At 33.2% G+C, this 57671-nt stretch carries 46 protein-coding genes, 2 tRNA genes, 1 riboswitch and 1 other annotated feature (1 of these 50 running past the window's edge); of the genes, 28 read left to right on the top strand and 20 right to left on the bottom strand.

Annotated elements, in window-relative coordinates:
- Window positions 1–1349: part of an SdrD B-like domain-containing protein coding region (locus HMPREF2576_RS09010; protein ID WP_256313864.1), annotated on the bottom strand (this coding region is incomplete at its 3' end). The annotated region extends 1919 nt beyond the left edge of the window; the window shows 1349 of its 3268 annotated nt.
- Window positions 1350–2753: 1404 nt separating this feature from the next.
- Between HMPREF2576_RS09010 and HMPREF2576_RS09005 the strand changes: the two genes are divergently transcribed.
- On the top strand, window positions 2754–4118 hold the full coding sequence (locus tag HMPREF2576_RS09005; protein ID WP_070856515.1) for an MFS transporter: 1365 nt from the start codon (window positions 2754–2756) through the stop codon (window positions 4116–4118).
- Between the two features lie 61 nt (window positions 4119–4179).
- On the opposite strand, the gene lepB is transcribed toward HMPREF2576_RS09005, so the two are convergent.
- From lepB to HMPREF2576_RS08990, 3 genes are all read right to left on the bottom strand, one after another.
- Complete coding sequence (gene lepB / locus HMPREF2576_RS09000; RefSeq protein ID WP_002437258.1) at window positions 4180–4758, bottom strand: signal peptidase I; 579 nt, start codon at window positions 4756–4758, stop codon at window positions 4180–4182.
- A gap of 65 nt (window positions 4759–4823) precedes the next feature.
- Complete coding sequence (locus HMPREF2576_RS08995) at window positions 4824–5468, bottom strand: hypothetical protein (RefSeq protein ID WP_002470130.1); 645 nt, start codon at window positions 5466–5468, stop codon at window positions 4824–4826.
- A 15-nt stretch (window positions 5469–5483) separates the two neighbouring features.
- Window positions 5484–5864, bottom strand: coding sequence for an LptM family lipoprotein (locus tag HMPREF2576_RS08990; RefSeq protein WP_001831755.1), 381 nt, complete (start codon window positions 5862–5864; stop codon window positions 5484–5486).
- 293 nt (window positions 5865–6157) lie between these two features.
- Between HMPREF2576_RS08990 and HMPREF2576_RS08985 the strand changes: the two genes are divergently transcribed.
- The 3 genes from HMPREF2576_RS08985 to HMPREF2576_RS08975 are packed head-to-tail and all read left to right on the top strand — an operon-like array spanning window position 6158 to window position 9022.
- The gene (locus HMPREF2576_RS08985; RefSeq protein WP_001831790.1) at window positions 6158–6916 is read left to right on the top strand and encodes an ABC transporter ATP-binding protein; all 759 of its coding nucleotides are present in this window, start codon (window positions 6158–6160) and stop codon (window positions 6914–6916) included.
- Window positions 6906–8786: an FtsX-like permease family protein gene (locus tag HMPREF2576_RS08980; protein WP_002437268.1), complete on the top strand. Its 1881-nt coding sequence runs from the start codon at window positions 6906–6908 to the stop codon at window positions 8784–8786. Before HMPREF2576_RS08985 ends, HMPREF2576_RS08980 begins: the two co-directional genes overlap by 11 nt.
- Window positions 8787–8830: 44 nt before the next feature.
- On the top strand, window positions 8831–9022 hold the full coding sequence (locus HMPREF2576_RS08975) for a VraH family peptide resistance protein (protein WP_001831751.1): 192 nt from the start codon (window positions 8831–8833) through the stop codon (window positions 9020–9022).
- 71 nt (window positions 9023–9093) lie between these two features.
- Here HMPREF2576_RS08975 and lip read toward each other — a convergent pair whose 3' ends face one another.
- From lip to HMPREF2576_RS08955, 4 genes are all read right to left on the bottom strand, one after another.
- The gene (gene lip / locus HMPREF2576_RS08970) at window positions 9094–11139 is read right to left on the bottom strand and encodes a YSIRK-targeted triacylglycerol lipase (RefSeq protein WP_070856513.1); all 2046 of its coding nucleotides are present in this window, start codon (window positions 11137–11139) and stop codon (window positions 9094–9096) included.
- A 1002-nt stretch (window positions 11140–12141) separates the two neighbouring features.
- Window positions 12142–13338 (bottom strand): ABC transporter permease, encoded by a 1197-nt coding sequence (locus tag HMPREF2576_RS08965; RefSeq protein ID WP_001831769.1) that lies wholly within the window; start codon window positions 13336–13338, stop codon window positions 12142–12144.
- Window positions 13331–14017, bottom strand: a complete 687-nt coding sequence (locus HMPREF2576_RS08960; RefSeq protein ID WP_070856511.1) for an ABC transporter ATP-binding protein — start codon at window positions 14015–14017, stop codon at window positions 13331–13333. Before HMPREF2576_RS08960 ends, HMPREF2576_RS08965 begins: the two co-directional genes overlap by 8 nt.
- Window positions 14014–15132, bottom strand: coding sequence for an efflux RND transporter periplasmic adaptor subunit (locus HMPREF2576_RS08955; protein WP_002437277.1), 1119 nt, complete (start codon window positions 15130–15132; stop codon window positions 14014–14016). The genes HMPREF2576_RS08960 and HMPREF2576_RS08955 overlap by 4 nt, the downstream gene beginning before the upstream one ends.
- 237 nt (window positions 15133–15369) lie before the next feature.
- Between HMPREF2576_RS08955 and HMPREF2576_RS08950 the strand changes: the two genes are divergently transcribed.
- Window positions 15370–15999, top strand: a complete 630-nt coding sequence (locus HMPREF2576_RS08950; protein WP_002437279.1) for a YIP1 family protein — start codon at window positions 15370–15372, stop codon at window positions 15997–15999.
- A gap of 187 nt (window positions 16000–16186) precedes the next feature.
- Here HMPREF2576_RS08950 and HMPREF2576_RS08945 read toward each other — a convergent pair whose 3' ends face one another.
- The 10 genes from HMPREF2576_RS08945 to rpmH form a co-directional block, all read right to left on the bottom strand.
- The gene (locus tag HMPREF2576_RS08945; RefSeq protein ID WP_002437281.1) at window positions 16187–16756 is read right to left on the bottom strand and encodes a helix-turn-helix transcriptional regulator; all 570 of its coding nucleotides are present in this window, start codon (window positions 16754–16756) and stop codon (window positions 16187–16189) included.
- Between the two features lie 219 nt (window positions 16757–16975).
- Complete coding sequence (locus HMPREF2576_RS08940) at window positions 16976–17515, bottom strand: TetR/AcrR family transcriptional regulator (RefSeq protein WP_002437284.1); 540 nt, start codon at window positions 17513–17515, stop codon at window positions 16976–16978.
- Window positions 17481–17876, bottom strand: a complete 396-nt coding sequence (locus HMPREF2576_RS08935) for a DUF3147 family protein (RefSeq protein WP_001831775.1) — start codon at window positions 17874–17876, stop codon at window positions 17481–17483. The genes HMPREF2576_RS08940 and HMPREF2576_RS08935 overlap by 35 nt, the downstream gene beginning before the upstream one ends.
- Window positions 17877–17891: 15 nt before the next feature.
- Window positions 17892–18251 carry a DUF3147 family protein gene (locus tag HMPREF2576_RS08930; RefSeq protein ID WP_001831810.1) on the bottom strand — a complete coding sequence of 120 codons (360 nt, stop codon included), beginning with the start codon at window positions 18249–18251 and terminating at the stop codon, window positions 17892–17894.
- A 399-nt stretch (window positions 18252–18650) separates the two neighbouring features.
- Window positions 18651–19490, bottom strand: coding sequence for a nucleoid occlusion protein (noc, locus tag HMPREF2576_RS08925; RefSeq protein WP_001831794.1), 840 nt, complete (start codon window positions 19488–19490; stop codon window positions 18651–18653).
- Window positions 19491–19533: 43 nt separating this feature from the next.
- Window positions 19534–20253: a 16S rRNA (guanine(527)-N(7))-methyltransferase RsmG gene (gene rsmG, locus HMPREF2576_RS08920; RefSeq protein ID WP_002437291.1), complete on the bottom strand. Its 720-nt coding sequence runs from the start codon at window positions 20251–20253 to the stop codon at window positions 19534–19536.
- On the bottom strand, window positions 20253–22130 hold the full coding sequence (gene mnmG / locus HMPREF2576_RS08915) for a tRNA uridine-5-carboxymethylaminomethyl(34) synthesis enzyme MnmG (RefSeq protein ID WP_001831818.1): 1878 nt from the start codon (window positions 22128–22130) through the stop codon (window positions 20253–20255). The genes rsmG and mnmG overlap by 1 nt, the downstream gene beginning before the upstream one ends.
- A gap of 72 nt (window positions 22131–22202) precedes the next feature.
- Entirely contained in the window at window positions 22203–23582 is a 1380-nt protein-coding gene (mnmE, locus tag HMPREF2576_RS08910) for a tRNA uridine-5-carboxymethylaminomethyl(34) synthesis GTPase MnmE (RefSeq protein WP_001831768.1), read from the bottom strand.
- Between the two features lie 145 nt (window positions 23583–23727).
- Window positions 23728–24075, bottom strand: coding sequence for a ribonuclease P protein component (gene rnpA / locus HMPREF2576_RS08905; RefSeq protein WP_001832522.1), 348 nt, complete (start codon window positions 24073–24075; stop codon window positions 23728–23730).
- A 158-nt stretch (window positions 24076–24233) separates the two neighbouring features.
- Entirely contained in the window at window positions 24234–24371 is a 138-nt protein-coding gene (rpmH, locus tag HMPREF2576_RS08900; protein WP_000240855.1) for a 50S ribosomal protein L34, read from the bottom strand.
- Between the two features lie 738 nt (window positions 24372–25109).
- Between rpmH and dnaA the strand changes: the two genes are divergently transcribed.
- From dnaA to gyrA, 6 genes are all read left to right on the top strand, one after another.
- The gene (gene dnaA / locus HMPREF2576_RS08895; protein ID WP_001831814.1) at window positions 25110–26465 is read left to right on the top strand and encodes a chromosomal replication initiator protein DnaA; all 1356 of its coding nucleotides are present in this window, start codon (window positions 25110–25112) and stop codon (window positions 26463–26465) included.
- Between the two features lie 309 nt (window positions 26466–26774).
- Entirely contained in the window at window positions 26775–27908 is a 1134-nt protein-coding gene (dnaN, locus tag HMPREF2576_RS08890; RefSeq protein WP_001831813.1) for a DNA polymerase III subunit beta, read from the top strand.
- A 432-nt stretch (window positions 27909–28340) separates the two neighbouring features.
- Window positions 28341–28577, top strand: coding sequence for a S4 domain-containing protein YaaA (gene yaaA / locus HMPREF2576_RS08885; RefSeq protein ID WP_001831806.1), 237 nt, complete (start codon window positions 28341–28343; stop codon window positions 28575–28577).
- Window positions 28574–29689 (top strand): DNA replication/repair protein RecF, encoded by a 1116-nt coding sequence (gene recF / locus HMPREF2576_RS08880; RefSeq protein WP_002437307.1) that lies wholly within the window; start codon window positions 28574–28576, stop codon window positions 29687–29689. Before yaaA ends, recF begins: the two co-directional genes overlap by 4 nt.
- A gap of 10 nt (window positions 29690–29699) precedes the next feature.
- Complete coding sequence (gyrB, locus tag HMPREF2576_RS08875) at window positions 29700–31631, top strand: DNA topoisomerase (ATP-hydrolyzing) subunit B (protein ID WP_001831817.1); 1932 nt, start codon at window positions 29700–29702, stop codon at window positions 31629–31631.
- A 36-nt stretch (window positions 31632–31667) separates the two neighbouring features.
- Window positions 31668–34349 carry a DNA gyrase subunit A gene (gene gyrA, locus HMPREF2576_RS08870; protein WP_001831812.1) on the top strand — a complete coding sequence of 894 codons (2682 nt, stop codon included), beginning with the start codon at window positions 31668–31670 and terminating at the stop codon, window positions 34347–34349.
- Window positions 34350–34741: 392 nt separating this feature from the next.
- Here the strand turns inward: gyrA and HMPREF2576_RS08865 are convergent, their stop codons facing one another.
- Window positions 34742–35557 carry an NAD(P)H-hydrate dehydratase gene (locus HMPREF2576_RS08865; RefSeq protein WP_001831762.1) on the bottom strand — a complete coding sequence of 272 codons (816 nt, stop codon included), beginning with the start codon at window positions 35555–35557 and terminating at the stop codon, window positions 34742–34744.
- A 541-nt stretch (window positions 35558–36098) separates the two neighbouring features.
- Window positions 36099–36314 (top strand) — a binding site (T-box leader).
- Between the two features lie 87 nt (window positions 36315–36401).
- Between HMPREF2576_RS08865 and serS the strand changes: the two genes are divergently transcribed.
- A complete protein-coding gene (serS, locus tag HMPREF2576_RS08860; protein ID WP_002455928.1) occupies window positions 36402–37688 on the top strand; it encodes a serine--tRNA ligase in 1287 nt (428 codons plus the stop codon).
- 529 nt (window positions 37689–38217) lie between these two features.
- On the opposite strand, the gene sph is transcribed toward serS, so the two are convergent.
- Window positions 38218–39201 (bottom strand): sphingomyelin phosphodiesterase, encoded by a 984-nt coding sequence (gene sph, locus HMPREF2576_RS08855; protein WP_002468583.1) that lies wholly within the window; start codon window positions 39199–39201, stop codon window positions 38218–38220.
- 383 nt (window positions 39202–39584) lie between these two features.
- Between sph and HMPREF2576_RS08850 the strand changes: the two genes are divergently transcribed.
- From HMPREF2576_RS08850 to rlmH, 16 genes are all read left to right on the top strand, one after another.
- A complete protein-coding gene (locus HMPREF2576_RS08850) occupies window positions 39585–40277 on the top strand; it encodes an AzlC family ABC transporter permease (RefSeq protein ID WP_002470522.1) in 693 nt (230 codons plus the stop codon).
- Complete coding sequence (locus tag HMPREF2576_RS08845; RefSeq protein WP_002470530.1) at window positions 40274–40603, top strand: AzlD domain-containing protein; 330 nt, start codon at window positions 40274–40276, stop codon at window positions 40601–40603. Before HMPREF2576_RS08850 ends, HMPREF2576_RS08845 begins: the two co-directional genes overlap by 4 nt.
- Before the next feature lie 123 nt (window positions 40604–40726).
- Window positions 40727–40827, top strand: a riboswitch (SAM riboswitch).
- 64 nt (window positions 40828–40891) lie between these two features.
- Window positions 40892–41860 carry a homoserine O-acetyltransferase MetX gene (locus tag HMPREF2576_RS08840; RefSeq protein WP_001831747.1) on the top strand — a complete coding sequence of 323 codons (969 nt, stop codon included), beginning with the start codon at window positions 40892–40894 and terminating at the stop codon, window positions 41858–41860.
- A 248-nt stretch (window positions 41861–42108) separates the two neighbouring features.
- Window positions 42109–43035 carry a YybS family protein gene (locus tag HMPREF2576_RS08835; RefSeq protein ID WP_002494609.1) on the top strand — a complete coding sequence of 309 codons (927 nt, stop codon included), beginning with the start codon at window positions 42109–42111 and terminating at the stop codon, window positions 43033–43035.
- 28 nt (window positions 43036–43063) lie between these two features.
- A complete protein-coding gene (locus HMPREF2576_RS08830) occupies window positions 43064–45031 on the top strand; it encodes a DHH family phosphoesterase (protein WP_002470520.1) in 1968 nt (655 codons plus the stop codon).
- A complete protein-coding gene (gene rplI, locus HMPREF2576_RS08825) occupies window positions 45028–45474 on the top strand; it encodes a 50S ribosomal protein L9 (protein WP_001831811.1) in 447 nt (148 codons plus the stop codon). The genes HMPREF2576_RS08830 and rplI overlap by 4 nt, the downstream gene beginning before the upstream one ends.
- A gap of 170 nt (window positions 45475–45644) precedes the next feature.
- Window positions 45645–47045, top strand: coding sequence for a replicative DNA helicase (dnaB, locus tag HMPREF2576_RS08820; protein ID WP_001831779.1), 1401 nt, complete (start codon window positions 45645–45647; stop codon window positions 47043–47045).
- A 278-nt stretch (window positions 47046–47323) separates the two neighbouring features.
- Window positions 47324–48607, top strand: coding sequence for an adenylosuccinate synthase (locus HMPREF2576_RS08815; RefSeq protein ID WP_002455931.1), 1284 nt, complete (start codon window positions 47324–47326; stop codon window positions 48605–48607).
- A gap of 423 nt (window positions 48608–49030) precedes the next feature.
- Window positions 49031–49105, top strand: a tRNA-Glu gene (locus HMPREF2576_RS08810).
- Between the two features lie 5 nt (window positions 49106–49110).
- Window positions 49111–49183 (top strand) — tRNA-Asp (locus HMPREF2576_RS08805).
- A 476-nt stretch (window positions 49184–49659) separates the two neighbouring features.
- On the top strand, window positions 49660–50361 hold the full coding sequence (yycF, locus tag HMPREF2576_RS08800; RefSeq protein WP_001831816.1) for a response regulator YycF: 702 nt from the start codon (window positions 49660–49662) through the stop codon (window positions 50359–50361).
- Window positions 50362–50373: 12 nt separating this feature from the next.
- Complete coding sequence (walK, locus tag HMPREF2576_RS08795) at window positions 50374–52206, top strand: cell wall metabolism sensor histidine kinase WalK (protein WP_002437327.1); 1833 nt, start codon at window positions 50374–50376, stop codon at window positions 52204–52206.
- Window positions 52199–53536: a YycH family regulatory protein gene (locus HMPREF2576_RS08790; RefSeq protein WP_001831744.1), complete on the top strand. Its 1338-nt coding sequence runs from the start codon at window positions 52199–52201 to the stop codon at window positions 53534–53536. Before walK ends, HMPREF2576_RS08790 begins: the two co-directional genes overlap by 8 nt.
- Complete coding sequence (locus HMPREF2576_RS08785) at window positions 53537–54328, top strand: two-component system regulatory protein YycI (protein ID WP_001831750.1); 792 nt, start codon at window positions 53537–53539, stop codon at window positions 54326–54328.
- A gap of 619 nt (window positions 54329–54947) precedes the next feature.
- Window positions 54948–55748 (top strand): MBL fold metallo-hydrolase, encoded by an 801-nt coding sequence (locus HMPREF2576_RS08780; RefSeq protein ID WP_002447628.1) that lies wholly within the window; start codon window positions 54948–54950, stop codon window positions 55746–55748.
- A gap of 1041 nt (window positions 55749–56789) precedes the next feature.
- The gene (gene rlmH, locus HMPREF2576_RS08775) at window positions 56790–57269 is read left to right on the top strand and encodes a 23S rRNA (pseudouridine(1915)-N(3))-methyltransferase RlmH (RefSeq protein WP_002458513.1); all 480 of its coding nucleotides are present in this window, start codon (window positions 56790–56792) and stop codon (window positions 57267–57269) included.
- Window positions 57270–57671: the final 402 nt, after the last annotated feature.

Raw genomic sequence — 57671 nt, 5'->3', positions numbered from 1 at the left:
TCAAAACTACCTGTAATATTTTGATATTGATCAACATAGTTAGTAAATGTATAAGTCGTCGTATTTGTAGTTTTATCATATACACCATTAGCTACAATAGAGCCATCCTTACTACGTAGTTGAGTTTTTATTGCAGGAAGTTCTAAACCACCCGGTCTAATATACTGACCATACTTAATAGTAAAAGTATCTCCCTCTTTTATGCTGTCATCTAATTCATAATTTGCTTTTAAATTAAATTGTTCGTTACTTGTTGGCCATATTACGTTATTAGCGTGATTATTACTCTTATTAAGTGAAAGCGTAGGGTTTGTGATTTTAACTTTATCATTCACATTTTTACCACTATTAGGCTCAGCAGCTAAACTCATTAAATTCATGCGTGGACTTGCACTCTTATGTGGTGAATTTTTTGATTGAGATGTGTTTAGAGCTAATGGCGTATCGACACCATAATCAGGGTTAGAAAAGTCTTTTTTTAGTGCTTCAGCAATGATTGCTTCATTGATTTGTTCTCTAGATGCAGCTTTTAAATCTAAATTATCTCTAACTGCATTTGTAATTGCTTCTGTTTCATTAGAATCAACACCTAAACTAGCTACAGCACTTCGTGTGTAATCTTGCTTATCATTGACTGAACTATCTGTTGAAACAGAAGGTGTTTTTAATTTAGTTGTCGTGTGTTCAACATCTTGAGTAGGTTCATCATTAAATTTTGTTTTATATACTTTTTGTTCTGATGGTTTTGAATCTAATTGTTTAGAAGGTGCTGACTGATTATCTGTACTGTCGTTATTTGCTTGTGATGAAGTTTTCTCACTTTGAGTTGGAGAGTCATTTGTGTCTAAATTTGATTTATTAGTAGACATTTGAGCTTGCTTAGTAGAATGTTCGTCTGTTTTACTTTCTTTAGATGTCGTTGAGGATGAATTTAAATTATCTTTTAAAGATGGATTATTCTTCTCAGTCGAATCTTGTTGTGTAGTTGAGGTTTTGGGTGTTTCAGCTATTGATTCCTCATTAACAGTTGGTGCTTCAACTTTTTTTACTTCAGTTGCATTGTTTACATTTGTTGTTTTCTCAGAACTATGTGATCCGTTGTCTAAATCGACTTGATTAAGTTTTGAGTTTTCATTATCACGACTACCTTTCTGTTCTTCTTTTGAAGCTGATTCTAATTGATTGTCTTCAGCCGCTTTAGCCTCATTGTCTGCGGCACCAAACATTAACGTAGCACCCACGAGTATTGAAGCTGTACCTACTGTGAACTTCCTAATCGAGTACTTGTTTACCTTGTTGGATAGAAAATCCACTCTCTTGTTAATTGGTCCTTGTCTTCTCTTTTTCATACTATACCTCCAGTTAAAATAAATATTTTACAAGGAAATAATTTGAATATTTACTTGTAAATTGCATTTACATTTTTATGTAAATACTTTATAAGCATAATTTATCCAATAAAGCAAAACAATACTTTTTTAAAAAAATAAATTAATATAATAATATAAATTACCCCAATTATTTTTATAATTACTTTTAATTCCTTTCATTTTTCGGATTTTATTTCTATAAATAAAATTTAAAGATGCTTTATTATAAAAGTATAAAAGCATTTAACTTTTAGGAGTAAAAATGCTCTATAATGGAGGTTAGAAACTAATAATCTTTGCTACTAATTCTAAATTAGCAGTACAAAACAGATGAAAAATTAAATAATTATTTCTTTCTATAAAAACTTTAAAAGAATGATGATTTAATAATAAAATTATGTAATTTATTTTTATAGATATCTTAAAAACTTTACATTTTCTATAGAATTTTCGTTGGTAAGAGAGTTAAAACAAGGTTTTTACAAACATCTTGCAAAATAAATTGAACCACCACATATTTAAATTAATCTTTATCAAATTTCGATACAGTCTTAACTATAAATTTTTAATATTTACCAAATGTATTCATAAATAAAGCTTAAATTATAGGATTGTTTGGAAATATGAATCATAGAGAAGACTATTAGCTGTAAGTGCTAGAAACCTCAAAATAGTGATAGTCAATTTTATACAAAAACTCTATCTAATTTTTCAAACCCAAAGATAAAGCGATTGAGCTAAATGATTTTTCTTTCACAACTCTCCTGTAGAAAATCTTTAAGTTAAGAAATTTTTGAAATTATCTAATACGTTTAAAATGATATCTAGTCAATCTCTTGAAGAAGATCCTAAGAAATTTGAGGAATTCGAGTGATAAAATTTGTTTCAATTGAGAGGATATTCTATATATTTATTCATTTTAAAAATAAAACTTTCTCAAACACCAAATATTTTCTAAACTATTACAAAAATCTAATTGCTTTTCATTCATTAAATAATACAACAAATTATATTTAATCAAAATAATTTTCTAATTAGATTATTTTAAATTATAAAAAATATACAATCTTTAACTTTAATAATAAATTAAACGTAATTTATCATACAATCTATATCTCCAACATTTAAAACTGTTGATAGCAAATAAACAGCTATGATTGTCACACAATTCTGTAAATTATACACATATAATCCAGCTGCTGTGGATAATCACACCCTAACTTAAAACGTTGCTATAACAACTTTTCTATTTTTTACCTATCTAGTTATCCACAAATCACTTCTCATCTTTAAAAACATTAATAATTTTTTAATCTTAATTTTATATTGAATTAATGACCTTGGATTACGATTGAAAAGAAAATGAAAATAAGGGATGAAAATATGGATTTCGTTAAATCAAAAACTGACTTATTTAGACTCATAGACAATGAAGCTCAAACATCGACATCTAAGATGGTTTTATTCTTAATATTAGGAACTATATTTTTAGATGCATATGATATTACTATTTTAGGTACAATGACTGATCAACTCACTCAACAGTTTCACTTATCACCAGCAACGCTATCTATAGTAATGACCTCTTTACCTATTGGTGCATTATTTGGTGCATTACTTGGTGGTACATTAGCACATCAGTTTGGACGCAAGCGTATTTTATCAATTGCCTTACTAACACTTACTGTAACCTCTCTTGGTGCGGCACTCGCACCAAATGTAATTATTCTAATAATATGTCGTTGTATAATGGGGTTTGCTATTGGAATGGATAGTCCAGTTGCTTTCACTTTTATTGCGGAAATAAGTAATTTAAAGCACAAAGGAAGAAATGTTAACTATTGGCAAGTCGTTTGGTATGTTGCAATAGTTACTTCTGCTTTAGTGGTCACTGCGTTCTTTATGCTAGGGACTGGTGCACATTTGTGGAGATATGCAGTTGGATTTGGTGCACTTATTGCTTTTGTCTTGTACATCTTGCGAATTAAATATTTACACGAAAGTCCGACATGGGTGATTAATCATTATTCTTTAGAAAAAGCAACTGAATTTATAAGAAAATATTATCATAAAGACATCCACCTAGAGGGAACGCTTGAAGATGATTTAAATTCTGATGTGACTTCGCCACATAATTCTTGGACAGACTTATTTAAACCGAGATATATAAAAAGAATTATCCTGGCGACTGCGATTTCAACATTACAAGGTATGCAGTACTATGGTGTCGGTTTATACATACCTATTATTGCAACTTATCTTATTAGTAAGGATAAAATAGGTGTATTATTAGGTACTGCTATAGTCAATATAGCAGGTATTCTAGGCGCATATTTAGGTGCTCAATTGACTTATAAATTAGGTACACGCAAGCTTACAATGATAGGCTTCACACTTGTATTACTTTCAATGGTATGTGTAGGACTCTTTTATCATCATCTACCAATGCTTCTTAACACTTTCCTTATTGGATTATTTTTATTTGGCCATTCAGGAGGTCCTGGTACTCAAGGAAAAACAATTGGTGCCTTATCATTTCCGACTCATTTACGTTCACAAGCTACTGGCTTTGTAGAATCTGTAAGTCGTACTGGTAGTATCATAGGTACTTTTGTCTTTCCAATCATTCTTGCTACAGTAGGTCTAACGAATACTATGTTAATCTTGTCTATTGTCCCTTTACTCGGAATTATCATAACAGTATCTATAAAATGGGAAGCTGTCGGTAAGCATATTGAAGTAGAATAAGCATTAAAAAACCCCTTAGTACGTATGTCATTGAAAATATGCACTAAGGGGTTTTATTTAATTAGTTAGGAAATGTTCCAGGATTAAAACTACCGCCCCACCGATTAAATGGCCAGTATCTCAAAACTACTTTTCCAACAACTTGATTTTTATCTAAAAGACCTACTTCATCCATGCGACTGTCAATACTGTTTTGACGATTATCACCTAAAACCAAGTATTTACCACTAGGAATTTTCATATTGCCATTCGTACCCTTAAGATCTTTAGACTTAAAGTTTTCCGTTAGATATTCTCCAACTTTATGTTTTTTATTTTCACTTAAATAAGGCTCATCTACTTTTTTACCGTTTAAATATAGTTGATCTTTTTTATATTCTACTGAATCACCTGGTTTACCAATAAGTCGCTTAATATAATCTTGCTTCGCGTTAGCATGAAAAATCACTACATCTCCTGTATCAATATGATCAAGTGTTTTTGCTATACGACTTACTATCACTTTTTCTCTATTTTCAAATGTTGGATGCATAGACGCTCCTTTGACTGTATAAGAAGCAAATAAAAACTTTTGCACAAGTGTGACGATAACAATTGCAACGATTATGGCTACAATCCATTCTATTATTTCTTTCTTCATTATTATGGCTCCCTTGATATGTTTTTATGTCATTTATTACTAAGCTTACATGGGCTCATAAAAGATTACTGAACAACACCATTTTTAACTTTAATGTGTTTTCCTTTTTCAATTTTGTCATATTGTTTTTTAGGTACGACAACGACACGCTTTCCTTGTTTGGTCTTTACAGTAACAGTATAAAGTTTCTCATGAGGCTTCATTTGTTGTTTCAACATATGAAACTGAGCATCTACACTGTTTTTCTTTTCATGTTGATTTAAAAACGAATGTGCAAAAATATAATAGAATAACCAATTATTATAATAAGTTGTAGCAATATATTGAGATGAGTATGGTGCACTTGAATCATAAGGTCTTTGAGACGGCATCAAAGAACGAGATTGTGCTTTTTGTCTTGATACACTTTGTTGTCCTTTATTTTTGGTTGCTGTTACACGACTTGATTTTGTTGCTTGTTGGGCAGCACGCTGACTAGATTGTTGTGCATTGCGAGACGCATTTATTGCACTAGAACGACTCATACTTGTACTTGAAGAAGTTGAACCTCTAGATGCAGAAGCTGCACTGCTACTTGAACTAGAACTTGCCGAACTGGAACTACTCGTTCCTCCTGACGTTGTTGCATGAGAATATGTACTGACAATACTTAAAGAAGACGTGAGAAGTACCATTATTACGCAACTTGTTTTAAATAATAGCTGTTTCATTTTGTCACCTTTCTTTTACTTCGTAACTTCATCTTTCGAAACGGCTTTGCCTTCAACATCATCATCACCATAAATCATATATGGTGGTCGATATACATGAATTTTCTTCCCATCCTTTACAATATATGGTTTTTTATTACCATCACCTAGTATATGTTCATACACGTGATCTAAATCAGCTTTTTCTATATGTGATTTACCTTTTTTATCTTTATATTTAATCTCAACATTTGGCGTTTCAGAATCTCCATCATTTAATATTTCATAATAAACATAATCATATTTATCAGATTTTTGACTTTCCTTAGATGGCTCTTTTTGTTTTCCAGAACCTCCACATGCACTTAAAGTAACAGTTATGGTAAGTATACTTATGATCATAAAAACTTTTTTCATATTAATACTCCTTTTCTCCATTCATAAATTCATAATAAATTATAACAAACAATTTTTAAATTATTATTAATGATTAACTAAAACCTTATTTTTAAAAATTCAGTTTAAATTAAGCGCCATGGATAATCCGGAAAATTAAACCAAAAGCATTCACTTATATGTATTTTGATAAATTATAAAACAAGTATCTTTCAAACATGTAAGTTTCATGTCTATAAATGTAAGTTTAGATAAAGGCAAGGATATCCCAACCATCCTACAATTTAAATATAGATAACTAAAGGAGTGAGAGGATGGCTATTTTAACAGCAAATCAATTATCAAAAGTATATGGTCACAAACAAAAATATCGAGCTTTAAATAATATAAGTTTTTCAGTTGAAAAAGGGGAATTTGTAGCTGTCATGGGTCCTTCTGGATCAGGTAAAACGACTTTACTCAATGTGTTAAGTTCAATAGATACTATTTCAGGAGGAACTGTGGAAGTTGAAGGTAAAGAAATTAATAAACTGAGCCACAAAGAAGTGGCAAATTTTCGAAAACAACATCTCGGTTTTATTTTTCAAGATTATAGCGTTTTACCCACATTAACAGTAAAAGAAAATATTATGCTACCACTCTCAGTACAAAAATTCCATAAATATGAAATGGAACAAAATTATAAAGAAGTGGCTGAGGCATTAGGTATTTATAACCTGGGAAATAAATATCCAAGTGAAATTTCTGGCGGTCAGCAACAACGTACGGCGGCAGCCCGGGCATTCGTCCATAAACCAACGATTATTTTCGCAGATGAACCTACTGGCGCATTAGATTCTAAAAGTGCTCAAGATTTGTTACACCGTCTAGAAGATATGAATAAACAATTTAATTCAACCATTATGATGGTGACACATGATCCTTCAGCCGCTAGTTACGCTGAGAGAGTCATTATGTTGAAAGACGGTGATATACACTCAGAAATCTACCAGGGTAACGATTCAAAACAAACATTTTACCAAGAAATTATGAAACTTCAAACCGCATTAGGTGGTGTCAGTCATGACATTTAACCAACTTATCCTTAAAAATTTAAGAAAAAATATTAAGCATTATGGAATGTTTCTATTTTCATTATTGATTAGCATTATACTTTATTTTAGTTTCTCAACTTTAAAATATTCAAATAGTATTAATAACTCAGATTCTTCAACTATTATTAAAAATGGTGCTACAATTGGTGCCACAATTCTTTTTATCATTATTGTTGTTTTCTTAATGTATGCAAATCATTTATTTATTAAAAGGCGTACAAAAGAGTTTGCCTTATACCAACTGATAGGTTTAACACGTGGAAATATTCTAAGAATGCTCAATATAGAACAACTAGTATTTTTTATTGTAACAGGAATTTTAGGCACTTTAATTGGTATTTTTGGTTCAAAACTTTTACTTGTTATCGCTTCTAAATTAATGAAGTTAAACACACATATCTCTATTGGCTTTGAACCCCAAGCTATACTTATTACTATCGTAATGTTAGCTGTCGCTTTTTTATTGATAATGATACAAAATTACATTTTCTTAAAAAAACACAGCATTTTAGCTTTGATGAAAGACAATTATACCCCGGAAGCTACCCAAAAACGGATAACTACGTTTGAAGCAATCGGCGGCATTTTAGGAATTATAATGATAGTATTTGGATATTATATGTCTACTGAAATGTTTGGTGTTTTTAAAGCCTTAACAACTGCTTTGATTACACCTTTTAGCATACTTTTTTTAACTATTGTTGGTGCTTTCTTATTCTTTAGAAGTTCTGTATCACTTATTTTTAAAACACTAAAACATATCAAACATGGTCGTGTAAATATCACAGACGTTGTCTTTACATCATCTATCATGCACAGAATGAAGAAAAATGCGATGTCTCTCACAGTTATTGCTATCATTTCAGCTTTCACGGTTAGTATTCTTTGCTTCGCGGCAATTACACAATCTAATACTAATACAACTTTAGAAATGACTTCTCCAGATGATTTTAATATAAGCCAGAATAAAATAGCTGCGCAATTTAAACATAAACTAGATCAAGGAAATTTAAAATATCATCAGCGGACTTATGAAGTAATCAATCCAAAAACATTAAGCGACCACGTCATGAAGAGTAAAAATGGTTCTGATATGTCTACTAATACAACATCACTAATGATGAACTCACATCTCAAAGGTCATGAAGCTAAAATAACGAATATACAATCATCAACAGGATTAATAGATATTCATTTAAATCATAAGATTACAGTTAAAGGAAAATCTAAACAATCTATTATCGTTAAAGACAAAGATAACTCTAAAATATATCCATCCCAATTATCATTTGGAGCTCCTATAGTTGAGGTGAGTCCGGAGGTATATAACACATTAAAAACTGACAATATTGTTAATAAGATGTACGGTTTTAATTTCAACACTCACAAAGATGTGAAAAAAGCAGAAAAAATTGCCTCAAAAGTTAATCGTAATATTGTATCGCACGATGAATATAAGAAATTTATAAACCAAAGCAATGGCATACTTATCTTTGTAACATCATTCTTAGGAATAGCATTTTTAATGGCTGCTGGTTGTATTATTTACATTAAACAAATGGATGAAACTGAGGATGAACTTGATAACTTTAAGATATTACGCCGTATAGGATTTACCTACACTGATATGTCTAAAGGTTTACTATTAAAAATTGCATTTAATTTTGGATTACCGCTTCTCATTGCTTTATTACATGCATTATTTGCAGCACTTGCATTTATGAAACTTCTAGGAAATGTCTCAATGTCACCTATATTCATAGTAATGATTATATATACAATTGTTTATTTCATTTTTGCTATGATTTCATTTATACACTCGAGTCGTATGATTAAGCATTCTATTTAGTAACTCAATTCACAAAATTATTTTAATAAAGGACGGTTTTTATTATGAAATTCAAAGAATTAATCAAACAATCATATGAGGATTTAAAAAACTTAACAATTAATTGGTTTAACGTACTCAGTTTAACTGTAATCATATTTATTTTAAGTAACATTGTCACACCGCTTATTGGTATACCTGTGGGTTTACTCGGTGGTGCATATATCCTAAAGAGACGTGAAGAGAAAAATAAATAACCATAATACAAAAGCCCTCAACATAGAGGTCAGTGTGACCTCCCTATTGAGGGCTTCCTTACACTATAAATTTATTTATTTGTAATACCGTCTGCTTCTTCGATTCTCATGATATTATCCATAATACCTAGATAGAATTGACCTAATTCTCTACCTGTATGTGTTAAATCAAATGCATCCATACCTACTAAATCTAAATGGTCCCAATCATGTTGAACGGGTCTCACTTGCCAAACACCTTTATCAGTAGCTGGTGTATGATCATCAACTTTTTTAAAGGCTTGATTAGAAGGATGTTGTGATGATATAACTGGAACTACACCATCATTCGGTCTAATTTCTTTGTTTACATCTTTACCAATAATACGACTGGTTAAGTTCAATAAAAGAATTTCACTAGAATTAGGTAATTCATTACCAAGAGGTCCTGTGTGAGTCGCTGACCCTGTATAAGTAGTGTAGACAATATTAGGATTTAGACTTGTTTGTTGATTAATTTTTTCAGCACCTTGCGTTGTCAGATCATTAACAGCTTGATCTTCAGTATTCCAAATCTTACTTTTGGATACACGTTCCGCGTAATCAATGTAACTTTCATTTGGTTGTTGTTTTAATCCCCATTGAGAAAAACCTAAATCTATATCTACATCTTTACCACCACTTAATCTACCAATACGATTAATCGTTTCTTTTACAAGTTTACGTGTGCCAATTTTATCTGCAGCAGGTGTACCATTATGTGGTGTGCCAAGTGTAGTAATTGAAGCAACCATATTATCTTTACCACCTGTAAATAAATCGGATATAGTACCCCCATGTTGACGTTGATATTCTATTTCTTCTTGGTTACCATTTCTTAAGAATTCTTCCATTTGACGAATGGTTTGACCACCCATACTGTGACCTATAAAATGAATTTTTTTGCCAGGTTCCCAATCACGCATGATGCCCTTGTATGTTCGACCATAGCGATGATGACCATATTTAGCTGCATGCGCTGCACCGTAATCAACACGTCCTCCTTTGACATAGTAATACAATTCTACTGCGCGATCATAGTTACTACTAAAAGCACCAATATTTGCTTCATGTACATTGTAACCCTCATTAGTTAAATTTCTGTCAATATTGTATTTTGTACCACCCCAATATTTTGGAGCTAAACTAAATTGATTATCACCTGCAAAGCCTAGGAAACCATGGACAAATACTACTGGATATTGGTTTTTGAACTGTGCTTGATGTGTAGACTGATGATTTTGATTAGCATTTGATGATTGCTTTTGCGTCTTCCTTGTTGTACTTCTATTAGATTGTTCTTTTGTAGCTACTTGATGATGATTTTTCTGTGATGTTGATGTATCATTTTTAGGCTCTTGAGTATGTTTTTCAACATTTTGAGTGTCATTAGCTTTTTTAGAATCAACTTTAGTTGTCTGTTCATTTTCAGTTGTTTGAATTTGACGTTTTGTTGTTTTTTCTTGAGGGAGTTGTTTAGAACTATCTTGTTTTGTTTTTGATTGTGTTTGATATGTAGAATCATTAGACGGCTTTTGTAATTTCACTAATGGTTGGTCGATTTCTTCTGAGTCGCTGTCTTTTGTTCCTGTTGATTGATTATGACTGTTAGAAGTCTGAATATGTTGATTGCTCGTCTTTGAAGTTTGACCTTCACCTTTTATGTCATTATTTTCTCTCTCATTTGATTGAGTAGCTGCGTCTTGTTGATTTACATTTTTAGACGGTTGGACGTCTTGTTTTACTGAGCTACTTTCTTCTTTTTTTGGCTGATTAGCTGTCTCATCACTTTTCAGTTGTGCACTTTCAGCTACAGAATGTTGGTTGTTTTGATTTGTTTTAGATTGATCAATTGTTTGTACTTGTTGACTATCAGCATTAACTTGTTTTGAAGCTTTTAACGTTTCTTCTACCTTATCATTTTTTAATTGTTGTGTTGTTTGCGAGTCTTCTGGGTGTGCATCCGCATGTTGCACTGAAGTTTCAGCTGCTTGAGCTTGTTGCCCTCCGATGAAAATTGTTACACCTGTAATAATTGATACTACTCCCACTGCGTACTTTCTAATGCTAAATCTTTTTATTCTATTATTATTTGTCAAAGAAATCACCTCTATAAGATTTTTCCCTTATAAAGAATGAAAAAATAACTGCTAAATTCAAAATAACATAAAAGTTATTAATTTTTTTAACTTATTTGGGTACATTTTTGTTAACTTTTTAGTTTTTAAAACATTTTATTGATTCTATTACAGCATTTAAAATAATCTAATACATTATTTTCGATTATATTTATCTATTTTATCGCATTAATCACAATTAAAATTGATAAAATAATCTTATTTATTAATAACAATTCAAGTATCATTAAATGAAAAAAGTAGCATGCGAAACATTTTTAATAACTAATCTTACTTTTTGAGTTGAGTCTACTCAATGTTTAAAGTTATATATCATCTCAAATTTTCAAATTACCTTTCTATATTTCGCTCGATAGACAATACTCTTGTATATCCTGCAATAATGAGTTTTTACCTTACAAAATCAAAACCACCCGTACAAACGGATGGTTTACTTTGCATCTATAATTTTTTCTATTGATCAACCACTATTCGTGCGCTGATAGTAAGCTAACTACATTAACCTTTTTATTTTTCCTGCAAATAGTTATAAATACTCTTCTGTAAAAATTTAATCTACATCAATATTTTCTAATAATTAATTACGCATATAATGTTGAATCACTTTATATTTCCATATCCATATTTTAAATTCATATTATAAATTAATTAAAGATCGTGATAATTTTAGTTAATACATATACTGCTTTTTATATTTTTATTCAATTCATGAAAATTAAAAATTTTTTACATTCTTCAACTGATTGATAGATAGTCAGAAATAAGTATTCACATATATATTAACCCCCTCTACTTGTAACAGTGAGGGGGTATAGGTGATAAAGGCTAATAACTACTATGCTTTCAAATTATCGCGTGTACTTAACCATTGAGTATATAATGCAACAATATAAACACTAATAGCTGTGTTAACAAGAATTTCGACCATATAGTACCTTACGATAAATCATTCTATGCTATAGATTATTTAATAATATCAATTAATTCTTTTTTAGAAGCTGAACGTGCAGGTATCCAACCGAAAATGATGCCTATCAATGTTGATACACCTACAGCTAGGATGACGGAACCTAGACTGACGGAACTCTTAACCATTTCAGGTGTCACGAGATCAATCAATGTAGCAATAATAATACCTAGAATTAATCCGATGATACCACCTATGAGACATAACACAACACTTTCTACTAAGAATTGTATTTCAATATCTCGACCTTTAGCGCCAAATGCACGACGAATTGCAATCTCTTCTGTTCGTTCAGTGACTGAAATATACATGACATTCATCACACCAATACCTGCAATAAAGAGTGATATTCCCGCAACAGCAGCGACAAAGTAAGTAATCGTGTCTAAGACTGAACCTATCGTTTTCATCACCGCTTCATTATCTTCATAACTATATTGACCTTCAGATACGCCAGTTCCTTTTTTATTCAACACTTTTTCGACCTTTTTACCTACGTCTTTCTTATCTGAACCTTTTTCAACTGTAACTAATAATTGAGGCATACCTTGTGTCAAATTGCCCATATATTTATTAAATGTTTTTGAAGGTATTTGAATTAATGACTCAATAGGCATCCCACTTTCATCAACTTCTGAGCTTTCAGAGACGCCTACGACTTTAAACCCTTCTCCATTTATATAAATAGATTGACCCATTGCCTGATTATTGAATACTTTTTTAGCAATTTTTTTATCTATAACGGCTACTTTTTCTAGCACTTCATTATCATCATTCGTAAATCCTTTTCCTTCATCTACGTCTGTCAGTTTATCAACCTTTTTTAAACTAGCATCACTACTGCCATGTGTATTCGTAATTTTGACTGAATATGTGCTATCCTTATCCTCTTTTACTTTAGCACTCTTAACACCATTAACCTGTTCAACAACACTCATATCCTCTTGCTTAAATGGATTATTTTTAGGCGCTTCCATATTTTCTGTCATGTAAGAAATTGAAGCTTGATTTTTACCAGCACCAGCATCATTGAATTGCTCAGTCGTTGACTTCTTAAAACCGTTCCCCAACGACATGATAGTAATTACTGATGCAATACCAATAATTATTCCAATCATCGTAAAGATATTACGTCGTTTGTTTTTTAAAATGGAACGAATAGCAACTGATATGACATTTGAAAAGTTATTCACGTGTCAACACCTCTTCCTCTTGCACACGCCCATCCAAAATATGGATAATACGATCAGCTTTTTCCGCCACTTCACGATCATGCGTTACCATAATAATAGTTGTATTCTGTTCTTTGTTCAGTTTTACGAAAAGCTCCATAATATCTTGAGATGTCTTCGAATCAAGAGCGCCAGTAGGTTCATCGGCAATAATAAACTTAGGGTCATTAATAATTGCCCGGGCAATAGCTACACGTTGTAGCTGCCCTCCTGACAATTTATTTGGTAAGAGATTCTCTTTACCTTTGAGACCGACGTCATGAAGTCCGTCTAAAACTTTGCTTTTTCTCGCTTTATTACTCAAACCATTATAAATTAGCGGAATACTTACATTTTCTAAAATAGTGTTATTTTGAATCAATTTAAAATTCTGAAAGACGAAACCTACAGTATGATTTCGAATTTCTGCGAGCTTATTATCTGAGCTTTTTTGATAATTCTCATTGTTAAAAAAGTATTCTCCTTCATATCCACGATCAATAAATCCCAAGATATTAATTAACGTACTTTTACCTGAACCAGACGGACCCATGATAGCAATAAATTCACCTTCATCAATATGAATATCTATGTCTTTCAAAATATGATTTGATTCATTTCCATTTTTAAAGTGTCGATTGATTTTTCTCAATTCAATCATGATGACACCTCTACTTTTTCTCCATCATTTAAATTACCTTTTGGACTTTTAAGGACTTTATCGCCAGATTTCAATCCTTTTTTCACAATGATTTCACCATTATTACGTTCAATTTTAATTTCACGTTTGTGAACTTTATTATTTTTATCAACGACAAATACGTTATTATCTTTTGTTAACACGTTATTTGGTAGCTTTTTAGTTTTAAGAGGGATTTTAGCATCCATAGAGAAGCCTGATCTCACGGGTATATCTAAATCACCAATGATAACTTTATATTTTGATGTTTCGCCACTTTTACCACCTGTTGGCTGATTAATTGTAGGATTAGATGTCGTCATTTCAGTTCCTTCTTCACTATCACCTTGTGCCCCTGCTTGTGCCGATGATGCTGTACTATCGTCACTTGTATCATAGCTTGTAGGAAGTTCATCTATTTTAAGAATTTTTCCTTTTCCTTTTTTACCTGTGCTATTTACAGTGACATTTACTTCATCGCCTTCTTTAATTTTATTAATATCAAACTCTGTGATAGTTGCGTTAATTTGAGGATTTGAAGAAATTAATTGCAAAACAGGTTGCCCTTCGCCTACATCTGAATCATTTTTAATGTTAATTTTACCATCAAATGATGCATTCATGCTGTCATTGAGTTGTCTGTCATATTGTGACAATGACTGCTGAGCTTCATTTAAAGCACTTTGATCTTGAGTCAATTTAACTTGTAATTGATGATTGTTAGGACTTTGATTTACTTTTTGATAATCATCATTAACTTGAGATTGTGCTTGATTCACTTTGTTCACTAGTTGTTGGCGTTTATTCCCATTTGTATCATAATTGATGATACGTTCACCTTGTTTAACTGTTTGACCATCTTGTACTGAAACACTTAAGAAGTTACCCACAGATTGATTATTGTTATAAGTTTTCACAGATTCTGGAGACGCTTTGCCTTCTAAACTAATAGGTGTTTCTTTTCTTACTGTATATGTATCGTAAGCATTACTATCTTTACTACCTGAACCATTAACTTGTTTTAATATAAAAGCAGCAATGATTAATACGACAATAATTACAATACCAATAATGCTCCACAATAGTTTCTTATTCATATATATTCTCCTTGTGTAATAGATTCACAAGGAAATGATAACACATTTGTAAAATTATTAATCTTTTATATGTAAAAAAATTACTAAATCTTATAATTTTTAATATATTATCAATCATTTTGTCTTTAAATTAGTATTAGTAACTATATTTAATTAAATTTAAGGATTTTGCATTTTATATTATGTAATAAAATGTTACCATCAAACTAACCTTAATAAGTAAAGGAGATATATTACATGAGTACACAGGAATTAAAAGAAAATGATATTCAAAACTCAAGTATTCCATTTGTTAATCATTTTAACAAACTAAGACATCAGCCAAAATGGATACTTAAATCAATCATAGTGATAGTATTAGCTATTATTAGCGCTTTCATCACATATAATACTAGCAATGAACTATTAGATAACCAATCGATAACTAATAGCCAAATGGATGAAAATATGTTACGTATGTCTACAACTATAGGCGCTTTCATAGGAACAATCTTTAGTGTTGTTGTAGTATTTTTAATCTTTCTAATTATTTCTAAAATATTTAAATCTGACGCCAAAGCGAGCAGTTTATTCTCAGCAGCACTCTCTTATTCAATCATTATTTTAGGATTTACAACTATTATTTCTTTAATTCAAATAGTTTTTGGACTAAAGGTAACAGACTATAAGCTTGATAGCTTAAACATTTTTTCAAAGGATAATAAAACACTCATGGCTTTCAGTTTAACTAATCTTTTAAAAGCCTTTTTAACAGGTGTTGTTTATTACTCAACAAGTCGTTTATCTAAAAAAGCATCTGTGATATTAGGAATCGTTGCACTCATCATATTAATAGGATCAGGTATGATAGGTGGAATGAATAGCTAAACGCTGCTATTAAGTGCAATAAAAACTATGTAGGGAATATTTATGAAAACAATAATCATAATTTTGTATTATGTGTTGTTTCATATTTCCCATTATTATTATGAGTGGACAAAGCAATAAATAATCATTCTTAGAGTAGGCTGGGTGTCAAATTCAATAGGCATCCAGTCTATTCTCTTTTTGATTTTTATAAAAAATAATCAGTTAAAATGATACTTAAGTAACTTATACCGATGATCACACCAACAAAGAAAATAAAAGAAATTGAGGATGTCCATATATCTCTAAACTTACTTTTTTGCACCTCTTTAGGATCTTTACCATTAATAAAGGCTAATATCTTGTCGTATGTTTCAATATCATTTTTTATTTTAATTTTTTCTAATTTTGTAGAAGCAATGATACCTATTAAAAATACTAAATATGTTATTCCCATTCCTAACCAATGAAAGTAATGAGTCATAGGACCTATGAGAACACTTCCTAATACTATTGGAATTATCATCATACATGTCCAAAAGTCTAATTCTTTTTTAATACTTTTGATTTGCCCGTTTTTCAAATCATCCTCCACTAGTTCGTCTAGATATATCTTGAAAAGTTGACACATAATAAGTAATTTATGAATATCCGGATAACTTTTATCATTTTCCCAATTTGAAATAGTTTGTCTTGAAACAAACATTTTCTCAGCCAAAAATTCTTGTGAATACCCATCTCTTTCTCTAAATTTTTTGATTTGATTGCTAACATTCATTGCTTTAAACTCCTTAATTATGATTTGAAATCATTTAATATTATTATTAAATCAAATCAGGTTTTCTCTATAAAAGCTATCAAATAGTTTTTGCGATGTCACCTTTATCATTGTCAAAATGCTTTGACATAGTATGATTAAAGGTTTTAATAGACTGACCTTAGGCTAACCTGTTACATGAAAAACAAAAAACGCTCCTCGAAAGGAGCGTTTTTCATATCAATGATATATACGTAAAACTTGATTCAACATCTTTTTAATGTAATTTTCATCCAGAGTTTCAGGTTTAATTAATATATTAAAATAGATGGGTGAGAAGATTAAATCAATAAACAAATCTTGTTCTTCCTCTTGTATGTGCTTACGAACAATCTCTTTTAAAACTTTGCGATTATGATTAAAGTAATTAGTCATAAAAGTTTCTCTAGCTTCCATTTGTTGATGACTAATTAATATTTCAATCACAGCACTACCTAGTTTTGTTTTATAGATATCTTTTATTTTTACTAAAAACTGGAATAAATCATCATATAAATTATCTTGATTATGAATCGCAATATATTGAGATTGTTCAATAAACGCGGACATGATAATTGAAGATTTATCCTTCCAACGTCTATAAATAGTTGCTTTAGAAATACCAGTATTCTCAGAAATTTGATCTATAGTAATATCTCTAAAATGAGTCGTTTCCAATAAACGTTGAATCTCAGTATAAATTTTTTTATTGATTGTTGGATCTTTTGGTCTTCCAGCCATGTTTATCCCTTCTTTTATGTGCTATGAATTCCACAATTTCAAAAATAATCAATGCACTTACAAACCAAGCTACAAAACCACCAATAATACTCAATAGCCACATATGTGTAGCTTGTAGTAATCCCCAGGTTGCTAGTATACTACATAAAACTCCTATCATACCGAAGACTGCACCTCTGCTCACATGCATAGCTACCTCATTGCCAAATTGCATACCAGTAATACACATTGAAACTAAAAACACTGCGGGAAAGGTTGCAAATATACCTCCAAATTCCTTCCATGGAAGCACGACAGAAACAATATAACTAATTAAAACAGCTAAACCACCAACTGAAAATTTAATAATTGCTAACTTCATTTTTAATCCTCCAATTTAAATATGTCTGACTAAGAAAATCGCAACAGAAATCACAAACCAGCAAAGAATTGCAAATACTGTTCCACTTCTATAATTTTTCTTACCAATAAAAATTGAAGTAAAGAACACAGTTACAATACATGAGACAATCCCAACAATTGCTCCTGTACTTAAATGAATTGACATTTGAATAAGTTGCTGTCCTTTATGGTCTATAGCTAACGCTATAATAGCTGCAAGGTAGACTGCCGGCATAGTGGCAATAATACCACCTAATTTTCCTCCTACTTTATCAGCCATAATTGATGCAAGTGCAACAGCAAATCCTCCGATAACGAAATGTAGTATAGCACTAGAAATTGATATACCAAACACAATAACCCTTCTCATCCATATTTATTAAACGAAACGTATCGTTTACTTTTAGTTTATAGCGTAAATCAATTGTTGTAAATATATTGTTTAAATCACCTAATTTTCTAAATAATGATAATTTTTGTTTCACGTAAAACATTTTAAAGTCACTTTTTCATCATTTAAAATATTATACGTTTATCTAATATAACCGCTCTTTCATTGAGTGACGCAATACAAGTTTTCTTTGCTATGGTTAAGATGTTATTAGGTACATTTAATATGATTATTAATGTTGATATTTGCTATTTGGATATTTTATTGCACAGAATTTTCACCGTTATACTATTAAAGATAATGCACTGTAATACGATAAAAAGAGCCTAATACATCATCAAAATATGTACCAGACTCTTATAATTATTTCTTATATATCTTTATTTTAATTTCATAATAATCTTCATGTTCTTTATCTTTTTGTTCAACGCGTATACCTGATTTTTCTATCGTTTCAATACTCTTACCTAGTTCTTCTTTTGCTTGTGTTACATCTTGAGAAAATTGGAAAGTCTGCGCTTTTACTTTCTCTGGTCCAGTTTTCTGACGTACTCTATCCTCAGTTTGTTTCACATTCAACTTCTGACTAATAACTTGCTCGATTAATTCTTCTTGTGTTTCATCAGGTAATACTAATACCGCTCGTGCATGTCTTTCTGTAATCTTACCTTCACGTAATCTCTTAATCACATTGGGTGCTAACTTCAATAATCTAAGTTTATTAGCAATGAAGCTTTGGCTCTTGCCTAGACTTTTTGCTAATTCATTTTGAGTCGTTCCCCCGATTTCAAGTAACTTTTTATAAGCTTCCGCTTCTTCGACGACAGATAAGTTTTCACGTTGAATATTTTCAATCAATGCAACTACCGCTGTTTCTTCATCATCCATATCTCGAACAATGACATCTACTTGAGGTTTATGCAACGACTGTAATGCTCGAAATCGTCGTTCGCCGGCTATAATTTCGAACATATCTTCTTCAATTGGACGTACAACTATAGGCTGTAATAATCCATGCTCTTCAATAGACTCTGCTAATTCTTTAATCTTATTTGGCTCAAATACTTGTCTAGGTTGATAACGATTGGGTACGATACGTTCAATATGAATGGATTCTACATTATTATTACGTTCTTCTTCAGTATAACCAATGATGTCATCTTTATTTTTTAAACCAAATAATTTTGAAAAAGGTTTCTTCATTATCCATTCTCTCCCTCTCAATTATTTATCATACTATGATGTCTTAACTTTCAACTAATGGAGATTTGTTTGGCGTACCTGGTTTTCTTGGGTATTTTTTTGATGTCTGTCTACGTTTATCAATAATAATCATTTGTCGCTCACCGGCATTTTCAGGTAATTCAAAAGTATAAGTCTCTTTCACATTACCACCTAAAATGTTAATAGCAAACGTCGCTTCTTGCAATTCTTCTTTACCTTTTGATGATTTAAGTGCAAGGAACTGTCCACCTTTATTTACTAAAGGTAAGCACAACTCACTTAAGACAGTCAATCTCGCTACTGCACGAGCTGTAACAATATCATAAGACTCCCTGTAGACACCCTTGCCATATGTTTCTGCTCGATCATGCACAAAACTAACATCTTCAAGACCTAGTTCTGCAGCTAAATGATTTAGAAATTGTATTCTTTTATTTAGAGAATCTACAATCGTTACTTTCAATTCAGGGTATACTATCTTTAAAGGTATACTTGGAAAACCTGCACCAGCACCGATATCACAAAGACTTAATTGACCGTTAAAATCATAATAGAAACTAGGCGCTATTGAATCATAGAAATGTTTTAAATAAACATCATGTTCATCAGTAATACTTGTCAAATTCATTTTTTTGTTCCATTCAACAAGTAATTTATAATATTTTTGAAATTGCTCTTTTTGCGTATTAGATAGTTCTATGCCTTGCTCGCTTAATTTCTCTGATAACCATTCAATACTCATTATTGTTTCACCCTTTGAAGTTTACCTTGTTCTAAATAAACAAGTAGAATTGAGATATCTGCTGGATTCACACCTGAAATTCGTGAAGCCTGTGCAATATTTAATGGTTTAACTTCAGCTAACTTTTCGCGTGCTTCAGATGCTAAACTATCTACCTTGCTATAATCTAAATCCTCAGGAATTTTTTTCGCTTCCATTCTTTTAACTTTTTCTACTTGTTGTAAAGATTTATTGATATAACCTTCATATTTTGTTTGAATTTCAACTTGTTCCTCAACCGCTTCAGGAAGTTGATGTGATTCTTCTAAGATTTCTAAAATTGTTTCGTAGTTCATTTCGGGACGACGTAATAAATCAATCGCTAATATGCCATCTTTTAATCTTGAACCACCCTTAGCTTCAATAATTGCTTGCGTATGTTCATTTGGTTTAATACGTACATCGGTAAGTCGTTGTATTTCATCTTTGATTTGTTGACGCTTTTCATTAAATCTTGCATAGCGTTCTTCTGATATTAAACCTAATTCATACCCCATATCAGTAAGACGTAAATCAGCATTATCATGACGTAGTAATAATCGATATTCCGCACGTGAAGTTAATAATCGATACGGTTCATTTGTACCCTTAGTGACTAAATCATCTATAAGTACACCAATATATGCGTCTGAACGGCTGAGTATTTTTTCACCTGTACCTAAAACATTACCAGCAGCGTTAATACCTGCCATGATTCCTTGTCCCGCTGCTTCTTCATATCCTGATGTTCCATTAATCTGACCTGCAGTATACAAGTTTTTAATCGCTTTTGTTTCTAACGTTGGCCATAATTGAGTAGGCACGATTGCATCATATTCAATAGCATAACCCGCACGCATCATATCTGCTTTTTCAAGACCTGGAATGGTTTCTAACATTTGACGTTGAACATGTTCAGGTAAACTAGTAGATAATCCTTGCACGTATACCTCATTCGTATTACGTCCTTCAGGTTCTAAGAAAAGTTGATGTCTTGGTTTATCGTTAAAGCGGACAAATTTATCCTCAATTGATGGACAATATCTAGGACCTGTACCTTTAATCATACCGGAATACATAGCAGATAAATGTAAGTTATCATCAATGACTTGATGTGTATCTCCATTTGTATAAGTTAACCAACAAGGTAATTGATCTAAAATAAATTCGGTTGTTTCAAAACTAAACGCTCGACCTATATCATCACCTGGTTGGATTTCAGTTTTAGAATAATCGATGGTTCTCGCATTTACACGTGGTGGTGTACCCGTTTTAAATCTAACGATATCAAATCCTAATTTTCTTAAATTATCTGCTAGAGTTACAGATGGTAATTGATGGTTAGGGCCACTAGAATATTTTAAGTTTCCTAGTATAATTTCTCCACGTAAGAATGTACCTGTTGTAATAATGACAGCTTTAGAACGATATTCTGTACCAATATTAGTACGAACACCTTTAACTTCATTATCTTCTATAATGAGTTCATCAACCATACCTTGCATGATGTCTAAATTATCCTCATTCTCAAGTACACGCTTCATTTCTTGTTGATATAATACTTTATCTGCTTGAGCACGTAAAGCTCTAACAGCTGGACCTTTACCTGTATTAAGCATACGCATTTGAATGTGAGTTTTATCAATAGTTTTTGCCATTTGTCCACCTAAAGCGTCTATTTCACGTACAACGATTCCTTTCGCAGGACCACCTACAGATGGATTACATGGCATGAAAGCAATATTATCTAAATTAATTGTTAACATCAGCGTTTTAGCACCCCGACGAGCTGAAGCTAAACCTGCTTCAATACCGGCGTGACCAGCACCAATGACTACTACATCATATTCTTGAACCACTCTTTTACCTCCCAAAAGTCATAAAATCTTGAATTTTAGACGTCTTACCGTCTTGTTTATATTTTTATATCATTATTTTCCTAAACAAAATTGACTAAATAGTTGATCTATTAATTCATCACTCGCTGATTCTCCAATAATTTCTCCTAGAATTTCCCAAGTACGTGTTAAATCAATCTGTACCATATCCATTGGGATACCAGACTCAGCAGCATCAATCGCATCTTGAATTGATTGTCTCGCTTGTTTCAACAATGAAATGTGACGTGAATTAGATACATAAGTCATATCTTGATTTTGTACTTCGCCACCAAAGAATAAATCTTTAATTTGTATTTCTAATTCATCAATACCTTCTTGTTTAAGCATCGATGTTTGTATAAGTGGCATATCACCAATCATCTCTCTTAGTTCGCTAACATCTAATCGCTGTTCTAAATCTGTTTTATTAATGATTACAATAACATCCTCATTTTTAATGACTTCGAATAAAGTTTGATCATCTTCCGTCAGAGGTTCATTGTTATTAAGCACAAATAAAATTAAATCTGCTTCACTTAGAGCTTTCCTAGAACGTTCTACACCAATCTTCTCTACGATATCTTCAGTATCCCTAATACCCGCAGTATCTACAAGTCGTAACGGGACACCTCTAACATTGACATATTCTTCTAACACGTCTCTTGTTGTACCAGCGACCTCAGTCACAATTGCTTTATTATCTTGAATAAGGTTATTTAGCATCGAAGACTTCCCAACATTAGGACGTCCTACAATAACTGTAGATAACCCTTCTCTCATTATTTTACCTTGTGCTCCTGTTTCAAGTAACTGATTGATTTCTTCTTTAATACGCTTAGACTGTTCTAGTAAGAAGTCCGTCGTTGCGTCTTCTACATCATCATACTCTGGATAATCAATGTTAACTTCAACTTGGGCGAGTATCTCTAATATGGATTGACGTTGTTTCTTGATTAAGTCACTTAAACGTCCTTCTATTTGATTCATCGCAACCTTAGAAGCTCGATCAGTTTTGGAACGTATAAAATCCATAACCGCTTCTGCTTGAGATAAATCTATACGACCATTTAAAAATGCACGTTTTGTATATTCACCTGGTTCTGCCATACGTGCACCATAAGTCATAGTTAACTCTAATATACGATTAATTGTTAAAATACCACCATGGCAATTTATCTCAATAATATCTTCTCGTGTGAAAGTTTTAGGGGCACGTAATACAGACACCATGACTTCTTCAACTGTTTCATTTGTTTCTGGATCAATAATATGACCGTAATTTATTGTATGCGTCTCAACTTCAGATAACTTTTTCTTTCCTTTATATAAGATATCTCCGATTTCAATAGCTTGTGGCCCAGATAATCTCACAATTCCAATAGCACCTTCACCCATCGGTGTTGAAATACTTGTAATCGTATCAAAATCCATAAGAGTCTCGCCTCCTTATTAATGTAAAAATTCATTATAACATTGTAAATTGTTTCTTTAAAAAAAGCTAATAAACTGTTCAACATTCATATGTAAGGCTTCGGTATGTGTGACGTTAGACTACGGTTTGTCTAAATCCCCTACCCTACTTAATCTTTTTATTAAACACTTTTGCAATTTTAAGCACATGCTCTAAACTGCTTTGAATCTCCAGTGTATTCATATCTTTTGCTGGTTGCCTCGCAATAACTATAATATCTTTAGCGATAATATTTTGCTTATGCACTTTAAAATTCTCTCTTATCGCTCTTTTAATTCTATTTCTTGTAACAGCGTTGCCCAGTTTTTTTGAGACACTTATTCCTAAGCGAAAATGTTTTAAATCTCTATTTTTATAGGTATAGACAACAAATTGTCTATTTGCAACAGACTTCCCATTCTTGTATATCGCTTGAAAGTCTGAATTTCTCTTAATACGATATGCTTTTTCCATTAAACATCACTCGCTTATTCTAATCTATTCATTTTAATAGTAACAATTATCTATTAACAAAACATACGTATATATTATTTTGAAAATGATATCAGAACAATACTTAAATATCATTTTATTATTTAAACAAAAAAAAGACCACTGATGATTCAGTGATCTTATGCAGATAAAACTTTACGGCCTTTACGACGACGACGCGCTAAAACTTTGCGGCCATTTTTAGTGCTCATGCGTTTTCTGAAACCATGAACTTTACTATGTTTACGTTTATTTGGTTGATAAGTACGTTTTACCATGCAAAACACCTCCATCTGAATTCAATTACCAATATTTCCAACTTCCTACCTAGAAATTGGTTCATATAAATAGATAAATTAACGAAGTATATGTTAGCTTCAATTACTAACATACTTCATCTGAGCAATTGCTCTCTTATTGTGTCTGCTATTAAGAAATTTGTTCTATAGCTTATTATTATCTAGTCATAATTCAAGCAACTACTACAATATAACAAAATACCTTTTATAAAGCAAGATGAATTTACGAATATAACGATTGAAAATGACTTGTTGTGATTTAATATAAGCAATTTTTTTCTTCACCAATTTTAATAATAAATTGTCATATACATAGTTCATGCAATCCATATAAATTATTTCCCAAAGTAAAAAAGAAGGAATTGTGACGCTTATTTGAAGTTATCCACTTATACACATAATTTCTCGCAAAAATTGTGGATAACACATGCGCTATACACACAGTTATTCAAAATTTAACAACATATTCACAGCCATTTGACATCACTTGGAGTTAAAAAGTATAATTATGTGGATAAGTCGTTCAAATTATGATTTTATAAGGATTTATTTATTAAATTTATATACATAAATGGTGTGCATAAATCATAGTTATGTTTAAGTTATCCACTGATTGTGATTAACTTGTGGATAATTATTAACATGCTGTGATTATTTTTATCCACCTATGTTATTTCTGTGTATAAGTCTAAAATTTTAAGAAAGATGGAGTTATTTATGTCAGAGAAAGAAATTTGGGATAAAGTTTTAGAAATTGCCCAGGAAAGAATTTCAAACACTAGTTATCAAACGTTCATAAAAGATACGCAACTCTACTCACTTAAAAATGACGAAGCCATTATATTAGTAAGTCTGCCTTTCAATGCGAGTTGGCTTAATCAGCGATATTCAGAAATTATGCAGGCTATTATTTATGATGTCATCGGTTATGAAGTGAAACCACATTTTATTTCTGAAGATGAACTTGCATCCTACAACAATGTAAATACACAAGAAGTTCAAGAACCCCAAGTACAACATTCTTCTATAGATGATAAGACTTGGGGAAAAGAACAATTTAATATGCACAATACATTCGATACATTTGTCATTGGACCTGGTAACCGTTTCCCACATGCTGCAAGTTTAGCTGTTGCAGAAGCACCGGCAGAAGCTTATAATCCATTATTTATATATGGAGGCGTAGGTCTAGGTAAAACACATTTAATGCATGCAATTGGGCACCATGTTCTTAGCAACAAACCTAATGCTAAAGTCATTTACACTTCTAGTGAGAAATTCACAAACGAATTTATTAAATCAATACGTGATAATGAAACTGAAGCATTTCGTGAAAAGTATCGTAAAATTGATGTTTTATTAATTGATGATATTCAATTCATTCAAAATAAAGAACAAACGCAAGAAGAGTTCTTCCATACTTTTAATGAATTACATCAAAATAATAAACAAATCGTTATTTCAAGTGATCGTCCACCAAAAGAAATTGCTAAGCTGGAAGACCGTCTACGTTCTCGTTTTGAGTGGGGACTAATAGTTGATATCACACCACCTGATTACGAAACAAGAATGGCAATATTACAAAAGAAAATTGAAGAAGAAAATCTTGATATTCCGCCAGAAGCTTTGAATTACATCGCCAACCAAATCCAATCAAATATTCGTGAACTTGAAGGCGCATTAACTCGACTTTTAGCGTACTCCAAATTACAAGGAAAACCTATTACAACCGAACTCACTGCAGAAGCGTTAAAAGATATCATTCAGTCACCTAAGTCTAAAAAGATTACAATTCAAGATATCCAAAAGATAGTTGGTCAATATTATAGTGTAAGAATTGAAGATTTTAGTGCCAAAAAACGTACAAAGTCAATTGCTTACCCACGACAAATAGCTATGTATCTATCTAGAGAATTAACTGATTTTTCATTACCTAAGATAGGTGAAGAATTTGGAGGTCGCGATCATACAACAGTTATCCATGCCCATGAAAAGATTGCAAATGATATCAAGTCTGATCCTACATTTAAGCAAGAAGTAGAAAACTTAGAAAAAGAAATTAGAAATCAGTAATGGGAAATAAATCCATATTGAATAAATTGAAAATTAGCAGATTGTAAACTGTCTTTTAGGGAATAATTACTATGTAAATCAATTCCTAAACACTTAAAAAGATGGGGAGTTGTCCCTCTGAATAAAAAATAGCAATTGTGGATAATGTGAAAAAATAATACACAACATACACAGTTTATCCACATGTGTATAACTGTGCTATTCGTAAGTTTTTTAGACTTATCCACCAATCCACAGTGCCTACTACTATTACTATGAATTTAAAACCTATATAATTATATATAAACGACTGGAAGGAGTTTAAATTTAATGATGGAATTCACAATTAAAAGAGATTATTTTATTAATCAACTTAACGACACATTAAAGGCTATCTCACCTAGAACAACTTTACCGATTTTAACAGGTATCAAAATTGATGCTAAAGAAAATGAAGTCATTTTAACTGGGTCAGATTCAGAAATATCAATAGAAATCACTATTCCAAAACAAGTTGATGGTGAAGAAATTGTTGAAATTACAGAAACAGGATCAGTTGTACTTCCTGGTCGTTTCTTCGTTGATATTATTAAAAAACTTCCTGGAAAAGAAGTTAAATTATCAACTAATGAACAATTCCAAACGTTAATAACATCAGGTCATTCAGAATTTAACTTAAGTGGACTAGATCCTGATCAATATCCATTATTACCTGAGGTATCACGAGATGACGCTATTCAATTGTCAGTTAAGGTACTAAAAAATATCATTGCACAAACTAATTTTGCAGTGTCCACCTCAGAAACACGACCAGTACTTACTGGTGTGAACTGGCTTATACAAGATAATGAATTAATATGCACAGCAACAGATTCACACCGCTTAGCTGTAAGAAAATTACAGTTAGAAGATGAATCAGAAAATAAAAATGTCATCATTCCTGGTAAAGCTTTATCTGAATTAAACAAAATTATGAGTGACAGCGACGAAGATATTGATATTTTCTTTGCTTCTAACCAAGTGTTATTCAGAGTGGGGAATATTAATTTCATCTCACGTTTACTTGAAGGTCATTATCCAGATACGACACGTTTATTCCCAGAAAATTATGAGATTAAATTAGGAATTAACAATGGAGACTTCTATCATGCAATTGATCGTGCATCTTTATTAGCACGTGAAGGTGGAAATAATGTTATTAAATTAAGTACAGGTAATGAATTAGTTGAACTTTCATCTACTTCTCCTGAAATTGGTACTGTTAAAGAAGAAGTTAACGCTAATGATGTAGAAGGCGGAAACTTGAAAATTTCTTTCAACTCAAAATACATGATGGATGCTTTAAAAGCCATTGATAATGATGAAGTAGAAGTAGAATTCTTTGGTACAATGAAACCATTTATCTTAAAACCAAAAGATGATGATTCTGTAACGCAATTAATTCTGCCTATTAGAACATATTAATAAAAATTAAAGTTACAATCGGATTAGATTGCTAAATCTCTTATACAAAGGAGCCTGTGCATTTGTTGCATAGGCTTTTTTATATTGATATCAAATCTCATTTCAAACATTCAAAGCTTAAAATAGACAAATGAGATAATTATCGTGAATGTAGAATTAATTTTAAATGTACTGAGCGCTTTTCAAAGCAATAATAAATATATTTGAGTATTCAATTACCCTTGTGGAAAAAGTGTGCTAAAAACCACTTTAAATTTAAAATTCAGTGTAAGTTTTTAAAATGATTGTAAGTAAATTATAAAATTTGTAGCAGCTTTTGATAAAATAAAATATATATCAAAGTAAACGATTTCATTCTTTATTTTAAATGAAATTCAAAGTAAAAAACGGTATAATATATTAATGACACATATAGAAACGGAGTGAGAAATTTTGGTTCAAGAAGTTGTTGTAGAAGGAAATATCACTTTAGGTCAATTTCTTAAAACTGAAGGAATCATAGAATCAGGTGGACAAGCTAAATGGTTTCTACAGGATTTTGAGGTTTTAATTAATGGACAACGTGAAACAAGACGTGGCAAAAAATTAGAACACAACGACCGCATTGATATTACAGATATCCCTGAAGATACGGGTTCCTTTTTAATCATCCATCAAGGTGAACAATGAAACTTAATACACTCCAATTAGAGAATTATCGTAACTATGAACAGGTGACATTAGATTGTCATCCCGAAGTGAATATCCTTATTGGTGAGAACGCACAAGGAAAGACAAATTTACTTGAATCAATTTATACCTTAGCGCTTGCTAAAAGTCATCGTACGTCAAATGATAAGGAACTCATACGTTTCAAGTCTGATTATGCTAAAATAGAGGGTGAGCTAAGTTATAGACATGGTACGATGCCGCTTACGATGTTTATAACTAAAAAAGGTAAGCAAGTTAAAGTAAATCATCTTGAGCAAAGCAGACTAACTCAATATATTGGACATTTAAATGTCGTCTTATTTGCACCTGAAGATTTAAATATCGTTAAAGGTTCACCACAAATACGTCGACGATTCATAGATATGGAGTTAGGACAAATATCTGCTGTCTATTTGAATGATTTAGCTCAATATCAGCGTATTCTAAAGCAAAAGAACAATTACCTTAAACAGTTACAAATTGGGCAGAAGACAGATACAACAATGTTAGAAGTCTTAAACCAACAATTTGCTGAATATGCACTGAAGGTTACGTTACGTCGAGAGCACTTTATAAAGGAATTAGAAACACTTGCACAACCCATTCATGCAGGTATCACAAATGATCGAGAGACACTGACACTCGATTATGTTCCAAGTTTGAAGTTAAGTAATTATGAAGCCAATCAATCTGAGTTAATTGAAGAAGTATTAGCATTGTTAAATGACAATTTACAAAGAGAAAAAGAACGAGGCGTATGTCTCTATGGCCCACATCGTGATGACTTAAGTTTCAATGTAAATGGCATGGATGCTCAAACGTATGGTTCACAAGGTCAGCAACGTACCACTGCGCTGTCAATTAAGTTGGCAGAAATTGAATTAATGAATATTGAAGTAGGAGAATATCCAATCTTACTTTTAGATGATGTCTTGAGTGAGCTTGATGATTCACGTCAAACACATTTGTTAAGTACGATTCAACATAAAGTACAAACATTTGTGACAACTACGTCAGTTGAAGGAATAGATCATGAAATAATGAATAACGCTAAGTTATACCGTATTAGTCAAGGTGAAATACTAAAGTAACGAGAAAGTGATGGTGAATACATTGTCAGATGTAAACAACACAGATAATTATGGTGCTGGACAGATACAAGTTTTAGAAGGTCTCGAAGCGGTTCGTAAAAGACCGGGTATGTATATTGGTTCAACTTCAGAAAGAGGGTTGCACCATTTAGTATGGGAAATTGTTGATAATAGTATTGACGAGGCATTAGCAGGTTATGCTAGTCATATTGAAGTTGTAATTGAGAAAGACAATTGGATTAAAGTTACTGACAATGGCCGTGGTATTCCTGTTGATATTCAAGAAAAGATGGGACGCCCTGCTGTCGAAGTTATCTTAACTGTACTTCACGCTGGAGGTAAATTCGGAGGTGGCGGATACAAAGTATCTGGCGGTCTTCACGGTGTTGGATCTTCAGTTGTTAATGCACTCTCACAAGATCTTGAAGTTTATGTACATCGTAATGGCACGATTTATCATCAAGCCTATAAACAAGGTGTGCCACAATTTGATCTTAAAGAAATTGGCGATACAGATAAAACAGGTACAGCTATTCGATTCAAAGCCGATAAAGAAATCTTTACAGAGACAACAGTTTATAACTATGAAACACTTCAAAAGCGTATACGTGAGCTTGCTTTCTTAAATAAAGGTATTCAAATTACTTTAAAAGATGAAAGAGAAGAGGAAGTTAGAGAAGACTCATATCATTATGAAGGCGGGATTAAATCCTATGTAGATTTATTAAATGAGAATAAAGAACCTCTTCACGATGAACCTATATATATCCATCAGTCTAAAGACGATATTGAAGTGGAAATTGCACTTCAATATAACAGTGGATATGCAACCAACTTATTAACGTATGCGAATAATATTCATACATACGAGGGTGGTACGCATGAAGATGGCTTTAAACGTGCTTTAACACGCGTTTTAAATAGCTATGGTACGCAAAGTAAGATTATTAAAGAGGATAAAGATAGACTTTCAGGTGAAGATACACGGGAAGGTTTAACAGCAGTCGTATCAATTAAACATGGCGATCCTCAGTTTGAAGGACAAACTAAAACAAAATTAGGAAACTCTGAAGTACGTCAAGTTGTTGATAGATTATTTTCTGAACACTTTGAACGTTTCTTATATGAGAATCCATCTGTAGGACGCATTATTGTTGAAAAGGGTATTATGGCTTCACGCGCACGTGTGGCTGCCAAAAAAGCACGTGAAGTTACGCGTCGTAAATCAGCATTAGACGTTTCAAGCTTACCAGGTAAATTGGCAGATTGTTCTAGTAAGAACCCTGAAGAAAGTGAAATTTTCTTGGTAGAAGGTGACTCTGCCGGGGGGTCTACTAAATCTGGTCGTGATTCAAGAACACAAGCCATTTTACCTTTAAGAGGTAAAATTTTGAATGTGGAAAAAGCACGTTTAGATCGTATCTTAAACAATAACGAAATTCGTCAAATGATTACTGCATTTGGTACGGGTATTGGAGGAGAATTCGATATATCAAAAGCACGTTATCATAAAATCGTAATCATGACTGATGCCGATGTTGATGGTGCACATATACGTACGTTATTACTTACATTCTTCTATCGTTTCATGAGACCTTTAATTGAAGCGGGCTACGTTTATATTGCTCAGCCGCCTTTATATAAACTAACACAAGGAAAACAAAAATATTATGTATTTAACGATAGAGAACTAGACAAGTTGAAACAAGAATTAAACCCGTCACCAAAATGGTCAATTGCACGTTACAAAGGTCTTGGTGAAATGAACGCAGACCAATTATGGGAAACGACTATGAATCCTGAACATCGCTCTATGTTGCAAGTGAGACTTGAAGATGCAATTGATGCAGACCAAACATTTGAAATGTTAATGGGCGATGTAGTAGAAAATCGCAGACAATTTATCGAAGACAATGCAGTTTATGCCAACCTAGATTTCTAGACACTATGAACTGAACTTTTGAAGGAGGATCTCTTGATGGCTGAATTACCTCAATCAAGAATTAATGAACGAAATATAACCAGTGAAATGCGTGAATCATTCTTAGACTATGCTATGAGTGTTATCGTTTCTCGTGCATTACCTGATGTTAGAGACGGATTAAAGCCAGTACATCGTCGTATTCTTTATGGTTTAAATGAACAAGGTATGACGCCCGATAAACCTTATAAGAAATCTGCACGTATAGTCGGGGATGTCATGGGTAAATATCACCCTCATGGTGATTCTTCAATTTATGAAGCAATGGTAAGAATGGCCCAAGACTTTAGTTATCGTTATCCACTTGTAGATGGTCAAGGTAACTTTGGCTCTATGGATGGTGACGGGGCAGCCGCAATGCGTTATACCGAAGCACGTATGACTAAAATAACATTAGAACTTTTACGTGATATCAACAAAGACACAATTGATTTTATTGACAACTATGATGGTAATGAAAGAGAGCCGTCAGTCTTACCTGCACGTTTCCCTAACTTACTAGTAAATGGTGCGGCAGGAATTGCCGTAGGTATGGCTACAAATATTCCTCCCCACAATTTAACTGAAGTTATTGATGGTGTGCTCAGTTTAAGTAAGAATCCAGACATCACAATTAATGAGCTGATGGAAGACATCCAAGGTCCTGATTTTCCTACAGCCGGTTTAGTACTAGGGAAAAGTGGTATTCGTCGAGCTTATGAAACAGGTCGTGGGTCAATTCAAATGCGTTCTCGTGCTGAAATAGAAGAACGTGGTGGTGGCCGTCAACGTATTGTCGTAACGGAAATACCTTTCCAAGTCAATAAAGCGCGTATGATTGAAAAAATCGCAGAGTTAGTTAGAGATAAGAAAATCGACGGTATTACAGATTTACGTGATGAAACAAGTTTGCGTACAGGTGTAAGAGTAGTTATTGATGTACGTAAAGATGCAAATGCGAGTGTTATTTTAAATAATTTATATAAACAAACGCCATTACAAACATCATTTGGTGTGAATATGATTGCTTTAGTGAATGGTAGACCTAAACTAATCAATTTAAAAGAAGCACTTATCCATTACTTAGAACACCAAAAAACAGTGGTTAGACGACGTACTGAATATAATCTTAAAAAAGCAAGAGACCGTGCCCATATTCTAGAAGGTTTACGAATAGCACTAGATCATATTGATGAAATTATCACAACAATTCGTGAATCGGACACTGATAAAATTGCGATGGCAAGTTTACAAGAGCGTTTTAAACTAACTGAACGTCAAGCTCAAGCAATTTTAGATATGCGTTTAAGACGTTTAACTGGATTAGAAAGAGATAAAATAGAATCTGAGTATAATGAACTTCTAGAATATATTAAAGAGTTAGAAGAGATTTTAGCTGATGAAGAAGTACTATTACAATTAGTTCGTGATGAATTGACTGAAATTAAAGAACGTTTCGGCGATGAACGTCGCACTGAAATTCAATTAGGTGGTCTAGAAGATCTTGAAGATGAAGACTTAATCCCTGAAGAACAAATTGTTATTACATTAAGTCATAATAACTATATTAAACGTTTACCAGTATCTACATATCGTTCTCAAAATCGTGGTGGTCGTGGCATACAAGGTATGAACACGTTGGATGAGGACTTCGTTAGTCAATTGGTAACAATGAGTACACATGATCATGTTCTGTTCTTTACGAATAAAGGTCGTGTATATAAACTCAAAGGTTATGAAGTTCCTGAGTTGTCACGTCAATCCAAAGGCATACCTATTATTAATGCGATTGAACTCGAAAATGACGAAACAATAAGTACGATGATTGCAGTTAAAGACCTTGAAAGTGAAGAAGATTATCTCGTATTCGCGACAAAACAAGGTATCGTTAAACGTTCATCATTAAGTAACTTCTCCCGTATTAACAAAAACGGTAAAATTGCAATTAACTTTAAAGAAGATGATGAATTAATTGCAGTACGTCTAACAACAGGTAATGAAGATATTCTTATTGGAACTGCACATGCATCATTAATTAGATTTTCTGAATCTACATTACGCCCATTAGGCCGTACAGCAGCAGGTGTGAAAGGTATTTCTCTACGTGAAGGGGATACTGTCGTTGGTCTTGATGTTGCAGATTCAGAAAGTGAAGATGAAGTATTAGTAGTTACTGAAAATGGTTACGGTAAACGTACACCTGTTAGCGAATATCGTTTATCAAATCGTGGTGGTAAAGGAATCAAAACTGCGACAATTACCGAGCGTAATGGTAACATCGTTTGTATCACAACTGTAACCGGTGAAGAGGATTTAATGGTTGTAACTAACGCTGGTGTTATTATTCGTCTTGACGTTCATGATATTTCTCAAAATGGACGTGCAGCACAAGGTGTACGCCTTATGAAACTCGGAGATGGTCAATTTGTTTCTACTGTTGCTAAAGTAAACGAAGAAGACGATAATGAGGAAAATGCAGATGAAGCGCAACAATCTACTACTACTGAAACAGCAGATGTAGAAGAGGTAGTGGATGATCAGACACCAGGCAATGCGATTCATACAGAAGGTGATGCAGAAATGGAATCTGTAGAATCTCCTGAAAATGATGATCGTATTGATATCAGACAAGATTTTATGGATAGAGTGAATGAAGATATCGAGAGTGCTTCAGATAATGAAGAAGATAGTGATGAATAATTAAAAAGGGAGTAAGACAGAAACATAGGGTTCGTTGTTCTGCCCGTAACTCTTAATTAAACTATCTGTAGATTTTATGAACAAAAGTTTATATAGGGAAGTCGGACTAGAGTTGTAATGAGGTTATTTTCTAACTCAGTCATCGACGTCCAATACGCTAAAATGCATGAGACATAGCTATGTCTCATGCATTTTTTAATTTCTTGTTTATATTAAATTGATTTGTCCTTTATAACCTCTGTAGCACCATACATTGAGGATAAATGAATAATCATTTCCATACATTTAGACCCCCTTCAATAGAGGGTGTCTAAAATATAACTGTCTCTTTCAACAATGTTCTTTCTCAATTTACCACTACTGATAAACACAGTAATTAATTCTGATATCTGTTAACCTTCAAGTTGTTTCATCACATACGGTATTTCACTAATTAGACGTGAAGGTGGAACAACATACATTGTGTCAGATAATTTTTCACCGATAAAACTATGCATGTAAGTTGCACTTGTAACAGCTTCTTTAAAATTATCAAATTGGCCTACGAAGCTTGTAATCATGCCCGCAAGTGTATCACCCATACCACCTGTAGCCATAGCAGGTGTGCCAATAGGTAATTTATAGACATCATCATTGCAGAAATAGATTTCCGTACCATGTTGTTTTAATACTACTGTCGCGCCAATACGTTCTACCGCTTCAAGGTTACGTTCATATGTCTGTTCTTCAATAGGTATACCGCTCAAACGCTCCCATTCCTTTTGATGTGGGGTGAATATAACACGACATGTAGGAATTTGAGGTTTTAACTTACTGAATATTGTTATAGCATCTCCGTCAACAATTAAATTTTGATGTGGTTGTATATTTTGAAGTAAAAACGTGATGGCATTATTACCTTTGAAATCTACTCCAAGACCTGGACCGATAAGGATACTATCAGTTGCTTCAATCATTTTCGTAAGCATTTTAGTATCATTAATATCTATAACCATCGCCTCAGGACAACGAGAATGTAGCGCAGCATGATTATTTGGGTGTGTTGCTACAGTAATGAGCCCACTTCCACTATAAACGCAAGCGCGTGCAGCAAGCATGATTGCGCCACCCATATTGGCTGATCCACCGATTAATAAAATTTTACCATAGTCACCTTTATGTGTTTCGTCTTTTCTTATAGGAATATTAACAGAATCTAACGTTTTCATAACGATATAACCTCCCATAACATGTTATTTCTTAAAATGTTGTAAGTCTTATGTTTGCTTTTATTTCACGAATCTTTTTATTTATTTCAAACAATTGTTTACATGTGATTTTAAATCATCTCTTCTAAATACAATTAAGAATACTATACCTGTATCTGACATTCGTCAATAGTTAAATGAAACTCTATTCACATCGTCATGTATCATTCATTATTTTAGTAGACTGATAGCATAATGTAGCAGTTTTATTTATTTAATTAAAAATATTAAATGGAAATAGAACGTAAGGTGACATTACAAGCAGTTAATTATAATAATGTTGAAATTCTCCCGCCTCTCATCCGAGAAAATTTGTATGTATATCGTCACAATGTATCTACTATTACACAGAACAAAATATTTAGTTTCAACAAGTTGTAGAAGCGGGACACTAATTATTTAAAAAGTGTTGCATATAAGCTCATCTAAATATGACGTAATTGTTGCAAATTTAAAATAACTTGAAATGTGATAATGACTTTGCTATATTAAAATTAAGTTAATAAAGTATTGTTCGTAGGACAAGTAGCATAGATAGTTCGATTTCAGAGAGCTTGTGGTAAGTGAGAACAAGTAATCGACATTCATGTGAATCTACCTACTATATGTGAACAATCGGTAATAACCGTTATTTTAGTTAAGCGCAATTTGAGGTAAATGCTTTTAATTTACTTGAAATTGTTAAATAGGGTGGCAACGCGTAGACCACGTCCCTTGTCTGGGATGTGGTCTTTTTTTATTGTTTTATCACACGAAGTCATCCATAAAATTGAATATATTTTATTTGGGAAAGGATGAAGGTTACATGTTAGACATTCGTTTATTTAGAAATGAACCTGAGAAAGTGAAGAGCAAAATTGAATTAAGAGGCGACGATCCTAAAGTTGTCGACCAAGTTTTAGAATTAGATGAACAACGCCGTGAATTAATCAGTAAAACTGAAGAGATGAAGGCGAAAAGAAATAAAGTGAGCGAAGAAATAGCTCAAAAGAAACGTAATAAAGAAGACGCTGATGACGTCATTGCTGAGATGCGTCATTTAGGTGATGAAATTAAAGATATCGATAATCAACTTAATGAAGTAGATAATAAAATTAGAGATATCTTAATTCGTATTCCTAACTTAATTAATGAAGACGTACCTCAAGGTGATTCTGATGAAGAAAACGTTGAAGTTAAAAAATGGGGTACGCCACGTGATTTTGAATTTGAACCAAAAGCGCACTGGGATTTAGTTGAAGAATTAAAAATGGCTGACTTTGAACGTGCTGCTAAAGTATCTGGTGCTCGTTTCGTATACTTAACTAAAGATGGCGCATTACTTGAACGTGCTTTAATGAATTACATGTTGACAAAACATACAACGCAACATGGTTATACTGAAATGATGACACCTCAATTAGTGAATGCTGATACGATGTTTGGAACAGGTCAATTACCTAAATTTGAAGAAGATTTATTTAAAGTTGAAAAAGAAGGCTTATATACGATTCCAACTGCAGAAGTACCTTTAACAAACTTCTATAGAGATGAAATTATTCAACCAGGTGTACTACCTGAATTATTTACAGCTCAAACTGCATGTTTCCGTAGTGAAGCAGGATCAGCTGGTAGAGATACTAGAGGGTTAATTCGTTTACATCAATTTGATAAAGTTGAAATGGTTCGTATTGTACAACCTGAAGATTCTTGGAATGCTTTAGAAGAAATGACACAAAATGCTGAAGCTATTCTTGAAGAATTAGGTTTACCATACCGTCGTGTTATCTTATGTACTGGCGATATTGGTTTCAGTGCTAGTAAAACATATGATTTAGAAGTTTGGTTACCAAGTTACAATGATTATAAAGAAATCAGTTCTTGCTCTAACTGTACTGATTTCCAAGCACGTCGCGCAAATATCAGATTCAAACGTGATGCTGCTTCTAAACCAGAATTAGTACACACATTAAATGGTAGTGGTTTAGCAGTAGGTCGTACATTTGCAGCCATCGTTGAAAACTATCAAAACGAAGATGGTACATTAACAATTCCTGAAGCATTAGTACCATTTATGGGTGGCAAAACTAAAATTGAAAAACCAATCAAATAATCATATAAACTTAACTAGATGATTACAATATTAAAAAGTTATTTAACTGTCGATAAGATTCTATAAACTTATCGACAGTTTTTTAATATATAAAGGCGAAATTGGTATTTTTATATTCAATTAGGGATGGATGTCTAAAATAGTTTAAAATAATTTCTACGATTTAAAATACTGGTATAACAGTGATTTTATAGATACGGTTGTCTAACGTCACACAAACGTATGTCTAAAAAATAGTGAATATTTATTGTCATAGACTGAATTATAAAATCATGAAAATAATACATGAAGTAGCAAATATTTATCTTTTAGAGAACGCCTGTAAAAATATAAAATAGTGGAAATTGATTTTTAAACGTTGTCATTCATATTCAAAATATTTAACTTAGTTTGTCAAACAACGTTTATTTTTATATAACCATAAAATAACATCATAAAGAAGCTATATGAAATTCGAAGTATAATGCCAATGTTTCATATAGCTCCTATTCTAAATATTAAAATTTAATAATTAAATGTATCAATTGTCCTATTCATTTGATGCATAGCCAGAGAGTGGGTAATGATCTGAGTAATCATTGTATTTGTATGTTTTACCCCAAGATTTCACGGACCATTCTGGTGACTTCACTCTATGTGTATCATTATGCCATGAGCTTGGTTGTGCATGGTCACGATCTAATAAAATATAATCTAAGTGTTGAGGTTCTAATTTAGGATAATTATATTTCGCAATACTATTACTGCTAGTATCCCAACTATATGCATTACCATCGAATTGAGTAGGTAATGAAACATTTAAGTTATTTGCCATTTGTTGATATTCATCTGAATCTTTAATGACATTTAAGTCACCACCGATATAGACGGGTTCATTTTTAGGGATATTCTTGTCTTTGATAAACTGTTTAATTTCACTCATTTGACTCTGTCTAATGTCCTTATCTTTTCCTTTAAAGCATGTTGGATCTTCAGCTTGTAGATGTGTTCCGATAATATGGTGGTATTTGCCATTCTTATTAATTTTAATGTAGGCAAAGCCTTTATTACCTGCCATATCAGCCCCACAACCTTTTTTATAAATATGTTGTTCTTGTTGTACGATAGGCCATTTACTCACAATACCAACGCCACCACTTACTTTTTTAATTTTTCTATAAGTACCAGAAGTATTTTGCCAACCTTCTGTACCCTTACCAACGATAGGTGTTTGATAGGGGTACTGTGAATGTAGACGTGTTAACAATCTTTTAGAAGCTTTTTTATCAAATAATTCATTTAGAATCACGACATCTTGATTTTGAATGTAATCTGCTTTTGAAATTAAATCAGCGCGCTGAGATTGTCCCCAATTAGGGTAGATAGCAGTAGGTAAGAAATACACGTTGTGTGTAGTGATTTTAAGACTGTCTTTAAAATCACGTTCACTCGCATATGTGATAGTCGAAAATACTAAAAATAAACTACTTAAAACCAACAAAGTAGTTAGTATACATTTACGTTGCCAATTCAATATTGTTACACCTCGTTTCATTTGATGGTGTGATTATATCAAACAAAATTAAGTATCTTTTGGAAATTACTATTTCTAAATAAAATTTTAATAAAAAATTAAAAATCAATGATGTTTTAAAAAGTTGCAAAAGTTCAGTAACTATTATTTTTTGATAATCTTTAAAAGTAATGTTGTAAACATTTTGATTTTAAATCTAAAAGTTAAAAAGAGGGTCTAAAAATAAGAAAGAAAATTCTGAAAAACAAAACCTTTACATATTCACTTCTTTAGACATCGGTATGTATGACGGCACACATACCGGTCTTTAAATATATTGAATAAAATAATTAAGTGTATTAGATTGATTTTATTATTTTATTGGAGAGACTGGGGATGATAATATGACTCACCTTACGTTTAAACAAGGTGTGAAAGAGTGTATTCCCACGTTACTTGGTTATGCAGGTGTAGGACTTTCGTTTGGAATTGTGGCAGCCTCCCAAAATTTCAGTGTTTTAGAAATTATTTTATTGTGTCTGATTATTTATGCTGGTGCAGCCCAATTTATTATTTGTACATTAGTGATTGCAGGCACCCCTATTTCTGCAATTGTGCTTACAACACTTATCGTTAACTCTCGAATGTTCTTATTAAGTATGACTTTAGCACCTAATTATAAGCAATATGGATTTTGGAATAGGGTAGGGCTTGGAACGTTATTAACAGATGAAACTTTTGGCGTTGCTATAACGCCATATGTCAAAGGTGAAAAAATTAACGATCGATGGCTACACGGACTAAATATTACCGCTTACTTATTTTGGACTGTTTCCTGTGTAATCGGTGCCATTTTCGGAGAGTATATTTCAAATCCTGATGCGCTTGGTCTAGACTTTGCCATTATCGCAATGTTTATTTTTTTATGTATATCTCAATTTGAAGGGATTAAGAAGTCACGATTGAGAATATATATTGTACTCATTGTATGTGTGATTGTGATGATGCTTCTTCTAAGTTCAATTCTACCTTCATACGTAGCAATTTTAATAGCCGCAATTGTTGCTGCATTGTTAGGGGTGGTGATGCACAAATGACGACAGATTTACATACATTAGTACTTATTATTTTATGTGGCGTGGTCACATTACTCATTCGAGTTATTCCATTTGTTATGATATCGCGTGTCAACTTACCAGCAATTGTAATTAAATGGCTTTCTTTTATTCCTATCACTTTATTTACAGCTCTTATTATAGATGGTGTAATTCAACAACATGATCATGCATTTGGTTATACGCTTAATTTACCTTATATTATTGCAATCGTGCCAACTGTGATGCTCGCTATTTTCACACGTAGTCTAACAGTGACAATTCTCGGAGGTATATTTGTCATTGCTTGCTTACGTTTAATCTTTTAATCTTTGGAAATCATATCAATTCATTGAACTTACAGAAAAAGTTAGTTAAAATTAAAATAATTAGAAAATTTAGACTATTAGGACGAAATGCATTTCTACATCACAATACAATTAAATTATCTAACCTTATTTTGAGAAGCAGAGGGATTTGGCCCGTAGAAGCTTCAGCAACCGACTTTAAATAGCACGGTGCTAATACCAACGAGCAACTCGAATGATAAGTACGATAAGTGCCTTTACATCATTTGAGTAAGGCACTTTTTTAGTTGAAGGAGGTATGGAACTATTATGACGAATTACACGGTTAATACATTAGAACTAGGTGAATTTATAACTGAATCTGGTGAAACGATTGATCATTTACGTCTACGTTATGAACATGTAGGACTTCCTGGTCAACCCCTTGTCGTTGTTTGTCATGCACTTACTGGCAATCATTTAACATACGGTACGGATGCGCAACCTGGCTGGTGGCGAGAAATCATTGATGGTGGCTACATTCCAGTTCATGATTATCAATTTCTTACATTCAATGTCATTGGAAGTCCATTTGGTTCGAGTTCTAAATTAAATGATGACAACTTCCCAGAACATTTAACATTGAGAGATATCGTTAGAGCTATTGAGTTAGGTATACAAGCATTAGAATTTAAGAAGATTAATATTCTCATTGGAGGTAGTTTAGGTGGCATGCAAGCGATGGAATTGCTTTATAATCGTCAATTCGAGGTGGAAAAAGCAATCATATTAGCTGCTACTGATAAAACGTCCTCCTATAGTCGTGCTTTTAACGAGATTGCAAGACAAGCTATACATATAGGTGGTAAAGAAGGTTTAAGTATCGCACGTCAACTCGGCTTCCTCACGTATCGATCGTCTAAAAGTTATGATCAACGTTTTACACCTGATGAAGTAGTGAGCTATCAACAACATCAAGGTGATAAGTTCAAAGAATATTTCGATTTAAATTGTTATTTAACACTGCTAGACGTCTTAGATAGTCATCATTTAGATAGAGGGAGAGATGATGTTGATGAAGTCTTTCAATCGTTGGAAACGAAAGTACTAACAATGGGCTTTATTGATGATTTACTTTATCCTGATGATCAAGTAAGAGCTTTAGGAGAACGTTTTAAATATCATCGTCATTTCTTCGTACCAGATAATGTTGGACATGATGGTTTTCTTCTAAATTTTAATGATTGGGCGCCTAATTTATATCATTTCTTAAATCTGAAACAATTCCGACGTAAATAGGAAAGTTTTATAATAGAACACAATCCTCATGAGCACGCATAAGAAATACTAAACAGTGCAGAGCAGGTAAATTTTTCTTTGGAATTAAGATAAGTATTATTTGGCATAAAAATAGTCCTACAGAAGCTTATATAAGCAAAGTCTATTTCATATGTCGTACTTATGCATAACCTGTCACTGGTAGTATGGCTTTACTTTATTGTTAAATTTTAGCAAAGAGGTTAAAATAGGAGTTATAGTCAAAAAGTATGGGAGTGGCGTATGTGTTTTCAAAAATACAACCTAAAGCAACTATTTTAGCAATTATTTCATTATTAGTAGTCGCTTTAGTAACGCATGTATTACCTGTTCTCGGCTTGATTTTATGTTTATTTGCAACGATTCCCGGTATTGTTTTATGGAATCGTTCCATACAATCATTCGGAATTAGCGCATTAGTAACAGTTGTACTTACAACATTATTAGGTAATACATTTGTCTTAAGTATGATGGTCTTAATCTTATTATTAAGTGCGATTATCGGACAATTACTTAAGGAAAGAACATCTAAAGAACGAATTCTTTATATTTCAACAGCTTCATTAAGTTTAGTTACACTTATTGGATGGATGTTATTACAAACATTCGATAAAATTCCGACGGCAGCTGTATTAATTAAGCCTTTTAAAAATGCAATGCATGAGGCTTTCTTAACAAGTGGAATCGATTCAAACTATAGACAGATTCTTGAGGAAAGTTTCCGACAAATGACGGTCCAACTCCCTAGTTTTCTAATTATAGTTATTTTCATATTTGTCTTAATTAATCTGATTATTACATTTCCAATTTTACGCAAATTTAAAGTAGCAACACCTATTTTTAAACCTTTATTCGCATGGCAAATGAGCCGTAATTTACTATGGTTTTATCTTATAGTACTTATTTGTGTCATGATTGCAAGTGAACCAAGTACGTTCCAAAGCATCGTGTTAAACTTTGATGTTGTGTTATCATTAGTGATGTACATCCAAGGATTAAGTGTCATTCACTTCTTTGGTAAAGCTAAAAGATGGCCGAACTTCGCAACAATTCTTGTTATGGTAGTAGGGACACTTCTTACACCGGCAACGCATATTGTTGGATTACTTGGGGTAATTGATTTATGTATTAATTTAAAGAAAATAATAAAAAAATGATGATTAAAAAGTGATTAGAGGTGGAAGAATGAACCGTCAATCCACTAAAAAAGCTTTGCTCATACCGTTTATTTTAATGGTACTCACTGCCATAGCACTTGTCGTCGTGTGGTTTATTTTTAACCAATTAGTGGCAGGTATTGCTACAGCTATACTCATTGTGATGATTATTATTAGTGGCGTGTTATTGAGAAAAGCATTTCTAAAAATGGATAATTATGTGGATGATTTAAGTGGTCACATCTCGGCAAGTAGTAATAAGGCGATTAAGCACTTGCCTATAGGGATGATTGTGTTAGATGAAGATAATCACATTGAGTGGATGAACCAATTTATGACAGATCACATTGAAACGAATGTGATTTCTGAAAATGTCAATGAAGTCTTCCCTAACATATTAAAACAACTGGAAAAAGTTCAAGAAGTAGAAATAGAAAACAACAATTATTACTATCATGTACGATATTCAGAAAACGAGCATTGTTTATACTTCTTTGATATGACTGAAACTGAACGTACAAATGAACTATATGAAGATTCCAAGCCGATTATTGCAACAATATTTTTAGATAATTACGATGAAATCACTCAAAATATGAACGATACACAACGTTCTGAAATTAACTCTATGGTGACACGTGTGATTAGTCGTTGGGCACAAGATTACAATATTTACTTCAAACGTTACAATTCAGATCAATTTGTAGCTTACTTTAACCAAAAAATATTGGCTGAACTAGAAGATTCTAATTTTGAAATCTTAAGCCAATTAAGAGAGAAGAGTGTGGGTTACCGCGCACAACTAACATTAAGTATTGGTGTAGGTGAAGGCACGGAGAACCTTATTGATTTAGGTGAATTATCACAATCTGGTTTAGACCTCGCGTTAGGTCGTGGTGGTGACCAAGTTGCAATTAAGAATATGAACGGCAATGTAAGATTCTATGGTGGTAAGACTGACCCTATGGAAAAACGTACGCGTGTACGTGCGCGTGTGATTTCACATGCCCTCAAAGATATTCTTACTGAAGGCGATAAAGTTATCGTCATGGGACATAAGCGACCAGATTTAGATGCTATAGGTGCAGCTATCGGAGTTTCGCGCTTTGCATCAATGAATAATTTAGAGGCATTTATCGTTCTTAATGATTCTGATATTGATCCGACATTACGTCGTGTTATGGATGAGATTGATAAGAAACCGGAACTAAAAGAACGCTTTGTAACATCGGATGAGGCTTGGGATATGATGACTTCTAAGACGACTGTCGTTGTTGTAGATACACATAAACCTGAAATGGTCTTAGATGAAAATGTCTTAAATAAAGCAAACCGCAAAGTGGTCATTGATCATCATAGACGTGGCGAAAGCTTTATTTCAAATCCATTACTTGTGTATATGGAACCTTACGCTAGCTCAACTGCTGAGCTCGTAACGGAATTACTAGAATATCAACCAACTGAACAGAGATTGACTCGTTTAGAATCAACTGTTATGTATGCAGGTATTATAGTAGATACAAGAAACTTTACGTTAAGAACAGGTTCCAGAACATTTGATGCTGCAAGTTATTTACGTGCACATGGCGCTGATACAATCTTAACGCAACATTTCTTAAAAGATGATGTCGATACGTATATCAATCGTTCAGAATTGATAAGAACAGTTAAGATACAAGATCAAGGTGTAGCCATTGCACATGGTTCAGATGATAAAATTTATCATCCTGTAACGGTTGCACAAGCTGCCGATGAGTTGTTAAGTTTAGAAGGCATTGAAGCATCTTATGTAGTAGCTAAACGTGAAGACAACCTGATTGGTATCTCAGCACGTTCTTTAGGTTCCATAAATGTTCAATTAACAATGGAAGCGTTAGGTGGCGGTGGCCATCTGACAAATGCTGCGACACAAATAAAAGGTGCGACAATAGATGAAGCAATAGAACAATTACAACAAGCAATTACAGAACAAATGAGTAGGAGTGAAGACGCATGAAAGTAATTTTCACACAAGATGTTAAAGGTAAAGGTAAAAAAGGCGAAGTTAAAGATGTACCAGTAGGTTATGCAAATAACTTCTTACTTAAAAATAAATATGCTGTAGAAGCAACTCCTGGTAACTTAAAACAATTAGAACAACAAAATAAACGTGCTGAAGCAGATAGACAACAAGAAATCGATGATGCAAAAGCACTTAAAGAACAGTTAAAAGATATCGAAGTTGAAGTATCAGCTAAAACAGGTGAAGGCGGCAAACTATTTGGTTCAATCAGTACGAAACAAATTGCCGAAGCGCTAAAAAAACAACATGATATTAAAATCGACAAACGTAAAATGGACTTACCGCATGGTATTCATGCACTAGGATATACTAATGTTCCAGTGAAATTAGACAAAGAAGTCGAAGGTACAATCCGTGTGCACACTGTAGAACAATAATTTAAAGATATGACGCGAGGATAGTACATGATTACTATTATAGGTGCAATTATATAAGATGTATGACTTATACAATTTGTTAACCTCTGAAATATCTGTAGTGTATCTCGTGACAATATCAGATGACGATAAAATAAAAGATGGATTGAAATAAGAGGTGTAAGTAGATAATGGATGGAATGTATGAGCAAAATCAAATGCCACATAGCAATGAAGCTGAACAATCTGTCTTAGGTGCCATTATTATAGATCCAGAACTCATTAATACTACTCAGGAAGTCTTGCTTCCTGAGTCGTTTTATAGAGGCGCCCATCAACATATTTTTCGAGCAATGATGCACCTAAATGAGGATAATAAGGAAATTGATGTTGTCACATTGATGGATCAATTATCAAGTGAAGGTAGCTTAAACGAAGCGGGTGGCCCTCAATATCTTGCCGAACTATCGACGAGTGTACCGACAACGCGAAACGTTCAGTACTATACGGATATCGTTTTTAAACATGCGTTGAAACGGAAACTTATTCAAACCGCTGATAGTATAGCGAATGATGGCTATAATGATGAATTAGAATTAGATACGATTTTAAGTGACGCCGAACGACGTATTTTAGAACTATCTTCTACAAGAGAAAGTGATGGTTTTAAAGATATTAGAGATGTCTTAGGACAGGTATATGAAACCGCAGAAGAACTCGACCAAAATAGTGGTCAAACACCAGGTATTCCAACTGGTTATCGTGACTTAGATCAAATGACTGCTGGTTTTAACCGTAATGATTTAATCATTCTAGCGGCACGTCCTTCAGTAGGTAAGACTGCCTTTGCCTTAAATATTGCGCAAAAGGTTGCCACACATGAAGATATGTATACTGTCGGTATCTTCTCACTTGAGATGGGTGCCGACCAATTGGCAACACGTATGATCTGTAGTTCTGGTAACGTTGATTCCAATCGTTTAAGAACTGGGACGATGACTGAAGAAGATTGGAGTCGCTTTACGATTGCGGTAGGTAAGCTATCACGAACTAAAATCTTCATAGACGATACGCCAGGTATCCGTATCAATGATTTACGTTCTAAATGTCGTCGACTCAAACAAGAGCACGGTCTTGATATGATTGTGATTGATTATCTACAATTGATTCAAGGAAGCGGATCACGTTTCTCAGATAACCGTCAACAAGAAGTTTCAGAGATTTCACGTACACTTAAGGCGATTGCACGTGAATTAGAATGTCCAGTTATTGCACTGAGTCAGTTATCACGTGGCGTTGAACAGCGACAAGACAAACGTCCTATGATGAGTGATATTCGTGAATCTGGGTCTATAGAACAAGATGCCGACATTGTCGCTTTCTTATATCGTGATGATTATTATAATCGTGGTGAAGGTGATGAAGATGATGACGATGCTGGTTTTGAACCACAGACAAATGATGATAACGGTGAAATTGAAATCATCATCGCCAAGCAACGTAACGGTCCAACAGGTACTGTGAAACTTCACTTTATGAAACAATATAATAAATTTACAGACATTGATTATGCTCATGCAGATATGTCATAAAAAATACTTTTCCGTACAATAATTGTTGTAAACTGTTTATTGTACGGTTTTTATTTTGTTTTTCTCTTTTAAAAATGTTGGAAGTATGTGTATATGTTTTACTTAGATGTCCTTTGAATAACTGTCATAGAAACGTTTGAAAGTGATTTTGCACAGAAAAAATACTGAAAGATGATGCGTTATCGAACGCTAATTAATGTTCGATTTTTATTTGCAAATTCAAAATCATATTGGTAAAATACCTAGTGGTTAAACGAGAAAAACTTGGAGGTGCTCATATGTCATCAATCGTAGTAGTTGGGACACAATGGGGAGACGAAGGTAAAGGTAAAATAACAGACTTTTTAGCAGAGCAAGCAGACGTAATTGCTAGATTTTCTGGTGGTAACAATGCGGGACATACGATTCAATTCGGTGGAGAAACTTACAAATTACACTTAGTGCCATCAGGCATCTTTTATAAAGATAAATTAGCAGTAATCGGTAACGGTGTAGTTGTAGATCCAGTCGCATTATTAAAAGAACTAGATGGGTTAAATGAACGTGGTATTTCAACTGACAATCTACGCATCTCAAATCGCGCACAAGTCATTTTACCTTATCACCTAGCTCAAGACGAATATGAAGAACGTCGTCGTGGCGATAATAAAATTGGTACAACGAAAAAAGGTATCGGCCCAGCATACGTAGATAAAGCACAACGAATCGGTATTCGCATGGCAGACTTATTAGAAAAGGAAACATTCGAACGCCGACTTAAAGAAAATATTGAATATAAAAACGCATACTTTAAAGGCATGTTTAACGAAACTTGTCCAACATTCGATGAAATCTTTGACGAATATTATGCTGCAGGTCAACGTTTAAAAGACTATGTGACAGACACAGCTAAAATTTTAGACGATGCAAATGTGGCTGATGAAAAGGTATTATTCGAAGGTGCACAAGGTGTCATGTTAGATATCGACCATGGTACATATCCATTCGTTACATCTAGTAATCCAGTTGCAGGTAACGTTACAGTAGGTACAGGTGTTGGCCCTACATCAGTGTCTAAAGTGATTGGTGTATGTAAATCATATACATCTCGTGTAGGTGACGGTCCATTCCCAACTGAACTTTTTGATGAAGATGGCCACCATATTAGAGAAGTGGGTCGTGAATATGGTACAACTACTGGACGTCCACGTCGTGTAGGTTGGTTCGACTCAGTTGTATTACGTCATTCACGTCGTGTAAGTGGTATCACAGATCTTTCAATTAACTCAATCGACGTTTTAACAGGATTAGACACAGTTAAAATTTGTACTGCTTACGAATTAGATGGTGAAAAAATTACTGAATACCCAGCAAACTTAGATCAATTAAGACGTTGTAAACCTATCTTCGAAGAGCTTCCAGGTTGGACTGAAGACATTACAGGTTGTCGTAGTTTAGATGAACTTCCTGAGAATGCACGTAATTACTTAGAGCGTATTTCAGAATTATGCGGTGTCCATATTTCAATCTTCTCAGTAGGTCCAGACCGCGAACAAACGAATTTATTAGAGCAACTTTGGTAGAATAAAACGTTAAGAAAGCATGTGAGTTTTGTTTAATTAGAGCATTGAACGCATTGAACGAAATGATTAACATTATTCTTAGTGCTATATGCATGAATGTAAAAAAGCTTTTTAACTCATATCTATCAATATTTGCAGTGAATCATATTTAAACAGGCGGCCACAACTTAATGGTCGCCTGTTATTTATTTTGGAGTAGGACAATGATTCTCAATCTCCTTTTGTCCTACTCCAGTTTTATTTTAAAATAGCAATTTGAAATTAGTTTTGAATGAAATCAACGGTTTTATTCTTCTCCACAGTAAGCTTCATAGTATGATTGTGTTGGTTGATTAACGAACCAAAAATATTATTAAATTTATGTAAAAAATATCTTGTCATCAAAAGTAGAGCTATGCTATAATCTATCTTGTGCTTAAGAACGGCTCCTTGGTCAAGCGGTTAAGACACCGCCCTTTCACGGCGGTAACACGGGTTCGAGTCCCGTAGGAGTCACCATTCTAGGTCCCGTAGTGTAGCGGTTAACACGCCTGCCTGTCACGCAGGAGATCGCGGGTTCGATTCCCGTCGGGACCGTATTGCCTACCCAATAGGGTAGGCATTTTTTTATGCTTTTTTACATACAACATTGTACCTTCACTTTACTAATCTTTCTGATTCACATTACCTACTTTATTTAACATGCAATGAAAACTTAATATTCCTATACATGCTTATATTTCTATAATTAAAAATACTGTCATTACGGCACTTTTGACATATACGAAAACGATAAAATATGATGATAAACCTAAACAAAAGCGTCAAGCATATTGCAAAAGTCTAACTTATTTTGCGGAACTGTATTTCAATGGTAAAATTATAAATAATATTATTCTATAATTTTAAATACTAAAATAGAATTAACCGTTCATAAATGGTAAATTATATAATAGGTAGCTATATGTTATATAGAGAACAGAATAATAATGAAGCACTTCGAAAATTTGATATAACATTAGCAATGTAAACGAACGGAAGAACTACACTTTGAGAAAAGAGGTTTATAATATATGGCTAGAAAAGTTGTTGTAGTTGACGATGAAAAACCAATTGCTGATATTTTAGAATTTAATTTAAAAAAAGAAGGTTACGACGTATATTGCGCTTATGACGGTAATGACGCAGTAGATTTAATCTATGAAGAAGAACCAGATATCGTCTTACTTGATATCATGTTACCTGGTAGAGATGGTATGGAAGTATGTCGTGAAGTGCGTAAAAAGTATGAAATGCCGATTATCATGCTGACAGCGAAAGATTCTGAAATTGATAAAGTATTAGGCCTTGAATTAGGTGCAGATGATTACGTAACTAAACCATTTAGTACTCGTGAACTCATCGCACGTGTGAAAGCGAACTTACGCCGTCATTATTCACAACCAGCTCAAGAAGTAAGTGGTGCGACAAATGAAATTACAATTAAAGATATTGTGATTTATCCAGATGCATATTCAATTAAAAAACGTGGAGAAGACATTGAATTAACGCATCGTGAATTCGAGCTATTCCATTATCTTTCTAAACATATGGGTCAAGTCATGACACGTGAACACTTACTACAAACAGTGTGGGGTTACGATTATTTTGGTGATGTTCGTACTGTGGACGTAACAATTCGCCGTTTAAGAGAAAAAATTGAAGATGATCCATCTCATCCAGAATACATTGTGACACGTAGAGGCGTTGGATACTTCCTCCAACAACATGATTAGAGGGAGCGTCTTATGAAGTGGCTTAAACAACTACAATCCCTTCACACGAAACTCGTTATTGTTTATGTACTACTCATTATTATTGGTATGCAAATCATCGGTTTGTATTTTACGAATAGTTTAGAAAAGGAATTACTCGATAACTTCAAGAAGAACATAACACAATATGCGAAGCAATTAGACGTCAATATTGAAAAGGTTTATAAGGATAAAGATAAAGGTTCAGTCAACGCTCAAAAGGATATCCAAGACCTTTTGAATGAATATGCGAATCGTCAAGAAATAGGAGAAATACGCTTTATTGATAAAGACCAAATCATCATGGCAACAACCAAGCAGTCTAACCGTGGTCTTATCAATCAAAAGGTTAACGACGGGTCAGTTCAAAAGGCGCTCTCCTTAGGGCAAACGAATGATCATATGGTTCTTAAGGATTACGGAAGTGGTAAAGAGCGTGTTTGGGTATATAATATACCGGTTAAAGTCGATAAACAGACAATCGGTGATATATACATAGAATCGAAAATTAATGATGTATACAATCAGCTGAACAACATTAATCAGATATTCATCGTAGGGACAGCGATATCACTATTCATTACAGTGATACTAGGATTCTTCATTGCACGAACGATTACTAAGCCGATAACCGATATGCGTAACCAAACCGTCGAGATGTCTAAAGGTAACTACACGCAACGAGTGAAGATATACGGTAACGATGAAATCGGTGAGCTCGCACTTGCCTTCAATAACTTATCGAAACGTGTCCAAGAAGCACAAGCGAATACAGAAAGTGAGAAACGTCGTCTAGATTCCGTTATCACGCATATGAGCGATGGTATTCTTGCGACAGATCGCCGTGGACGTGTACGTATTGCAAACGACATGGCGCTGAAAATGCTCGGTCTCGCGAAAGAAGATGTCATCGGCTACTACATGCTTGGTGTCCTTAACTTAGAAAATGAATTCTCATTAGAGGAAATTCAAGAAAATAGTGATTCTTTCTTGTTAGATATTAACGAAGAAGAAGGCATTATTGCACGCGTAAACTTTAGTACGATTGTACAAGAAACAGGTTTCGTGACAGGTTACATTGCCGTACTACATGATGTCACTGAACAACAACAAGTCGAACGTGAACGTCGCGAATTCGTTGCGAATGTTTCACACGAATTACGTACACCACTGACATCTATGAATAGTTATATCGAAGCACTTGAAGAAGGTGCTTGGCAAGATAAAGAGCTGGCACCATCATTCCTATCTGTCACACGCGAAGAGACTGAACGTATGATTCGTTTAGTGAATGATTTACTTCAATTATCTAAAATGGATAATGAATCAGATCAAATTACGAAAGAAATTATCGACTTCAATATGTTTATCAACAAAATTATTAACCGTCATGAAATGGCAGCGAAAGATACAACATTCGTGCGTGAAATTCCACAGCAAACCATCTTTGCTGAAATCGATCCAGATAAGATGACACAAGTATTTGATAATGTCATTACCAATGCAATGAAATATTCACGTGGCGAGAAACGTGTTGAGTTTCATGTGAAACAAAATGCACTTTACAATAGAATGACGATTCGTATTAAAGATAATGGTATTGGAATACCGATTAACAAAGTAGATAAAATATTTGATAGATTCTATCGTGTAGATAAAGCACGTACACGTAAGATGGGTGGTACAGGACTTGGTCTAGCTATTTCCAAAGAGATTGTCGAAGCACATAACGGTCGAATTTGGGCTAACAGTGTAGAAGGACAAGGTACGTCAATCTTTATTACACTTCCTTGCGAAATCATTGAAGACGGTGATTGGGATGAATAACAAAGAACATACTAAATCAATTATTTTAGTCCTACTCGTCTTGATGAGTATCGTTTTGACATACATGGTCTGGAACTTTTCTCCAGACCTTTCAAATATTGATAACACGGATAATAGTAAAAGTGATAAACCTAAACCACTTACTAAACCAATGACTGCAGAAATGGAAGGAACAATCACACCATTTCAAATCGTGCATTCTAGAGATGATAAATCTCAAGGAACAGTGGCATCAGGTGCAGTCTTAGACAAGATGATTCAACCTTTAAAGAATCAAGAAGTTAAATCTGTATCACATCTGAAAAGGGAACATAACCTTGTTATACCTGAACTAAGCAACGATTTTATTGTCCTAGATTTCACTTATGATTTGCCACTTTCAACATACTTAAGTCAAGTACTCGATATCGATGCGAAAGTGCCGAATAACTTTAATTTTGATCGCCTCCTTATCGATCAAGATCATAATAACCACGTCGTACTATATGCGATTAGCAAAGACCGTCATGAAGTAGTTAAACTTAAGACAACCATGAAAGGGAATAATGTTGATAAAGCTTTTAAAAGTATCGAACCTGACATGCAGCCTTATACGGAAATCATCACGAATAAAGATACAATCGACAAAGCAACACACGTGTTTGCACCAAGCAAACCGAAAGACTTAAAGACGTATCGCATGGTCTTCAATACGATTAGTGTTGAACGCATGAACTCAATACTATTTGATGATTCAACGATCGTTCGTAGCTCTCAAAGTGGTACGACAACATACAACAACAATACTGGCGTCGCCAACTACAACGATAAAGATGAAATGTATCATTATAAGAATTTATCTGAAGATGCGAAAAGTTCAAGCAACATGCAAGAAACCATCCCAGGCACATACGAGTTTATAAATAGTCATGGTGGCTTCTTAAATGAAGATTATCGCCTATTTAAGACTGATAATAGAACGGGGAAACTCACATATCAACGATTCCTCAACGGTCACCCAACGTTTAATAAACAGAACTTCAATGAAATTCAAGTCACATGGGGGGATAAAGGCGTTTACGATTATCAACGTTCGCTACTTAAGACGGACGTCACATTGAACAGTGAAGAATCTAAATCCGTGCCCACCGTTGAGTCCGTGCGTTCTGCATTAGCCAACCATCCTGATATTGATTTTGAAAAGGTAACGAACATTGCGATTGGTTATGATATGGACGACAAGGCAAATAACGAAGATATTGAAGTTCAACGTAACTGTGAATTAATACCACGTTGGTTTGTAGAATACGATGGCAATTGGTATGCCTATAAAGATGGGAGGCTTGAATAAATGAACTGGAAACTTACGAAGACACTTTTCATTTTCGTTTTTATTCTTGTGAACATCTTTTTAGTCATCGTTTATATTGATAAAGTGAATAAATCACAAGTTAATGACTCGGAAAAGGTAAACGAAGTCAACTTTCAACAAGAAGAAATTGACGTGCCCAAGGATGTCTTGAATCAAAGCGTGAAAGATACTGAACTTGAACAAATTACTGCCCGTTCAAAGAATTTCTCAAGTTATGCGAAAGATCATTCAAGCCTGCAAACGTCTGATTCCGATAAAACACTTGAAGGAGATATTGATAAAGGCGTTCAAGTGAGTGATAAGAACTTACAAGATATCAAAGAGTACATTGCAAAGAAAATCTTTAACGGTAAAGAGTATCAATTAAGTGATTTAACTAAAGACAAAGTCACTTACGAACAAACGTATAAAGATTATCCGATTATGAATAATAGTAAAGCACGCCTAACGTTTAATTTGAGCGATGGCAAGGCGACAAGCTATAAGCAGACAACGATGGATGATATACAAGTAGCTAAAGGTTCAAATAGCACGAAGAAACAAGTCATCACACCACGTAAAGCTATTGAAGCTCTTTATTACAACAGATATCTAAAACAAAATGATCAAGTGCTAGACGCACGCCTAGGCTATTATTCAGTGGTAAAGGAAACAAACGTTCAATTACTCCAACCTAACTGGGAAATTAAAGTAAAACATAAAGGCAAGGATGAAGTTCAAACCTATTATGTAGAAGCTACAAATCATAATCCGAAAGTGATTGATTATTAGAGGTTATTGATAGGTGGCGTGACGTTTGAATGAAACCGCCAAGCGATAGCATAGAAGGCTACGTTAATTTGTATTGTCTAGAGCACACTTTGGCGTACTTATGTTAGAAGTCATTTGTCGAACCAACGACATGTGATGATTCACGGATTGATTATGAAGCTATATATGATGATATAAACTAAGCCTGAGACACGATGAGTGAGCTCAGGCTTTTTTATGTATTGAAAGTGATTGAGTAATTAAATAGGGTGGAAATCAAAAATGATGTTGGTTGATATGTTAGGTCGTTTAAGAGGATGCAATGCCAGGGGTAATATCGACGTTGTTATGAAGCGGTGTTTATTTTAAATGGGCGTTAGTATCGTGTATAAACGGACTATTGGAACTCAACTTTTAAAATTGATATAGTATAATATAAAGGAAATTTAGAGGACGTGACGTTTCGATATTTGAATAACTGTATTAAGGAATATCGAAACTTTAAAATATCTACGCAATTTAGGATAAAAAGTCAACATTGAGTGAAAGCCAACTTAGTCGAAGTATCTCAATAAAGCGTAAGACACTCGAGTTCCCCCACACCCCTATAAATAAATAACTATGGTACATATGAGAAAGGATGAGTCGCTTGATACGTATGAGTGTATTAGCAAGTGGTAGTACAGGTAACGCCACTTACGTAGAAAGTGAGAAAGGTAGCCTACTCGTCGATGTAGGTTTAACTGGCAAGAAGATGGAAGAACTTTTCAGCCAAATCGACAGAAACATTAAGGACTTAAATGGAATATTAGTGACACATGAACACATTGACCATATCAAAGGTCTTGGTGTCTTAGCACGTAAATATAAACTTCCAATTTACGCGAATGAGAATACATGGAAAGCGATAGAGAAGAAAGATAGTCGCATTCCAATGGATCAGAAATTTATCTTTAATCCATATGAAACGAAATCTCTTGCAGGATTCGATATAGAATCATTTAACGTGTCACATGACGCGATTGATCCACAGTTCTACATCTTCCACAATAACTATAAGAAATTCACGATGATTACTGACACAGGTTACGTTTCAGATCGTATGAAAGGTATGATTCAAGGTAGTGATGTCTTTATGTTTGAAAGTAATCACGACGTCGATATGTTACGCATGTGTCGTTATCCATGGAAGACGAAACAACGTATTTTAAGTGATATGGGTCACGTATCCAATGAAGACGCGGGCCTTGCGATGAGTGATGTCATTACAGGTAATACAAAACGTATATACCTCTCTCATTTATCACAAGACAATAATATGAAAGACCTCGCACGCATGAGTGTTGGACAAGTGCTCAACGAACACGATATCGATACAGAGAAAGAAGTGTTGCTCTGCGATACCGATAAAGCACAAGCCACACCGATTTATACACTATAATTGAATAGAGGTAAGACAAACGACCTACTTAAGTATTGCGCTTAAGTAGGTTACTTTTTTGGAAAAGTGGTCAGGAGAAGTGCAGGGAATGATTACGTGTTATTTTAAACGGGCTTGAGCATTAGGAATTTTTTTAATGAAATGAAAATGCACCGTGTTCGAGGGCAAACGATGTCTTACACGCTTTGTGATTTATATTACACTTCCTTATATTTCCTAGTTGATAAAAATTTTTGATGTAAAAAAGTGAATAAATAAAATATTAAGAGTCTCATAAAAACTTAAATATAAAGTTAAAATTTAAAAACATTTAGAAATTGTGACAAAATAAAAATTGAAATTTAAATAATTTTTAAATATATTGTATTTATAGTTAGTGGTCATGCTATTTAATATAAAAATGAGTTTCTATGTTCAACACATGTATGATTTAAAGTAATAAATGATTTACCGCTGCTTTCATAGTTATGTTGTAACTAAAAGCATTGTCATGTGAGAGTTTATCAAGTCAATATCATCGTAGTTAATATGAATTCATTTAATTGATCACATGCTTAATTGAGGTGAAAGCGAATTACTCACATATTTGATTGAATGTCGTAGTGATGATTGATTAGACTCAGGTAGGGGTGATACATATACTGCTAGATGATAGCTCACTTACATAAAGATAATGATGATATTAATTTAGGGTTAAAAAGATGTGTGTGGAAAACTAGGATATCAATGATGATATATGTAGTAAGTGAGTCTAAAAGGTCTGAAATATAGGGAATAATTGTAAAAATAACGTTAAGACGACCGTAAAGTTATCCACTGATTAGGCAATAGTTATACAGAAATGTGTACAATACACACATAAATACCCACATTATTCACAGACTTATCCACAAATTCACAAGAAATCTCCTTGAATCTGTGTATAATTCTCAAAAAACACTAAGAAAATGTTAATTCAATTGTTATACTAAGAGGGAAATGTGTGAATAAGTGTATAACTTGTGGATAACTCGAATAAATTATGTACTTTTGGAGGATAAAATGAAGATTACTATCTTATCAGTTGGAAAACTAAAAGAAAAATATTGGAAGCAAGCCATTGCAGAATATGAAAAAAGATTAGGACCTTACACGAAAATCGAATTAATAGAAGTACCAGATGAAAAAGCACCTGAAAATATGAGCGACAAAGAAATCGAACAAGTCAAAGAAAAAGAAGGCCAACGCCTACTCAATAAGATTAAACCCCAATCCACAGTAATTACGTTGGAAATCAAAGGGAAAATGTTGTCTTCAGAAGGACTCGCTAAAGAACTACAAACACGCATGACACAAGGTCAAAGCGACTTTACATTTGTCATAGGTGGCTCCAATGGTTTACACCAAGACGTCTTACAACGCAGCAACTATGCTTTATCTTTTAGCAATATGACCTTCCCACACCAAATGATGCGCGTCATATTGATCGAACAAATTTATCGCGCATTTAAGATCATGAGAGGCGAAGCATATCATAAATGATGCGGTTTTTTCAGCCACTTCATAAAGGGATTTTGAACGTATCGGAACGTATGAGGTTTATGAGAATTGCTGTTATGTTTTTGTGAAGCGTATTATAAATGATGCGGTTTTTGATAATTTTTTCTTTATCAGAGATTTTACTAAAAATCCCCTCAAAGTTTGTGTTTTTCAACTTCAACTTTGAAGGGAATAAATAAGGAACTTATTTATATTTATCCTTTATCTCATTAATATCTATTTTTTTATTAATAATATTATAAATATTAAATTCTTTAGAAAAGTCACTATCACTCTTATTCTTCATACTAAACGTTATTAATCTAATAATATCAGCTACTATTTCTTTAAATTCTATTGCATCTTCTTTTTGGTTCTGTTGCAAAGTAAAAAAATATAGCTAAC

Source organism: Staphylococcus sp. HMSC063F05, from assembly GCF_001837075.1.
Classification (GTDB): Bacteria; Bacillota; Bacilli; order Staphylococcales; family Staphylococcaceae; genus Staphylococcus; species Staphylococcus epidermidis.
The sequence above is the reverse complement of the archived record's forward strand: the minus strand, read 5'-3'. Positions and strand labels throughout refer to the sequence as shown.

Coding starts and splice junctions, on each gene's coding strand:
- HMPREF2576_RS08865 (WP_001831762.1), bottom strand. CDS start 35,557: ATGAAAACGTTAGATTCTGTTAATATTCCTATAAGAAAAGACGAAACA.
- HMPREF2576_RS08935 (WP_001831775.1), bottom strand. CDS start 17,876: ATGAAGTTAGCAATTATTAAATTTTCAGTTGGTGGTTTAGCTGTTTTA.
- HMPREF2576_RS08780 (WP_002447628.1), top strand. CDS start 54,948: ATGAGTCGCTTGATACGTATGAGTGTATTAGCAAGTGGTAGTACAGGT.
- yycF (WP_001831816.1), top strand. CDS start 49,660: ATGGCTAGAAAAGTTGTTGTAGTTGACGATGAAAAACCAATTGCTGAT.
- rlmH (WP_002458513.1), top strand. CDS start 56,790: ATGAAGATTACTATCTTATCAGTTGGAAAACTAAAAGAAAAATATTGG.
- gyrB (WP_001831817.1), top strand. CDS start 29,700: ATGGTGAATACATTGTCAGATGTAAACAACACAGATAATTATGGTGCT.
- HMPREF2576_RS09005 (WP_070856515.1), top strand. CDS start 2,754: ATGGATTTCGTTAAATCAAAAACTGACTTATTTAGACTCATAGACAAT.
- rplI (WP_001831811.1), top strand. CDS start 45,028: ATGAAAGTAATTTTCACACAAGATGTTAAAGGTAAAGGTAAAAAAGGC.
- rpmH (WP_000240855.1), bottom strand. CDS start 24,371: ATGGTAAAACGTACTTATCAACCAAATAAACGTAAACATAGTAAAGTT.
- HMPREF2576_RS08995 (WP_002470130.1), bottom strand. CDS start 5,468: ATGAAACAGCTATTATTTAAAACAAGTTGCGTAATAATGGTACTTCTC.
- rnpA (WP_001832522.1), bottom strand. CDS start 24,075: ATGGAAAAAGCATATCGTATTAAGAGAAATTCAGACTTTCAAGCGATA.
- rsmG (WP_002437291.1), bottom strand. CDS start 20,253: ATGAGTATTGAATGGTTATCAGAGAAATTAAGCGAGCAAGGCATAGAA.
- HMPREF2576_RS08840 (WP_001831747.1), top strand. CDS start 40,892: ATGACGAATTACACGGTTAATACATTAGAACTAGGTGAATTTATAACT.
- lepB (WP_002437258.1), bottom strand. CDS start 4,758: ATGAAGAAAGAAATAATAGAATGGATTGTAGCCATAATCGTTGCAATT.
- dnaA (WP_001831814.1), top strand. CDS start 25,110: ATGTCAGAGAAAGAAATTTGGGATAAAGTTTTAGAAATTGCCCAGGAA.
- HMPREF2576_RS08835 (WP_002494609.1), top strand. CDS start 42,109: ATGGGAGTGGCGTATGTGTTTTCAAAAATACAACCTAAAGCAACTATT.
- HMPREF2576_RS08940 (WP_002437284.1), bottom strand. CDS start 17,515: ATGGCTGGAAGACCAAAAGATCCAACAATCAATAAAAAAATTTATACT.
- noc (WP_001831794.1), bottom strand. CDS start 19,490: ATGAAGAAACCTTTTTCAAAATTATTTGGTTTAAAAAATAAAGATGAC.
- HMPREF2576_RS08985 (WP_001831790.1), top strand. CDS start 6,158: ATGGCTATTTTAACAGCAAATCAATTATCAAAAGTATATGGTCACAAA.
- HMPREF2576_RS08990 (WP_001831755.1), bottom strand. CDS start 5,864: ATGAAAAAAGTTTTTATGATCATAAGTATACTTACCATAACTGTTACT.
- HMPREF2576_RS08945 (WP_002437281.1), bottom strand. CDS start 16,756: ATGAATGTTAGCAATCAAATCAAAAAATTTAGAGAAAGAGATGGGTAT.
- serS (WP_002455928.1), top strand. CDS start 36,402: ATGTTAGACATTCGTTTATTTAGAAATGAACCTGAGAAAGTGAAGAGC.
- recF (WP_002437307.1), top strand. CDS start 28,574: ATGAAACTTAATACACTCCAATTAGAGAATTATCGTAACTATGAACAG.
- mnmE (WP_001831768.1), bottom strand. CDS start 23,582: ATGGATTTTGATACGATTACAAGTATTTCAACACCGATGGGTGAAGGT.
- dnaB (WP_001831779.1), top strand. CDS start 45,645: ATGGATGGAATGTATGAGCAAAATCAAATGCCACATAGCAATGAAGCT.
- HMPREF2576_RS08785 (WP_001831750.1), top strand. CDS start 53,537: ATGAACTGGAAACTTACGAAGACACTTTTCATTTTCGTTTTTATTCTT.
- dnaN (WP_001831813.1), top strand. CDS start 26,775: ATGATGGAATTCACAATTAAAAGAGATTATTTTATTAATCAACTTAAC.
- walK (WP_002437327.1), top strand. CDS start 50,374: ATGAAGTGGCTTAAACAACTACAATCCCTTCACACGAAACTCGTTATT.
- HMPREF2576_RS08950 (WP_002437279.1), top strand. CDS start 15,370: ATGAGTACACAGGAATTAAAAGAAAATGATATTCAAAACTCAAGTATT.
- gyrA (WP_001831812.1), top strand. CDS start 31,668: ATGGCTGAATTACCTCAATCAAGAATTAATGAACGAAATATAACCAGT.
- HMPREF2576_RS08960 (WP_070856511.1), bottom strand. CDS start 14,017: ATGATTGAATTGAGAAAAATCAATCGACACTTTAAAAATGGAAATGAA.
- HMPREF2576_RS08955 (WP_002437277.1), bottom strand. CDS start 15,132: ATGAATAAGAAACTATTGTGGAGCATTATTGGTATTGTAATTATTGTC.
- HMPREF2576_RS08850 (WP_002470522.1), top strand. CDS start 39,585: ATGACTCACCTTACGTTTAAACAAGGTGTGAAAGAGTGTATTCCCACG.
- HMPREF2576_RS08975 (WP_001831751.1), top strand. CDS start 8,831: ATGAAATTCAAAGAATTAATCAAACAATCATATGAGGATTTAAAAAAC.
- HMPREF2576_RS08980 (WP_002437268.1), top strand. CDS start 6,906: ATGACATTTAACCAACTTATCCTTAAAAATTTAAGAAAAAATATTAAG.
- HMPREF2576_RS08845 (WP_002470530.1), top strand. CDS start 40,274: ATGACGACAGATTTACATACATTAGTACTTATTATTTTATGTGGCGTG.
- HMPREF2576_RS08790 (WP_001831744.1), top strand. CDS start 52,199: ATGAATAACAAAGAACATACTAAATCAATTATTTTAGTCCTACTCGTC.
- HMPREF2576_RS08830 (WP_002470520.1), top strand. CDS start 43,064: ATGAACCGTCAATCCACTAAAAAAGCTTTGCTCATACCGTTTATTTTA.
- HMPREF2576_RS08815 (WP_002455931.1), top strand. CDS start 47,324: ATGTCATCAATCGTAGTAGTTGGGACACAATGGGGAGACGAAGGTAAA.